The sequence below is a fragment of the Streptomyces sp. NPDC007945 genome (assembly GCF_042958885.1).
Lineage (GTDB): Bacteria > Actinomycetota > Actinomycetes > Streptomycetales > Streptomycetaceae > Streptomyces.
Window position 1 is genome coordinate 115,607 of record NZ_JBIBJV010000003.1, and the last position, 56,489, is coordinate 172,095.

Genomic DNA, 56,489 nt, shown 5'->3' on the forward strand with positions numbered 1-56,489 from the left:
CTCGTACGCCGACTCCCGGTCCACCGCCTGCGCGTACCGCCCGTACAGCGGCGAGCCCTTCACCGCCGCGTCGAGCGCCGCCGGGTCGACCGGTCCCATCAGCGACTCCGGCGCCCGCAGCCGGGTCACCGCCACCGGGGTCGGCGCGCCCCGCTCGCTCAGTACGGTGACCACCGCCTCGCCCGTGCCCAGCGAGGTCAGCACCTCCTCCAGGTCGTACGCCGACTCCGGGAAGGTCCGCACCGTCGCCTTCAGGGCCTTGGCGTCGTCCGGCGTGAAGGCCCGCAGGGCGTGCTGCACCCGGTTGCCGAGCTGGGCGAGGACGTCCGCCGGCACGTCCTTCGGGGTCTGGGTCACGAAGAAGACGCCGACGCCCTTGGAACGGATCAGCCGGACCGTCTGCGTGATCGACTCCAGGAAGGCCTTCGACGCCCCCGTGAAGAGGAGGTGGGCCTCGTCGAAGAAGAACACCAGCTTCGGCTTCTCCAGGTCCCCGACCTCCGGCAGGTCGTGGAAGAGGTCCGCGAGCAGCCACATCAGGAAGGTCGAGAAGAGCTGCGGCCGCTGCTGCACGGCCGGCAGCTCCAGGACCGAGACGATCCCCCGCCCGTCGTCCGCGGTCCGCAGGAGCTCCGACGTGTCGAACTCCGGCTCCCCGAAGAAGTCGCCCGCGCCCTGCTGCTCGAAGGTGGTCAGGGCGCGCAGGATCACCCCGGCGGTCGTCGTCGACAGCCCGCCGATCCCCTTCAGCTCGGGCTTGCCGACGTCCGAGACGAGGAAGGCGACCACCGCGCGCAGGTCCTTGAGGTCCACCAGCTCCAGGCCCTTGGCGTCGGCGTAGTGGAAGATCAGGCCGAGGGACTGCTCCTGGGTGCGGTTCAGCTGGAGCACCTTGGAGAGCAGCACGGGGCCGAAGCTGGTGACCGTGGCCCGGAGCGGGACGCCGGGGCCGAGGCCGCCGAGGCCGTAGAACGCGCAGGGGAAGCCGGTGGGCGTCCACTCCTGGCCGACCTGCGCGGCCCGCTCGCGCACCTTCGGGCCGTCCTCGCCGGGGGCGCTGACGCCGGAGACGTCGCCCTTGACGTCGGCGAGGAAGACCGGGACGCCCTGCGCGGAGAGCTGCTCGGCGATCAGCTGGAGGGTCTTGGTCTTGCCGGTGCCGGTGGCGCCGGCGACGAGACCGTGCCGGTTGAGGACGGGCAGCGGGATCCGTACGGGAGCCTCCGGGTGGCAGGCGCCGTCCCACAGCACGGCGCCCAGGTCGAGCGCGGGCCCCTCGAAGGCGTACCCGGCGGCGATCTCCGCCACCGGCCCGGGAGGCGCCGCCGGCTGCTCCGGCGCTGCCCGCTCCGGCGTGGACCGTTCGGATCCCTGCTGCTCCGCCTCGCCCATGCGGCACCCCAATGTCGCTTATGTGGTGGTCTGTGACAGCATCCCACCGGTCCCTCGTGGCTGCGCCGGGGACCGCTCGCCCGGTAGGCTTTCCGTGTGATCTTCAAGCGCATCGGAAACGGCCGGCCGTATCCCGACCACGGCCGGGAAAGCACCCGGCAGTGGGCGGACGTCGCCCCGCGCCCGGTCCGCCTCGACCAGCTCGTCACCACCAAGGGCCAGCTGGACCTGGAGACCCTGCTCGCGGAGGACTCCACCTTCTACGGCGACCTCTTCGCGCACGTCGTGAAGTGGCAGGGCGACCTGTACCTCGAGGACGGACTGCACCGCGCCGTCCGCGCGGCCCTCCAGCAGCGCCAGGTGCTCCACGCGCGCGTGCTCGAACTGGACTGACGTCACCGCCGTCAGGGCCCCCGCGCTGATCCTTTCGGGGGCAGTTCGCGCCCATCCGGACGCGATCACATGATCATCAAGTAGGCATCCCGCACGGGCGGCATTACGCTGCGCCCATGAGCATGCTCACTCCCCCCGGCATGGGCGGAAAGTACCGCATCACGGGGGATGTCTACCCGCGCATGCGCCGACCCCACCGGCGGCGCAGGATCGTTCTGGCCTCGGCCGCAGCGGTGGTCGTGCTCGGCGCGGCCGGCTGGGGCACGCTCCAGCTCGTCGACGTCTTCTCCGGCGGTGACGACACGCGGAAGACGACCGCCGGCAGGCAGGCCGACTGCAAGCCCGCGCCCGCCCCGAGCGCCTCGGCCGCGGCCAAGCCGCCGAAGCCCGCGCAGGTCACGGTGAACGTCTACAACGCGACCCCGCGCAAGGGGCTCGCCAAGGCGACCGCCGACGAGCTGAAGAAGCGCGGCTTCGCCATCGGCAAGATCGGGAACGCGCCCGCCGCCTACGACAAGAAGGTCCCCGGCGCGGGAGTGCTGCTCGGCGCCCCGACCGCCACCAAGGGCGCCTTCGCCGTCCTCGGCACCCAGCTCGCCGGCGCCACGACGAAGGTCGACGCCCGCACCACGGCGGACGTCGACCTGATCATCGGTACGGCCTTCAAGAACCTGTCGCCCAAGGCGACGGCGGACGCGGCGCTGGTGGCCCTCAACAAGCCCAAGCCCGCGCCGACCCGCTGCTGACCCCTTCCGGGACCTACTCGGCGGTGCCGTACATGCGGTCGCCGGCGTCGCCGAGGCCCGGGACGATGTAGCCGGCCTCGTTGAGCCGCTCGTCGACCGAGGCCGTCACGACCGTCACCGGCGTGCCGGCGAGCTCGCGCTCCATGACCTCGACGCCCTCCGGGGCGGCGAGCAGCACCACGGCCGTCACGTCGTCCGCGCCGCGCCGGATCAGCTCCTTGATCGCCGCGACCAGCGTGCCGCCGGTCGCCAGCATCGGGTCGAGCACGTACACCTGGCGGCCCGAGAGGTCCTCCGGCATCCGGGTGGCGTAGGTCGACGCCTCCAGCGTCTCCTCGTTGCGGATCATGCCCAGGAAGCCGACCTCGGCCGTCGGGAGCAGCCGCACCATGCCGTCGAGCATGCCGAGCCCGGCGCGCAGGATCGGAACGACCAGGGGACGCGGGTACGACAGCTTCACGCCGGCCGTCCGCGTGACGGGGGTCTCGATGTCGACCTGCTCGGTCCGCACGTCCCTGGTCGCCTCGTAGGCGAGCAGCGTGACCAGCTCGTCGGCGAGCCGGCGGAAGGTCGGGGAGTCCGTGCGCTTGTCGCGCAGGGTGGTGAGCTTGTGGGCGACCAGCGGGTGATCGACGACGTGGAGACGCATGACCCCACAGTAGCCCGCCACGCACCGGCCCCCGCCCACGACCGGCACCGGCGTCCCTCCCCGCTCGGCGCTCCCGTCGTCCGCTCGCACCCACCACTGGCATGCACCCGCGCCGCTGGGGCAGGGTGGGGGCACAGGGACCCAGTGATGGGGTGGTGTGGCCGATGCCCGACCCGAAGAACACATCCGGCCAGGTCCGGGGCGGAACGGAGCCCCGGGCGCCGGAGACAGAGCCGGAGACCGACGCGGAGCGCCGCAGGCGCCGCGCCCAGTTCCTTCGCGAGCTCGGCGAGGCGAAGGCGCTGCGCGACCGGGTCCAGCCCCGGCGCGCCCGGGCCGCGCGGATGAGACAGGCCATGCGCATGCGCACCTTCCGTTGGTGAGCCCCTGGCCACGGACGATGCGCCCCCTCCGTGCGCCGGGGTCGTACGCCCACCCGAACGCGGTGTGGTTCAGACTGATGCACGACGCAAGAGCCGAAGACCTCTCCTGAGGCCGCCGTTTCTGTCACGATGCCGATTGGGCGGGGCTCAGGAGCGCGCCGCCGGATCATCACACCTCTGATCAGTGGGAGAGTCAGGTGTACTTCGCCGCACTGCTCGCGCGCACCGAAGACGGGTGGGAAGCGAGCGATACGGAGCTCGACGACGTGGAGACGCTGGCGGACCTGGCCGATCTGGCCCGTGAGGCGGCGGCCGACGAAGGGGAGACCGTCCTCGTCTTCATCGAGCAGGAGGACGCGTGGTTCGGCGTCGTCCGCGTCGACGGAGAGGACGACCCCCGGGTCTACGTCTCCCACGCGGCGGCCGCGGCCCGCTCCTCGTACGGGGAGATCCTCACCTCGGAACTGCTCGGCGACGACGACCCGGACAGCGAGCTGGACGAACTCGACAAGCTCGCGGACCTGGACGGCACGGAGGACGGCGAGCCCGAGCCCGCCACCGAAGGGGACGAGGAGGAGGCCTCCGTCGGCAGCGCCCGTATCGCGCCGGCCGGCCCGCTCGGCGACGGCCGGATCCTCTCCGACCTCGGCATGTCCGAGCGGACCCTGCTCGGACTGACCGACGACGCCCTCGGGGAGATCGCCGACGCCATCGGCGCCTCCGACATCCTGGAGGCCGTGCGCTAGTGCCGACCGCTGTACCCGGCCCCGTGCCGGACTCCTGGCGGGACGCCATGCGCCTCGCCCTCGCGGAGGCCGACGCGGCCGTGCCGGCCGGTGACGTACCGGTCGGCGCGGTCGTGCTCTCCCCGTCCGGCCAGGTCCTCTCGCGCGGCCACAACGAGCGGGAGGCGACCGGCGATCCGACCGCGCACGCCGAGCTCCTGGCGCTGCGCCGGGCCGCCGCCGCGACCGGCGAGTGGCGGCTGACCGGCTGCACCCTCGTGGTGACCCTGGAGCCCTGCGTGATGTGCGCGGGCGCGCTCGTCCAGTCCCGCGTCGAACGGGTCGTCTACGGCGCCGACGACGAGAAGGCGGGTGCCGCCGGCTCCCTCTGGGACCTCGTCCGCGACCGCCGCCTCAACCACCGCCCCGAGGTGGTCCGGGGAGTGCTCGGCGAGGAGTGCGCGGCGATGCTGACCTCCTTCTTCCGAGCCCGCTGACCTGGGCGGGGATACGGATTTCTTGGCTGGGCGACTTTGGGCTAAGCTCTCTCTCGGTAGCGTGTCCGAGCGGCCGAAGGAGCTCGCCTCGAAAGCGAGTGTGGGGAAACTCACCGAGGGTTCAAATCCCTCCGCTACCGCCAGAACGAAGGGCCCGACGCGAAAGCGACGGGCCCTTCGGCGTTCCCCGGGACGGTCCGGAGACACGATCCGGAGACACGGGCGGGATCAGTCCGGAGGCACGGCCGGGACGAGTCCGAGGGCACGGTCCGAGGACGGACCAGGGCCACGGTCGAGGAGGCACGGCGAAGGGCCCTGGCGGTGTGCCAGGGCCCTTCGCGTGCCGTCCTCGTCCCGCCCCTGAGGTAGGGACGGGGGGAGCGGCATCGGGGGGACAAGCCGCTCCCCCCGACGAGAACCGGTCCGGCAAGCCCTGCGCCGCGGTCGGGGGGGAAGCTCGCGGCGCGGACCCCGCAGTGCGGGCCGGTTCCTCGGGCCCCGCGGATTCCTGCCAGATCCGCCGGGCCCGCTCTCCATCCTGCTCCGCGTACCCCCGTCCGGGGGACGGCGAAAGACCCTCGACGCAGGGCCCTTGGTCCATAAAGGCTCGGTTAGAGTGGCCACCGCCCAGGCGGGGTCACGGTACGGGGAGGGGAGGGGCCGATGTCCCAGGCGAGGAAAGTCGCGGTCTACGCGTTCGGGGTCTTCGTGCTGTACGCGATCATCACCGCCCCCGACCGCTCCGCCGAGCTGGTCCAGATAGGCTTCGAGGGCCTTTCCAGCGCCGCCAAGGGTGTCGGAGAGTTCATGACCGAACTCATCAACTAGGAGCCCTCCGTGATCCGCCATCTGGTCCTCTTCAAGCTCGACGAGGGCGTCGAGCGGGACGACCCGCGTGTCGTCGCCGGCGTCGAGGCCTTCCGCGCGCTCGGCGGCCAGGTTCCCGAGCTGCGCTTCTGGGAGTGCGACTGGAACGTGTCGGAGCGGCCGATCGCCTACGACTTCGCGATCAACTCGGCGGTGGAGGACCTGGAGGCGCTCCAGCGGTACCTCGACCACCCGGCGCACCAGGCGGGCGTCGCGCTCTGGCGCGAGTTCTCCACCTGGGTGATCGCCGACTACCCGTTCGAGGGCTGATCCAGGGCCGTTCGGCCCCCTTCCCCTTCGAGACCCCCCGCCGTCCGGGCGGGGGGTCTCGCGCGTTTCCCTCCAGCATGCCTCTGGCCTCCGCTTTTTGCTTCACCATGCCTTCAACACGTGGTTATGCGGTGCTTGCACACAGTGGACATGTCTTGTGATGCTATGACCGCTTTTGACGGATGAGTTGACCGCAGTTGGAAGACCAGTCGACCAGCTGCACCAGCCAAAGGGGTGGCGTGAACGTGCCGGCCAGTACAGCACCTCAGGTCCCGCCCCAGCACGAGGGGGGCGAAGCCCCGGAGACCCCCCGGCCCCGGGACCGGAGCAGCCGCGGCGCCGACACCCGGGCCCTCACCCAGGTGCTCTTCGGGCAGCTCAAGAACCTGCGGCCGGGCACCCCCGAGCACGACCGGGTGCGCGGGGCGCTCATCGAGGCCAACCTGCCGCTCGTGCGGTACGCGGCGGCCCGCTTCCGCTCGCGCAACGAACCGATGGAGGACGTCGTCCAGGTCGGCACCATCGGCCTGATCAACGCGATCGACCGCTTCGACCCGGACCGGGGCGTGCAGTTCCCGACCTTCGCCATGCCGACCGTGGTCGGCGAGATCAAGCGGTACTTCCGCGACAACGTCCGCACCGTGCACGTGCCGCGCCGGCTGCACGAGCTGTGGGTGCAGGTGAACGGGGCCACGGAGGACCTCACGACCGCGCACGGCCGCTCCCCCACCACCGCCGAGATCGCCGAGCGGCTGCGGATCGGCGAGGACGAGGTGCTCGCCTGCATCGAGGCCGGACGGTCGTACCACGCCACCTCCCTGGAGGCGGCGCAGGAGGGCGACGGGCTGCCCGGGCTGCTCGACCGGCTCGGTTACGAGGACCCCGCGCTCGCCGGCGTCGAGCACCGCGATCTGGTCCGGCACCTGCTCGTCCAGCTGCCCGAGCGGGAGCAGCGGATCCTGATGCTGCGCTACTACAGCAATCTGACGCAGTCCCAGATCAGCCAGGAGCTCGGGGTCTCGCAGATGCACGTGTCAAGGCTCCTCGCCCGCAGCTTCGCCCGGTTGAGATCCGCAAACAGAATCGAGGCGTGACCGGAACGGGTAGACCGGTTCGGAGCAGTCTCCGGGCGCCCCAATTGCCGCACACCCCTTGTTTCCTGCGGATATGCGCCCTCGCCTTGTCGACAAGTCACTACAGCGTGTTGCCGACATGTGACATTCTGCTGGGGACGCGTTTGCCGCAGCCCCACGGCCGGTATTGAGGTGGAAGCTGCGTTCCTCCGATGGTCGCGGCCCCACCGCGACCGTCCGCGACCTCAAGGGGGTGGCATGTCCGCAGAACAGGGCAGCTCGAAGGTGCTCACGCTCACGCCCGTTCCGGTCCTCGTGTCCGAGCCGATTCCCATGCAGAAGACGGTGGCGACCGCGGCCGAGAGCGAAGCGCTCCTCCCCCCGGCGCCGACCGTCGCCCCCGAAGCCCTCGACACCCGCACCCTCTCCCGCTCCCTGTTCCTGCGGCTGCGCGCCCTCGACGCCGTCGGCGCCGCGGCCGACAGCCCGGAGCGCACCTACGTCCGCGACACCCTCATCGAGCTGAACCTGCCGCTCGTGCGGTACGCGGCGGCCCGCTTCCGCTCGCGCAACGAGCCGATGGAGGACATCGTCCAGGTCGGCACGATCGGCCTGATCAAGGCGATCGACCGCTTCGACTGCGAACGGGGCGTGGAGTTCCCGACGTTCGCCATGCCGACGGTCGTCGGCGAGATCAAGCGCTTCTTCCGCGACACCTCGTGGTCGGTGCGCGTCCCGCGCCGGCTCCAGGAGCTGCGGCTCGCGCTCACCAAGGCCGGCGACGAGCTCGCGCAGAAGCTGGACCGCTCGCCGACCGTGCCCGAACTGGCCGCCGTGCTCGGGGTGTCGGAGGAGGACGTCGTCGACGGCCTCGCGGTGGGCAACGCGTACACGGCCTCCTCACTCGACTCCCCCTCCCCGGAGGACGACGGCGGCGAGGGCTCCCTCGCGGACCGCCTCGGCTACGAGGACGCGGCCCTGGAGGGCGTCGAGTACCGCGAGTCGCTGAAGCCGCTGCTCGCCAAACTCCCGCCCCGGGAGCGGCAGATCATCATGCTCCGCTTCTTCGCGAACATGACCCAGTCCCAGATCGGCGAAGAGGTCGGCATCTCGCAGATGCACGTCTCGCGGCTGCTCACCCGCACGCTCGCGCAGCTCCGCGAGGGCCTCATCTCCGACTGACTTCCGCAAACGGGCCCTTCGTTGACGTGACGTCAGCCACACTGGGCCCATGAGGCGCAGGAAGCAGCCGGTACTCGTGGCGGTGGCGCTCTGCCTCGGCGGAGCGCTCACCGCGTGCGGAGGCGGAGGAGACGGCGAGGGTTTCACGGCGGTCGGCGCCGGCCCCGCGCCCGGCGGCGCGGTCGCCCCCTCGGGCGCGGTCACCCTGGTCCCGCTGGACAGCCCCACGGCGAGCGGCACCACCTCCAGCACCTCGTCCCCGCCCCCGGCCCCGCACGCACCGCCGGACGGGCCGGGTTCCTCCCCGTCACCGTCGCTCGGCACGGGTTCCGGTACGGGGACGGACACAGGCGCGGGCTCCTCCGGGGCCGGTTCCGCGTCCGGGTCCGCTTCCGGAGGGCGTACGGAACCGGGGGCGCCGCCCGGCGGCTCCACCGGCGCGCGCCCGTCCGGTGGAGGCTCCTCGTCCGGCGGCGGGACACCGGCCCCGCCGCGTACCCCCGCGCCCCCTCCCGGCACCGCCGCGCCGACCGGCTCACCCTCCCCCACCACGGCCACGCCCCGGCCCGCCACGCCGACACCGGCGCCCGGGCCCGCCGTGCTCACGGTCTCCGCGCCGGTCACCGCCGACGGCGAGCGGCGCTGGTGCGAGCGGGTCACGGTGACCTTCCGGAACACCGGCGGCTCCCCCGCGGCCTCCGGCACCGTCCGCTTCGCCACCCATGTCATCGGCGCGCTCGGCATCGACTGGGGGACGGTCGTCACCAGCCAGCCGCTGCCCGCCCCGATCGTCGCCGGAGCGGCCCGGAAGCAGACGTACACGGTCTGCCTGGAGCCCTGGCAGGTGCCGCTCGGCATGCGCGTCGAGACCCGCGAGGTGACCGCTACCTGGCGGTGAGCCCGTACCGGACCCCGGTCAGCTCCTCGGAGAGGTCCCAGAGGCGGCGGCCGGTCTCCGGGTCGGCCGCGGTGGCCGAGGGCTTCACCCGGGCCGGGGCGCCGCGCAGCTCCCCGAGGCCGCCCGGGCCGATGAAGTCGCCGCCGGCCGCCTCCGGGGCGGTGGCCGCGTAGAGCTGGGGAAGGGCTCCGCGATCGGGCCGCTGGGCCACGAGCGGGTTGCCGATCCGGCCGTAGAAGAAGCGCGCGAGGCCGGTGACGTCGCGGGTCTGGAGGCCGGTGGCGGTGTAGCCGGGGTGGGCGAGGACGCTGCGCACCCCGCTTCCGGCGGCGGTGAGCCGCCGGTGCAGCTCCTGGCCGAAGACCGCGTTGGCGAGCTTGGACCGGTTGTAGAAGGCCATCGGGGCGTAGCCGCGCTCGCCGGTGAGCGCGGCGGGGTCGTCGAGGGGGAGCCTGCCCTGGCGGTGCACCAGCGAGCTGACGGTGACGACCCGGCCGTCGGCCGGCAGCCGGTCGAGGAGGAGGCCGGTGAGGGCGAAGTGGCCGAGGTGGTTGGCGGCGAACTGGAGCTCGTGGCCCTGGGCGCTGAGCGTACGGGCCGGGCCCATCACGCCGGCGTTGTTGAGGAGCACGTCCAGGCGCGGATGCTCGGCGCGCAGGCCCTCGGCGAAGGCGCGCACCGAGTCGAGGTCGGCGAGGTCGATCCGGCGGACGGTGAGGAGCGCGGGGTCGACGCCCTCCGCGGCGAGCGCGGCGACCGCCCGGCGGCCCTTCTCCTCGTCCCGGACGGCGAGGACGACCCGGCCGCCCCGCCGCGCGAGGGCGCGGGTGGTCGCGAGGCCGAGGCCGCCGGTGGCCCCGGTGACGACATGGACCCGCCCGGTGAGGTCGGGGATGGCGTCGGCGGTCCACTGCGGGGTGCGCGTACGAGTCATGCGGCACACACTGCCGCTCGTGTCACTCGGTGTCAACTATGCCCTTGGCTGTCATGGGCGACACCGCGTTAGCATCATCGGGTGAGCACCGCACCCGGCCGCCTCGACGCGACCCCCGCGCCCCCCGCCTCCAGCCTCGCCCAGCGCAAGCGGCAGCTCGTCTCCACCGAGCTGACCGAGACCGCGCTCCAGCTCTTCGCGCACCGGGGGTTCGAGGCCGTCACGGTCGACGAGATCGCGACCGCCGCGGGCGTCTCCAAGCGGACCTTCTTCCGGTACTTCGCGTCCAAGGAGGACGTCGTCGTCCAGTTCCTGGCGGGGATGGGCGCCGAGATGAGGGCGGAGCTGGCGGGCCGGCCCGTCGGCGAGCCGAACTCGGTGGCGCTGCTGCGCGCCGTCTCCGTGCCGCTGGCCGCCTGCGGGGACCACGCCGAGCGCACCCTGCCCGTGGTACGGCTGATCCTGCGGACCCCGGCGCTGCTCGCCCGGTTCCTGGAGCACGAGGCCCGGTGGCGCGAGGAGCTGGCCGGGGAGCTGGCCGTCCGGCTCGGGCTCGACCCGGAGGAGTCGCTCTATCCGCGGCTCGCCGCCGGAATGGCCCTCGCCGCCTTCGACACGGTGCTGCGCCGCTGGAGCGAGGACGCCCGCCCCGCCGGTCCGACCGCCCTGATCGCGGACGCCTTCGCGCTGCTGACCCCGGCCCTGGACGCCCCGGGCCCGAACGCCCCGGCCTGAGCCCCCGCACCGCGACGCGGAGGGGCCCGCTCCGTGCGGCTCGGGCCCCTCCGGGTGGTGACGGATGCGGAAGCGTCAGAAGGCGGCGAGCCAGACGACGGCCGCGACGACCACGATCGCCGCGATCACGCCGGCGATGACGCCGAGGCGCGGGCCACCGGACGCGGCCGCGGCCTGCTGCGGCTGGTGCTGCGGGGTGCCCTCGTCGACGAAGGCGCGGAACATCTGGGTGCTGCCGGCGGGGTCGTAGCCCTCGGGGCCCTGGGCGCCCTGGCCGTACGGTGCTTGCGGGTTGTGTGCCATGGGCCAGGACCCTAGCGAAAGCCGGGTGAGGGGCCCAAGCCGTGGCGGTCGGCCACCGCCACACCCGCACCACACCCGCGCCACGCCTCCCCTTTGCCGATTCTTTAGCACCGTTTGACCGATTTAGTTTGCCTGGAGCAACCATCCATCTCTATGGTTGCCCTAAGCAACAAGTTGGAAGGAGCGCGGACGCGTGGAGCCGAGCAGCAGCCGCTACGAGGACCTCGCCCGTGCCATCAGCGCGATCGGCGCCGTGAAGCGCGGCGTCGCCCGCGTCCTGCCCGGCGACTGCCAGGGCGGCGCCGCCGCCGTCCTCGCCATGCTCAAGCACCACGGGGACATGCGGACCAGCCGGCTGGCCGAGCTGATGGCCGTGGACATGTCGGTCTGCAGCCGCCACGTCGCGCACACCGTCGAGCGCGGCTGGGTCGAACGGCTGCCCGACCCCGACGACGGGCGCTCCCGCATCCTGCGGCTGAGCCCCGAGGGCCTCGCGATGCTCACCGAGCTCGACCGCCGGGTGACCGAAGCCTTCACCCGCTACCTCGCCGAGTGGTCCGACGACGACGTCGCCCTGCTCACCACCCTGCTCGCCCGACTCCGCGACTCCTTCGGGGACTGCCGGGCCACCCACGCCTGACCACGCCGACCGCGCGTGAGCCTGCCCGACCACCCCTGACCACGCTCGCAACCAGAGGAATCCCACTTCATGGCTACGACCACACCCGACACCGGTGTGCGGGGCGCCCCGGCCGAAACCGGAGAGCCCGGCGCTCCGATGACGCACCGTCAGATCATGGAGGCGCTCTCCGGGCTGCTGCTCGGCATGTTCGTCGCCATCCTCTCCTCGACGATCGTCTCCAACGCCCTCCCGCAGATCATCACCGACCTGGAGGGCGGCCAGTCCGCCTACACCTGGGTCGTCACCGCGACCCTGCTGTCGATGACCGCCACCACCCCGCTCTGGGGCAAGCTGGCCGACCTCTTCTCCAAGAAGCTGCTCATCCAGATAGCCCTGACCATCTACGTCGCGGGCTCGATCGTCGCGGGTCTCTCCCAGTCCACCGGCATGCTGATCGCCTGCCGCGTGATCCAGGGCATCGGCGTCGGCGGTCTCACCGCCCTCTCCCAGGTCATCCTCGCCGCGATGATCTCCCCCCGTGAGCGCGGCCGCTACAGCGGCTACCTCGGCGCGGTCTTCGCCGTCGCCACCGTCGGCGGCCCGCTGCTCGGCGGCGTCATCACCGACACCGAGTGGCTCGGCTGGCGCTGGTGCTTCTACGTCGGCGTGCCGTTCGCGCTGCTCGCCCTGATCGTCCTCCAGAAGACCCTCAAGCTTCCCGTGGTGAAGCGCCAGGTCAAGGTCGACTGGGCCGGCGCCTTCTTCATCAGCGCCGCCGTCTCCCTGCTCCTGGTCTGGGTCACCTTCGCCGGCGACAAGTACGACTGGATGTCGTGGCAGACCGCGGCCATGGTCGGCGGATCGGTGCTGCTGGGCGCGCTCTTCGTGCTCGTGGAGGCCAAGGCCTCCGAGCCGATCATCCCGCTGCGGCTCTTCCGCAACCGGACCATCACGCTGGCCTCGCTGGCCTCGCTCTTCGTCGGCGTCGCGATGTTCGCCGGCACGGTCTTCTTCAGCCAGTACTTCCAGCTGGCCCGCAACGAGTCGCCGACCATGTCCGGCGTCCTCACCATCCCGATGATCGCCGGCCTCTTCGTCTCCTCGACGGCCTCCGGCCTGATCATCACCAGGACCGGCCGCTGGAAGGCCTGGCTGATCAGCGGCGGCGCGCTCGCCTCCGCGGGCCTCGGCCTCCTCGGCACCCTGCGGTACGACACCCCGTACTGGCACATCGCGCTCTTCATGGCCGTGCTCGGCCTGGGCATCGGCATGATGATGCAGAACCTGGTGCTCTGCACGCAGAACCAGGTCGCCCCCGCCGACCTCGGCGCCGCCTCCTCCGTCGTCACCTTCTTCCGCTCCCTCGGCGGCGCGATCGGCGTCTCGGCGCTCGGCGCGGTCATGGCCCACCGGGTCACGGACTACGTGAAGGAGGGCATCGCGGAGCTCGGCCCGAAGGCCGCGGCGTCGATGGGCCAGGGCGGCCCCGGCGGTGCCATCCCCGACATGGACGCGCTGCCCGCCCCGATCCGCACCGTCTTCGAGAGCGCGTACGGCCACGGTGTCGGCGACGTCTTCCTCTACGCGGCGCCGTTCGCGCTGCTCGCCTTCCTGGTGACGCTCTTCATCAAGGAGGTCGCGCTGAAGAGCAGCACGGTCGCGCCCGACGAGGAGTGACAGACTCCCGGCCGCGCTTCGAGCGGAGGCGCGGCCGGGTCGGTACGGAGCGGCGGGCAGGGGACGGCCCGCCGCTCCGTCATGCGCGGGGGGCTGCCCCGGCCTCGGGAGCCTCCCCGGCTCCTCCGGCCTCGGGAGCCTCCCCGGCCTCGCGGGCCACCATCGCCTCGATGCCGGCCACCAGGATGTCCAGGGCGAAGGAGAAGTCCCGGTCCCAGATGGCCGAGACGGAGCCGTGCGAGGCCCGCTCGTCGAGGAGCTCCGTCATCGGCTCCAGCCTCTCCATGAAGGCGGGATCCTGCCGGAAGGCCTTCATCGACTCCCCGTAGAAGGAGTCCGCGTCCATCCCGGCCTCGACGGCCCGCCGTCCGAACTGCGACTCGATCGTCCCGTAGCCGTACACGAACTGGAAGACCGCGGACATCGCGCTGGGCTGCCGGCCGATCGGCAGCCCCGTGGCGCCGATCGCCTCCTGGATCTTCGCCCCGACGGCGATCGCGTTCGGCCCGATGTTCAGGTACTGGCCCGCGCACGGCGACATCCACGGGTGGCGGACCAGCATCCGGCGGTACTCCAGGGCGAGCGTCGAGAGCCGTTCCCGCCAGTCCCGGCCGGCCTCGACCGCGGCCAGGTCGATCTCGCCGTACACGGTGTCCAGCGCGTACTCGATGATGTCGTCCTTGGTGTCCACGTACCAGTACAGGGACATCGCGGTGACGCCCAGTTCGGCCGCGAGCCGGCGCATCGACAGCTTGGCGAGCCCGTCCTCGTCGAGCATCCGGATCGAGGCGGCCACGATCCGGTCCCGGTCGAGCCCGGCCGGACCGCCGCCGGTGCGGGCCGGCCGCCGCTCCAGCCAGACGCTGGAGCCCGCCGGGTTCTTGTCCCGGTCCGCAGCCTTGACCATCCGGTTCCTCCGTCCGTGGGCGCTGGTGACCATGCTAGGCAGCGGCGACGGTCCCGGTCGCCGCGGCCTGCTCCGTCCGCTCCGCGCGCCTGAGCAGGAGGGCGGCGAGCAGACCGCCGAGGAGGACGGCGACCGCGCCGACCAGCTGGCTGGTCTGGAGCCCGGAGGCGAAGGCGTCGGAGATCCGCGCCCGCTCGGCCTCGTCGCCGGCCGCCGCGAGGGCCGCGGGGAGCGAGGTGGCGGTGACGGTGACGAGGGCGGCGAAGCGGGCGTTGAGGACGGCGCCGAGGACGGCGACGCCGAGGCCGTTGCCGAACTCGGCGAGGGTGCCGTTGACGCCCGCGCCCACACCGGCCTTCTCCGGCGGGATCGCGCTCATGATGGCGTTGGCCATGGCCGGGTTGGAGACCGCGAGGCCGACGCCCATGAGGACCAGGCCGAGCAGCATGCCCCAGTAGGTGCCCCCGGTGCCGCCGCCGACCAGGGCGATCGACGCGAGACCGGCGGCGACCAGCGTCATGCCGACCGTGACGGTGAGCGGGGTGCCGAGCTTCATCACGATCCGCGGGCCGATGCCGCTGAGGTTGAGGACGACCACGGTCAGCGCGAGCGGCGCCATCCGCAGACCGGCCTCCAGCGGCTCGTACCCGAGCACGAACTGGAGGTGCTGGGTGAGCAGGAACATCGAGCCGCCCATCCCGAACATCACCAGGATCGCGCCGGCGACCGCGCCCACGAACTTCTGGTTGCGGAAGAAGTGCATGTCGAGCATCGGATACGGGGTCCGCAGCTCCCACAGCGCGAAGGCGGCGAGCACGAGGACGCCGATCGCGGCGGGGACCAGCACCTCGGTGGAGGTCCAGCCGTGCTCGGGACCGGTGATGATCGCGTACACGGCGGCGGTCATGCCGACGGTGGAGAGCAGCGCCCCCATCAGGTCGGGGCGCTCCCCCTGCGGGTTCTTCGACTCGGGCACCAGCTTGAGGACGGCGACCAGGCCGATCACGGCCACCGGGATGTTGATCAGGAAGATCATCCCCCACCAGTAGTGGTCGAGGATCACTCCGCCGATCAGCGGTCCCGCGGCGAAGCCGAGCGAGCTGACGGTGGCCCAGAGCGCGATCGCCTTCACGCGCTCGGAGTCGTCGAAGATCTGCATGACGACGGCGAGCGTGGTGGTCATCAGGAGCGCGCCGCCGACGCCCATGCCCGCGCGGGCGGCGATCAGCTGTCCGGTGGAGTCGGCGAGGCCGGCGGCGAGCGAGCCGAGGCCGAAGAGCGCGAGGCCGACGGCGAGCAGCTTCTTGCGGCCGTAGCGGTCGGCGGCGTTGCCCGCGGTCAGGAGCAGACCGGACTGGACGAGCGAGTACGCGTTGATCATCCACTGGATGTCGCTGGTGGAGGCGTGCAGCTCGGTGGTCAGCGAGGGGATGGCGACGCTGAGGACGGTGTTGTCGAGGAGCACGGTGAGCTGGGCGAGACAGATGACGCCGAGGATCAGCCAGCGCTGGGGGTGGCCGCCTGGCGCCGTGGGCTTGGCCGTGGCCGTGGCCGACATGGAAACTCCTTATACGGTGTACGAGGACGAGGCTCGTACACCGTATAAGAAATCCTCGTACGCTGTATAGCGGTTTTATCTCGGGGCGGTCAGGTCGTAGAAGGTGGCGTCGCCGACGGTGGTGGCGGTGAAGGTCTCCTGGACCCAGGAGCTGATCTCCGAACCGCCGCCCATGCCGCCTTCCATGCCGCCGCCCGGGCCGCCTCCGCCGCCGATGAAGTAGTGGATCCGGCCTTCGGCGACGTACTGCTGGAACCGGGCGAGGGTGGGGGACGGGTCGCTGCCGTTGAAGCCGCCGATCGCCATGACCGGCTTCTCGGTGGCGAGCTGGTAGCCGGCCGCGTTCTGCGCGCCGACGGTCGCCGCGACCCAGGTGTACGCGTCGGCGTCCTGGAGCAGCTTCGCCCTGGCCTCCGCACCGACGGCGGTGCCGTTGAGGAGTCCGCCCATGCCGCCGCCCATGCTTCCGCCCATGCCACTGCCTCTGCCGCTGCCCCTGCGTTCGCCGAAGCCGGGGAATCGGCCCGCGGGCGGTTGCGTCTGAGGACCGGTCGGGGCTTGGCCGTTCGGGGCTTGGCCGTTGGGGGTTTGACCGTTCGGGAAGCCGGGGGGCGGCTGCGGGCCGCCGTCGCGGCCGCCGAAGCCGGCGCCCGACGGGCCCGCCGTGACGATGGAGCCCTGATGGCCGGTGGAGAGCGTCTCCAGGGTGTACGCGAAGGGGCCCGCGAGGCCCGCCGCCAGGCCGAGGCCCGCCGCGGCGAGACCCAGGCGCCGGTCGACCCGGCCCGCGGCGAGCAGGCCGAGCGCGGCCACCGCGCCCGCCACGAGCACGGTCGGGCGCAGCCACGGCAGATGGTCCGGGGTACGGCCCAGCAGGGTCCAGGCCCACCAGGCCGTCACGCCGGCCGCGGCCGCGAGTGTCGCCGAGGCGAGGAGCCGACTCCGCTCCTCCCACAGCACCGCCACGCCCATGCCGACGAGCGCGGCGAGGTACGGGGCCAGGGCCACGGTGTAGTACTCGTGGAAGATGCCGGCCATGAAGCTGAACACGCCGAGCGTCATCAGCAGCGAGCCGCCCCACACCAGGAACGCGGCCCGCGCCGTGTCCGTGCGCGGCGCCCGCCGGGTGACGACGAGTCCGGCGACGAGCAGCAGCAGCGCGGCCGGGAGCAGCCAGGAGATCTGGCCGCCGATCGAGTCGTTGAACATCCGCAGCAGCCCGGTCTCACCCCAGCGGCCGCCCTGTCCGCCACCGGGCCCGCCTCCGCCGCCGACGCTGCCGACCTCGTCGCCGTTGATCCGGCCGAGGCCGTTGTAGCCGAAGGTCAGCTCCAGGAAGCTGTTGTTCTGCGAGCCGCCCACGTACGGGCGCGAGGCCGCCGGCCAGAGTTCGACGAGCGCCACCCACCAGCCGCCGGAGACGATCAGCGCGAGTCCGGCGACGCCCAGCCCGCCGAACCGCCTCAGCGGCCGTGCGGGCCCGCACACCGCGTACACGAGCGCGAGCGGCGGCAGGATCAGGAAGGCCTGGAGGGTCTTCGTCAGGAAGGCGAAACCGAACGCGACCCCGGCCGCGGCCAGCCACTTAGTGGAGCCCTCGGCCCCCTCCAGGGCGCGCAGCACCGCGTACACGGCCACGGTCATGAGGAGGGCGAGCAGGGCGTCCGGGTTGTTGAAGCGGAACATCAGCGCGGCGACCGGGGTGAGCGCGAGCACCGTGCCCGCGATCAGGCCGGCGCCCGCGCCGAAGCGGCGGCGGACGGCCGCGTACAGCACGGCGACCGTGCCCGCGCCCATCAGGACCTCGGGCAGCAGGATCTGCCAGGAACCGAGGCCGAAGAGGCGGACGGAGAGCGCCATCGGCCAGAGCGCGGCCGGCGGCTTGTCGACGGTGATGGCGTTCGCGGCGTCGAGCGAGCCGAAGAAGAACGCCTTCCAGCTCTCGCCGCCGGCCTGGACGGCCGCGGAGTAGAAGGAGTTGGCGTAGCCGGAGGCCGACAGGTTCCACACGTAGAGCGCGGTGGTGACGGCGAGCAGGCCGAGGAAGGCCGGGCGGACCCACGGGGCGTCGTCGGGACGTCCGCGCCACAGCCGACCGATCCGGCTGCTCCGGTTGATCCGTTCAAGCCGGCTGGGGGTTCCGGACCCGGCGTGCGTGGTCGTGGCCGCGGACGAGCCGCCTGCCGGGACCACGGGTGGGACCGCGGGCGGGGGCGGTGTGGTCATCGGGGGTCCCCCGTGGGGTGTCGGCGGTCCGGGAAGACCCAGAGCCGGTAGAGCAGGAAGCGGAGCACGGTCGCGGCGAGGTTGGCGACGACGAGGACGGCGAGTTCGGTGGAGTGCGCCGGGTCGCCGGTGGCCGCGCCGAGCGCGGCGAGGGAGCCGCTGGTCAGGGCGAGGCCGATGGCGAAGACGACGAGCCCCTGCGCCTGGTGGCGGACGGCCCGGTCGCGGCCCCGGACGCCGAAGGTGAGCCGGCGGTTGGCGGCCGTGTTGGCGACGGCGGAGAGGAGGAGGGCGGCGGCGTTGGCGAGCTGGGCGCCGGTGCCCAGGCGGAGGAGGGAGTAGAGCGCCAGGTAGAGGAGGGTGGAGACCACGCCGACCACGCAGAAGCCGACGAGCTGGCGGGCGAGTCCGCCGGGCACCCCGGAGAGTTCGCGGTCGCGCGGGTCGTCGCCGAAGGGCCGGGCGAGCCGGTCCAGCGGCAGCGAACCGGTCGCGAGCGCCCGTCCGATCCGCCAGACGCCCTTCAGGTCGTCGGTGGCGGTCCGCACGATGTGCACGGTCGAGTCGGGGTCGTCGACCCAGTCGACGGGCACCTCGTGGATCCGCAGCCCGGCCCGCTCGGCGAGGACGAGCATCTCGGTGTCGAAGAACCAGCCGGTGTCCTCGACCATCGGCAGCAGCCGTTCGGCGACGTCGCGGCGGATCGCCTTGAAGCCGCACTGCGCGTCGGAGAAGCGGGCGGCGAGCGAGCCGCGCAGGATCAGGTTGTAGGCGCGGGAGACGAACTCCCGCTTGGGCCCGCGCACCACCCGCGAGGAGCGGGTGAGCCGGGAGCCGATGGCCAGGTCGGAGTGGCCGGAGATGAGCGGCGCGACCAGCGGGAGGAGCGCGTTGAGGTCGGTGGAGAGGTCCACGTCCATGTAGGCGAGGACGGGGGCGTCGGAGGCCGACCACACGGTCCGCAGCGCCCGGCCGCGGCCCTTCTCCTCGAGCCGTACGGACCGCACCTCGGGCACCTCGGCCGCGAGGGCGGCGGCGAGGGCGGGCGTGGCGTCGGTGGAGGCGTTGTCGGCGACGGTGACGCGGAAGCCGTACGGGAAGGTGCGCGTGAGGTGCGCGTGGAGCCGGCGGACGCACGGCTCCAGGTCCTTCTCCTCGTTGTGGACGGGGATCACCACGTCCAGAACGGGCCGGCCCGCGTCGCTCGCCGGCAGGTGCTGCCGGGCGGGAAGGGCGCCGGGGGCCTGCGTCGCGGGCCCCGCGAGGGTGTGGGTTCGCATGCCCACGACCCTCGCCGGGCCCCCTGTCACGGCCGTGTGATCAGCCTGTGGTCAGCCTGTGAGGAGGCCCGGCGGACCGTCGACGGACGCTCTCCGGGGACGCGACGGACGCTCTCAGGGAACGCCCGCGGGGCCCCCCTACAGCCTCGTCTGCGGCCCCCTCTACGGCCTCGTCCGCGCGCCCGCCTGTGAACTCGGCTCCGCGCTCGACTCCCCGCCCGATTCCGCGCTCGGCTCCCCGCCGGGCTCCGGACCCGGCTCCGGACCCGGCTCCATGCCCGTCCGTCGCCGGGATCGTCACCGAGAAGACGGTCCGTCCGGGGGCCGAGGCGGCGGTCACCTCACCGCCGTGGGCGGCGACGACGGCGCGCACGATGGCGAGGCCGAGCCCGGTGGAGCCGGCCTGCCGGGAACGGGAGGCGTCGCCGCGGGCGAAGCGCTCGAAGACGGCGGGCAGCAGCTCGGGCGGGATGCCCGGCCCGTCGTCCTGGACCTCGACGACGGCGCGCGCGCCCTCGATCCTGACGCGGGCGGTGACGATGGTGCCGGGCGGGGTGTGGGTGCGGGCGTTGGCGAGCAGGTTGAGCAGCACCTGCTGCAGTCTCGCCGCGTCGCCGCGCACCGCCGCTACCCGGCCGTCCTCGGGCAGTTCGAGGCGCCAGCGGTGGTCGGGCCCGGCGGCGCGGACGTCCCCGACGGCGTCCACGACCAGCGGGACCAGATCGGTGACCTCGTACGAGAGCGGGCGTCCCGCGTCGAGCCGGGCGAGCAGCAGCAGGTCCTCGACCAGGCCGGTCATCCGGATGGCCTCGGACTCGATCCGGCCGAGCGCGTGCCGGGTGTCGGGGCCGCACTCCTCCCGGCCGCGCCGGGTGAGTTCGGCGTAGCCGCGGATGGAGGCGAGCGGGGTGCGCAGTTCGTGGCTGGCGTCGGCGACGAACCGCCGGACCCGGGTCTCGCTCTGCTGGCGGGCGTCGAGGGCCGCGTGGACGTGGTCGAGCATCCGGTTGAGGGCGGCGCCGACCTGTCCGACCTCGGTCCGCGGATCGGCCTCGGTCTCCGGGACCCGCTGGTGGAGCGCGACCTCGCCGCTGTGCAGCGGCAGCCGGGCGACCTGCGCGGCGGTGGCGGCGACCCGTCGCAGCGGCCGCAGCGCGATCCGGACGAGGACGGTCCCGGCGAGGGAGGCGGCGGCGAGGGAGGCGCCGGTGAGGCTGAGTTCGACGAGGACGAGGGTGGAGAGGGCGTTCTCGACGTCGGTGAGCGGAATGCCGGTGAGGAACGTGCCATGGGCGCCCTCGGTGTGGACGACCCGGTACGAGCCGAGCCCGCCCGGGAGGTCGACGGTGTGGGGCCGGCCGTCGCGGGGCACGGCGGCGAGCGCGCGCACCTGCGCCGCGTCCAGTTCTCTGACCGGGAAGCGCGGGCCCTCGCCCGTGCCGCTTCCGGCCACCTCCGTCGAGTAACCCGCCTCGGTGACGTTCCCGTCCTGGACGACGGCGCCGAGCGTGCCGATCGGCGAGCCCGGCGTACCAAGGAAGGCGAGCGGCTCACGGCCCCGGAGCGGGCCGGGACCGAGCGGCGGGCCCGGCGGCCCGGCGGCCCGCTGGGCGAGCCCGGTGAGCTGCTCGTCGGCCCGGTCGTAGAGGTAGGAGCGGTACGCGAGGGTGGTGACCGCGCCGATGACGGCCGCGACCACGGCGATCAGCGCGACGGCGGAGACCACGAGCCGCGTCCGCAGCGACCACGGCCGCGGGGGCCCGCTCCGGTGGCGGAGCCGCACGGGGCCTACTCCCCCGGCTTGATGAGGTAACCGGCCCCCCGCCGGGTGTGGATCATCGGAGAGCGCCCGGCGTCGATCTTCCGGCGCAGGTAGGAGATGTACAGCTCGACGACGTTGGCCTGGCCGCCGAAGTCGTACGACCACACGCGGTCGAGGATCTGCGCCTTGCTGAGCACCCGACGCGGATTGCGCATGAGGTAGCGCAGCAGCTCGAACTCGGTGGCGGTGAGGTGGATCGAGTCGCCGCCCCGGGTGACCTCGTGGCTGTCCTCGTCGAGGGTGAGGTCACCGACGACGAGCACCGACTCGCTGCGGGACTGTGCCGCGCCCGAGCGCCGGATCAGGCCGCGCAGCCGGGCGACGACCTCCTCCAGGCTGAACGGCTTGGTGACGTAGTCGTCTCCGCCGGCCGTGAGCCCCGCGATCCGGTCCTCCACGGCGTCCTTCGCCGTGAGGAAGAGGACCGGCACCTCGGGCAGTTCACGCCGGATCGAGCCGAGCAGACCGAGCCCGTCGACGTCGGGGAGCATGATGTCCAGGATGACGACGTCCGGCCGGAACTCGCGGACGGCGCGCAGTGCGCCGGCCCCGTCACCGGCGCTGCGGACCTGCCAGCCCTCGTAGCGCAGGGCCATCGAGAGCAGTTCGGAGAGGGAGGCCTCGTCGTCCACGACGAGGACACGGACGGCGGTGCCGTCGGCACGGAGCAGATCGGCGCGGGTGCCGCGGCGGGCTGAAGTGCTGCGAGTGGTGACGGTCATGGCACCACGCTGGCCGCGGCCGCTGAGATCCCTCTTTCGCTTTCCTGTGAATTCCCTGAGAAACCGTCGCCGGCCCGGTTCAAGGTTTCACGTGAAACATCGCGGCGCCGTTGTCGTGGAGGACCGCCCGGAGCCAGTCGTCCCCGAGGCCGAGTCGTTCCAGGGCGTCGAGCTGGTGGAGGTACGGGTACGGGATGTTCGGGAAGTCGGAGCCGAGCAGGATCCGGTCCTGGAGGTCGGCGAGCCGCTTGAGCGCCTCGCGCGGGAAGGGCGCCAGGCGCTCGCTGAAGTCCGTGAACGCCATCGTCGTGTCCAGGTGGACGCTCTCGTACCGCTCCGCGAGTCCGAGGAAGTCCTCGTACTCCGGCATGCCCATGTGCGCGACGATCATCCGCAGCCGGGGATGCCGGGCGAGCAGCATCCCGGCCGGTCCCGGTCCGGTGAAGGCACCGGGCGCGGGCCCCGAGCCGCAGTGGACGACGACCGGTGTCCCGCTCTCGGCCAGCAGCCCCCACACCGCGTCGAGCAGCGGGTCGTTGGGGTCGAAACCGCCGACCTGGACGTGCACCTTGAAGACCCTGGCCCCGTCGTCGAGCGCCTGCCGGACGTACGCGGCGGCCTCCGGTTCGGGGAAGAAGGTCGCAGTGTGCAGACAGTCGGGCGTCCGCGCGGCGAAGTCGGCGGCCCAGGAGTTGAGCCAGGCGCCCATCCCCGGCTTGTGCGGGTAGAGCATGGAGGTGAAGGCCCGTACGCCGAAGCCGCGCAGCAGCTCGACCCGCCGGTCCTCCTCCTCGCGGTAGGTGATGGGCCAGGGCTGCCCGGTCATCGGCCCCACGGCGTCGAAGTACGCCCAGACCTTGTCGAGCACGTTCTTCGGCATGAAGTGGGTGTGGACGTCGACGAGCCCGGGCAACCCGAGCCGCGCGGTCCGCTCCCGTACGGCCTCACTCTCGTTCAAAGCCGTAGCTCCGCTCGACCTTTCCGATGTGGCAGCTGTACGCCTCGTACCAGTGCGCGCGCCCGTACGACTTCGCCGCCAGGTGCGCGGAGTCGAGCCGCCAGGCGTCGAGGGCCTCCAGGTCGCGGAAGTAGGCGACGGTGATGCCGAGGCCGCCGGGGGTACGGGCGGACTCGTAGCCGAGGAAGCCGGGGACGGAGGCGACCCGCTCGCGCAGCTGGGCGGCGGTGTCGGCGTACCCCTCGGGGGCGTCGGGCCGCAGGGAGGTGAAGACGGCCGTGTAGTAAGGGGGTTCGAGTCCGGAGATCGGTTTCTGCGTCATGCGCTCACCCTCGCCGGGCGGCCCGGACGCTGTCCACGGCCGCCCGCCAAAGGGATCCAAGACTTTACGAACCTCAGGCGGGGCCAAGGGATCCAGGACCTCGGGGACACCGGGCCGGTCAGAACAGCCCGTCCTGTCCGCTCTCCGCGGCGACGACCCCGACGGGCACGCTCCAGCCGTCCGCATCCCCGCCGCGCTCGAGCCCCCACCCGGCGAGCAGCCGTCCGTCGAGCACGAGATGACGGCCGGCCGGGTCCCTCAGGTGCAGGTCCGGGCCGGCGGCGGCGAGCACCCGCCCGGCGACGGTCCCGCCGTCGACGAGCTCGGTGACGCTCCCGTCGAGAGCGGGCAGCTCCCCGAGCCCGAAGACGTCCCCTTGGTCGTACGCGGCGAACGGCAGCGCCTCCAGGGTGTCGCCCCAGCCGCCGACGCCCAGGGCCCGCCCGTACAGCTCCTCGATCTCCCCGCGCCGGGCGGCGGGGTCCGGCAGCCCGATCCGCAGCGCCCGCTTCCGCTCGTACGACACCCGGTCGGGCACGCCGAGCGCCTGCCGCAGCACCTCCTCGGTGCGCCGGGCGGCCATCAGCGGCCCGCGCCCGAGCCAGCAGAAGGCGACCGCGCCCTGTTCGAGGAGGCGCGCGGACCCCCGGTGCTCCCCGGTGATCCCGACCTTGACGGTCCCGGGGCCGAACCAGGCGAGGTAGACGCGGTAGGGCCGGGGGTCGTCGGCGAAGGTGTCGGCGGCCACGGAGTGCGCCCGGTCGAGCCGGGCGCAGTCAGGGCAGAGCCCGCCGGTGGACCGCCCGGGCACGGCGGCGCCGAGCGGGCAGGCGTTCCCGCGCACCCCCGCGCAGGCCCGGCCGCCGACGGCCCGGAAGCCGAGCGGCCGCCCGTACGCGACCGGGCTGGTCCGCCCGCCCCACCACCGCAGCACGGCCGCGCCGCCGACCCACCCGACCCCGCCGCTCCGCCACACGCCCCGGTCACCTCCCATGCCCCCATCCTCCCCTCAGGAGCCTCAAGGCCGTCGGGCCCCTCAGTCCCCCATGTCCTCCCTCAGGGCAGGACGTAGATCCGCGTCCCGTCCGGGCAGGGGTCGCCGACCTCGCGGATGCAGCCCCGCTCGATGAGCAGCCGGACGCAGTCGCGGACGCGCTCGCCGGAGAGGCCGGTGCGCCGGGTGACGTCCTGCGGACGGCAGCGGACGCCGCCGCGCACGAGGGCGGGGGCGAGGAAGCCGGCGACGGTCCGCATGTCGCCGCTGATCTCCCAGGACTCGACCAGTTCCTGGGGACTGAGCGGCGGCGGGCCGTCCCCGCCGCGCTGGCGGGGCAGGGCGAACGAACGCTCAAGGGAGTCGGCGACCCTTGAGAGGCTGCGTCGCGTCTCCCGCAGCAGCTCCGCGCACGCGACGAGGTCCGCGGAGCCCTCGTCGATCCGTCCCTCCAGCCGGACCAGGACGTCGACGAGCTCGGGCGGCAGCACGAACCCGCTGTGCGCGGGCGCCGGTTCGAGGCCGTAGCCGCCGTGCCGCTGCACCTCGGCCACCAGCTCGCCCACCCAGGCCCGGAACGGCCCGGCCTCCGGCGAGCGGCAGGCGGTGACGAGCTGCACGAGGCCGGGGAGGCTCACCATGCGGGCGGTTCCCCGGATGCCGCTGCGCGCGAGTATGTCCGCGGTCGGGGCCAGTTCGCGGGCCGGCGCGAGGCACCAGGCGGGCAGGGCCACGCTGCGCAGCGCCTCCCGCGGACCCGCGTACCCGAGCTGCCGGGCCACGTCCACGACGGGGAACCAGTGCGCTCCGTCGACGGCCGTCAGCCGCCTCAGCCGGCCTCCCGCGGCGGCCCGTACGAAGTCATCGATGTCGATCGCGTCCAACGATCATCACCTCCACCCGCACGCTAGGCCGACGGCATATTCAACTGACATGCAAATCTGATGGGTTCACCCAAAAGGGGAAGGCCCCGGGCAAACCCGGGGCCTTCGTAGTAATCTCCGCGTCCGCGTCCGCTAGCGGGCGACGAACTGGGTGAGGATCGCCTGCACCTCGTAGATGTCCACGCCCTTGGTGAACGTCTTGGTGACCGGCAGCTGCTGGCCCGAGATCCAGATCTTCAGCTCGGCGTCGAGGTCGAAGGTGCCGGCCGTCTCGACGGCGAAGTGCGTGATGCTCCGGTACGGGATCGAGTGGTACTCGACCTTCTTGCCGGTGATGCCCTGCTTGTCGACGAGCACGAGCCGCCGGTCCGTGAAGAAGATGACGTCACGGATCAGCAGGTACGCGGCGTGCACCTGCTCCCCCTGGCCGAGCAGCCGCGCGTAGTCCTGCTGCGCCTGCGCCGGATCGATGGCGTGCGCGTTCCCGAAGAGCGCCATGCTCTACCCCCCACATTTCAGCCACAAAATACGATCACCCGAACCTAACCCCACCCACCCCACCACTGGCAACGCCCCAAGCGCCCCGGACAACGCAAGAGGCCCGGACTCTCGTCCGGGCCTCTTGTCTATGTGCACTCGGCAGGATTCGAACCTGCAACCTTCTGATCCGTAGTCAGATGCTCTATCCGTTAAGCTACGAGTGCTTGTTTTTAGTTCTTGTCTCCGTTCCCCCGGCCCTTTCGGCCCGCTGTCCCGGCGACAGGAAGAACATTACATGAGTCCCGGCGTCATGTGAAATCCGATTACCCCACCCCTTCTGACCTGCGGAAACGCCATCGGAGGGCGGGGTGGAGCCGGGGGTTCCAGCGCGGAGAACGGGGCTGGAACGGGCGAAAGAGACCGGGGTCACACGCGGGGCGGGGACGGGGGCGCGTTCGCGCGCAAGAGGGCGTCGAGGCGTCGAAGGCGGAGGCGAACACGAAAGCGAAGGCGATGGCTCCGGCGTGGGACCGGAACGGGTGCCGGAGCGGTGCGGGAGACGCGGGTTCGGGAACGGGTGCCGACGCGGCGTGGGAGACGCGGGGCCGGGAACGGATCACGGCGCGGTGCTGGGGGCGCGGGGCCGGGAATGGCGGAAGCCCCGGCCGTGGGGCCGGGGCTTCCTGAGGCGGAGGCGGAGGGATTTGAACCCTCGATGGGCGATAAAGCCCAAACCGCATTAGCAGTGCGGCGCCATAGACCGGACTAGGCGACGCCTCCTCGCACCCCGCGCATGCGCGGACGGTGCGTGCAGATGATGACACAGGCGAGCCTGGTGTCACCAATCGCTTTCACCGTACCGGGCGGGCGGGGTGCGGGGCAAAGCCCCCGGCGCGTCCCGAGGAGCGCGTCCGGGCCCCCGCGCGGCGCACCCCGGTTGCGCAACGCGCCCGGGGTCCCAGCGTTAGAGAGGTGTCCCGTTCCTTCTCGTCCGCACGTCTCCGGAGCCCGTCCATGCCGCTGCGCCGTCTCGCCCTCCCCGCCGCGCTCGCCGCCACCCTCGTCACCTCCCTCGCGGGAGTCGCGTCGGCCGGGCCGCTGCCGCCCCTGCCGCTGCTGTCGCCGCCCGACTCCCTGACGGTGGCCGTCACCGGGAGCGGGAACCCGGAGGCCGAGGGGAGCTGGAAGCTGACCTGCGACGACCGGCCGGGCGGGGACCATCCCGCGGCCGCGCGGGCCTGCGAGCGCCTGGCGGGCTTCGCGCGCTCCGGGGAGGACCCGTTCGCACCGGTCCCGGCGGACCGGATGTGCGCACAGATGTACGGCGGGCCGGTGACCGCCCGGGTGACCGGCGTGTGGCAGGGGCGCCGGATCGACGCCCGCTTCTCCCGTGCGAACGGCTGCGAGATCGACCGCTGGGAGAACACGGAACCGCTCCTTCCGAGCGTCCGGGGCTGACGGGACGAGCGGGGGCGCCGTTAGACTCCCTCCGTGACAGGGCCGCCGCCCAGGGGCAAGATGGGGCCGGCCACCGTCCCGGCACATGCCGGACGGCGCACACCGCGGACCCGATCCGCGCGCAATTGCAGGCGTCAGGGAGGAAGCGTCGTCGTGAGCAGCAGGCCATCCCGAGGCGCTGCTCGCCTCGCAGCCATACTCGACGCCCTCCCGGACGGCCTCGTGCTCGTCAACTGCAACGGCACGGTCGTCAACGCCAACACCATCGCCCTCGGCATGTTCGAGACCCCCGGCACCGCGCTCGTCGGGCGCGGGCTGCTCGATCTGCTGCCCACCTTCGACTCGCGCCTGATCCCCGGCTCGATGCGCCGCCCCGATCCGGCGGACGAGCGCGGCCGCACCAAGCCGATGCGGATGATGGCCCGCCGCACCGACGGCGGGGAGTTCCCCGTCGAGGTCACGAGCGCCAGCCTGGAGGACGGCCGCGAGGCCTACGACTCGTACTCCGGCTACACCGGCGACGAGCTGCTGATGCTCGTCGTCCGCGACCTCACCGGCACCCTCGACACCGAGGCCGAGCTGGCCCGCTCGCAGCGGCAGACCGAGATGATCCTCCGCGCCGCCTCGGAGGGCGTCGTCGGCACGGACACCGACGGCCGGGTCGTCCTCGTGAACCCCGCCTTCGCGCAGATCCTCGGCTACCGCGCCGGCGAACTCGGCGGAGCCGAGCTGCACCCGCTGATCCTCGCCAAGCGCGCCGACGGCACCCCCTTCCCGTACGAGGAGTCCCCGCTCGCCGACACCCTCAAGTCGGGCCGCAAGCACCGGGTGCGCGGCCAGGTGCTGTGGTCGAAGTCCGGCGACCGGGTGCCGGTCGACCTGACGACCGCTCCGGTGCGCGACGGCGACCAGCTCGTCGGCGCCGTGATGACCTTCACCGACCGCCGTCCCCACGAGGAACTGGTCGCGCAGCAGAAGGAACTGGTCGAGAAGCACGCCGCCGAGCTGGCCGAGCTGGCGGAGCGGCACGCCACCGAGCTCGCCGACAAGGCCGAGCGGCACGCGGCCGAGCGCGAGGCGCAGGCGGAGCGGTACGCGGCCCTCGCCTCCCGGCACGCCCAGCTGACCGCCGTACTGGCCGAGTCGCTGCGCGGGCCCCTGGAGGAGCTGCGCGGCGAGCTGGGTTCGCTCGCCGCCGACGACGGCGTGCAGCTCTGGCCGGAGGCCAACCGGCTGCTGCACCACCTGGTCGCCGGTTCCGCCCGGATGACCACCCTCGTCGACAACGTCCTCGGCTACCAGCGTCTGGACGCCGGCGAGGAGAAGCTCGACCGGAAGGTCGCGCTGCTCGACGGGATCGTCACCGGCGGCATCGACGCGGCCGTGGACCTGATCGGCCCGGGCCGCGCCCAGTTCGCCGTGCACGCCCCGCCGATCGAGGCCGAGGTCGACGCCGGCCGGCTGACGACCGCGCTGGCCCACCTCGTCGCGGACGTGGCCGGGGTCGACGCCACCGGCAGGACCCGCGCCGCGACGCAGGGCGTCGCCGGTCCCGCCGACTCCACGATCGTGGTGGCGGCGGCGCAGCGCGGCGAGGTCGTCCGCATCGAGGTACGCGGTCCGTACGCGGGCGGCGACCCGGTCCACGGGCCCATCGTGCGCGGGATCGTGACGGCGCACGGCGGTGTCGTGCAGACCCACGAGGTGCCGGGGACGAGCGGCGGCGCGTACGTCCTGGAGGTGCCGATCGGCGCGGGCCGGGGCACCGTTCCCGCCGCCGAGGTCGCGCCCGCGTCCCAGGCCGGGCCGGAGGCCGGTTCCCCGCTCGCGCTCGCGGCCGCGCCCGAGTCCACGCCCGCGCCCTCGCCCTCGCCCGCCTCCCCGTCCGCCCCGTCCGCGACCATGCCGACGCCTCCGGCCGGGCTCACGCCCACGCCGGGGCCGACGTCCGGGCCCACCTCGGGGTCGATGTCCGTTCCCCCGCCGGGGCGGACGTCCGCGCCGAGTCCGACGCCCGCGCCGGGTCCGGCATCCGGGCGCACGCCGATGCCGACGCCTAGGCCGATGCCGACGTCCGGGCCCACGCCGGGACCGACGACCGGGCCCGCAGCGGGGCCCATGCCCGTGCCCCCGTCCCGGCCCACGTCCACGCCGGGCCCCCCCTCCGGGGTGCCCGCCGCCGGCGTGCCCTCTTCCGGGGGCCCGTCGTCCGCCACTCCCTCCTCAGGCATCCCCGCCCCGGGCGTCCCCGCCCCGGGTGTCCCGTCCGCCCCCGCGCCGGAGGCTTCCCCGGCCGGGCCCGCGGGTGGTGTGCCCGCGCAGACCTCCGGTCCCGTGGACGGCGGGACCGCGGGCGGTTCCGGGCGGCGGCGGGCGCGGCGCGGGTCCACCGACGCGTTCCTGGAGGGCGGGACCTCCCCCGAGGGCGAGGCCGGGGCGGTCGCCGTGCCGGCCGCGGGCGGCGGACGTCGCCGCGCCCGTGCCGAGGACGCCCCGGGTCCCGCCGAACTGATCCCCGCCCAGCAGACCACCGGCGCGGAGCCGACCGGCCGCCGGCGCCGGGGCCGGCCCGCCGAGGGCTCCGTGGTGACCGCCGCCGAAGGCGCCCAGGAGCGTCCCGCGCTCGGTGCCGCCGTGCCGCCGCAGGGCGTCGCCCCCGTCGAGCCCTCCGGTGCTCCCGCGCCGGCCCCCGCCCTTCCGGCCGCGCCCCAGGGCGGCGCGATCGCCGTGGCCTCCTCCGGGGGTGCCGAGGGCGAGCGGCCGACCGGTCGACGGCGGCGTGCGCTCGCCGCCGCGCAGGAGCGGGCCGCCGCCGCCGAGGCGGGGCCCCGGACGCCGTTCGCGCTGCCGCCCGCCGACGCCGACACCGACCGCGACGAAGCGCCGGAGTCCGCCGACGCCGGTGCCGGTGCCGGTGCCGCGCAGGAGGAGCAGCCGCGACACGGAGCCGTACAGGACGTGCCCGCCGGGCACACTCCCGCGCAGCCGCATCCTCTCCCGACGTCCGCGACCGCGGTCCCGGCCACGGGTCTCGGGCCGGTGCCCATGCCCGCGCCCACGCCGATGCCCGACCCGGCGCCCCTGCCGACTCCCGCTCCCGCGCCCCCCGCCGTACCCCCGGCTGCCGTACCCCCGGCCGCCGTGACCCCGCCGTCCGCGGCGCCCGCCACGCCCGCGAGCGGCACCGCAGCGCCTACCGGAACCGGTACCGGTTCCGTACCGCTGCCTCCCGAGCTTCCGATGCCCGGCCCCATGCCGTCGCCGGCGCCGGCGGCGCCGCTGCCGAAGGACTCCACGCAGGGGCGGGCGTTCAGCGTGCGCACGCTCGGTCAGGGGGTGCCCTTCGCGCCGCCGGCGCAGGCGGGCACGCCCGTGGCCGCTCCGTCGAACGGTTCGGGCCGGCGCCGCAAGCTCGCGACGCCGCCGGAGGTCGACCCGCCGGCCCCGGCAGCGGCCCCCGCACCGCCCGCCGCGACGGCACCGCTCCCCGCCGCCGCGCCCGCACCCGTACCCGCTCCGGAGTCCGAGGGGCGCGGACGGGCGTACGCCATAGGGGCGCCGGCCGAGGGTTCCGACGAGGGGCCGGAGCCGCTCGACGGCCCCGGCGGCGCGGTCGAGGTCGTCAACCGGCCCGCTCCGCTGCCCGTCGACGACGAACTGCCCCCGGAGCCGCTCGACAACCCGCGCCGACTGCTCGTCTGGCCCGCCCCGGACGTCGCCACCCAGCAGGCGCTGAGCGACCGCGGCTACCGGCCGGTGATCGTGCACTCCCGCGAGGAGGTCGACGCGCAGATCGCCGCCTTCCCGGCCGCGCTCTTCGTCGACCCGCTGACCGGTCCCATCACCCGGACCGCGCTCCAGTCGCTGCGCCAGGCGGCCGTCTCCGCCGAGGTGCCGGTGCTGCTCGCGGCCGGGCTCGGACAGGCGGGCCGGGAGGAGGCGTACGGCGCCGATCCCGCCGTCCTGCTCAAGGCGCTCGCGCCGCGCGACAGCGAGCAGCACCCCTCGCGGGTCCTGGTCATCGAGGAGAACGAGCACATCGCCGGCGCCCTCGCCGCCACCCTGGAGCGGCGCGGGATGCAGGTGGTGCGGGCGGCCACGGACACCGAGGCGGTGGCCCTCGCGGGCGAGACGCGGCCGAACCTGGTGGTCATGGACCTGATGCAGGTGCGCCGCCGACGGGCCGGGATCATCGACTGGCTGCGGGCGAACGGCCGGCTCAACCGCACCCCGCTGGTCGTCTACACCTCGGCCGGCCTGGACGCCGACCGGCTGCCGGAGCTGTCCTCCGGCGAGACGGTCCTCTTCCTGGCCGAGCGCGCCAACAGCGCCGAGGTCCAGGCCCGGATCGTCGACCTGCTGGCGAAGATCGGCACCAACTGAGGGAAGACCCTGGGGAGTCCGGGTCGGACCAGGGGAGCCGAAGGAACCGGAGAACCAGAGGAACCGGAGGAAGGGGGAGGGCTCCTGACGAGCCCTCCCCCTTCCTCTCGCCGGTGTGCGTCAGATCCGGGTGACGTCCAGCTCGCCCTCCGCGTACTGCTTGCGGATCACCTTCTTGTCGAACTTGCCGACGCTGGTCTTCGGGACCGCCGGCACGATGGCCCAGCGCTCCGGCAGCTGCCACTTGGCGATGCCGCCCTCGGTGGCGAGGAAGTCCCGCAGGGTCGCGTAGTCGGCCTCGGCGCCCTCCTTGAGGACGACGGTCGCGAGCGGGCGCTCGCCCCACTTCTCGTCCGGGACGGCGACGACGGCGGCCTCGGCGACGGCCGGGTGGGCCATGATCGCGTTCTCCAGCTCGACGCTGGAGATCCACTCGCCGCCGGACTTGATGACGTCCTTGGCACGGTCGGTGAGGGTGAGGAAGCCGTCGGGGCTGATCACGCCGACGTCGCCGGTCTTCAGCCAGCCGTCCTCGCTGAACTTGTCCTCGGGGCGGATGGGGTCGGCGCCGACGCCGCCGAAGTACGCGCCCGCGATCCATGTGCCGCGCACCTCCAGTTCGCCGGCGGACTCGCCGTCCCACGGCAGGTGCTCGCCGGAGGGGCCGACGAGGCGGCCCTCGACGCCCGCGGGGAAACGTCCCTGCGTGACGCGGTACGGCCACTCCTCCTCCGGGGTCAGCCCGGCCGGCGGGTGCGCCATCGTGCCGAGCGGGGAGGTCTCCGTCATGCCCCAGGCGTGACAGAGGCGGACGCCGAGCTTGTCGTAGGCCTCCATGAGGGAGGGCGGGCAGGCGGCGCCGCCGATGGTGACCTGCTTCATCGAGGAGAGGTCGCGCGGGTGGGCGGTGACCTCGGCGAGCAGGCCCTGCCAGATGGTGGGAACGGCGGCGGCGTGGCTGGGCTTCTCGCGCTCGATCATCTCGGCGAGCGGGGCCGGCTGGAGGAAGCGGTCGGGCATCAGCATGTTGATGCCGGTCATGAAGGTGGCGTGCGGCAGGCCCCAGGCGTTGACGTGGAACTGCGGGACCACGACCAGGGTCGTGTCCCGGTCCGTCAGGCCCATCGACTCGGTCATGTTCACCTGCATGGAGTGCAGGTAGATCGACCGGTGCGAGTAGACGACGCCCTTCGGGTCGCCGGTGGTGCCGGAGGTGTAGCACATGGCGGCGGCGCTGCGCTCGTCGAGCTCGGGCCAGTCGTAGGTGGTCGGGCGGCCCGCGATCAGCTCCTCGTACTCGTGGACGCGCGGGGCGGTGCCGTCGAGGAGGGAGCGGTCGCCGGGGCCGGCGACGACGACGTGCTCGACCGTCGGCAGGTGCGGCAGGAGCGGGGCGAGGAGGGGGAGCAGGGAGCCGTTGACCAGCACGACCCGGTCGGCGGCGTGGTTGACGATGAACACCAGCTGCTCGGGGGGAAGCCGCAGGTTGAGGGTGTGCAGGACGGCGCCCATGGAGGGGAGCGCGAAGTACGCCTCGACGTGCTCGGCGTTGTTCCACATCAGCGTCGCCGTGGCCTCGCCCTGGCGGACGCCCAGCTCGTCGCGGAGGGCGTTGGCGAGCTGGGCGGCGCGGTCGCCGATCTCGGCGAAGGTGCGGCGCTGCGGCTCCGGCTCGCCGGTCCAGGTGGTGACGGTGGACCGGCCGTGGACCCTTCGGCCGTGTTCGAGGATGCGGCTGATGGTGAGCTGTACGTCCTGCATGGTGCTGTACACGGGGCGTCCTCCCGGTGGGCGCTGCACGTGCCTACGTGGCAGTAAAGGTGTGCAGATTCTGCGCACATACCACGCGGTATGTCACTACCCGGGAGTACCGAAATTGCCAGTGATCGCTGGCAGATGTCAACGACCGGCGATTTCCGGACTCAGACGCCGACGCCCGCAGTGAGTTCCGGGTCCTCGCGGAGGCGGCCCAGGGCGCGGGAGACGGCGCTCTTCACCGTTCCGACGGAGACCCCGAGCACCTCGGCCGTCTGCGCCTCGCTGAGGTCCTCGTAGTACCGCAGCACCACCATCTGCCGCTGCCGCTCGGGGAGCTTCATCACGGCGCGCCACATGGCGTCGTGGAGGACCTGGCGCTCGGCCGGGTCCGGCTCGGCGGGGCCGGCAGGCTCGGGCAGCTCCTCGCAGACGAACTCCTCGACCTTGCGCTTGCGCCACTGCGAGGTGCGCGTGTTCACGAGCGCCCGGCGCACGTACCCGTCGAGGGCCCGGTGGTCCTCGATCCGCTCCCAGGCCACGAAGGTCTTGGTGAGCGCGGTCTGGAGCAGGTCCTCGGCGTCGCTCGGGTTCGCGGTCAGCGAGCGGGCGGTGCGCAGCAGCAGGGGCTGGCGGGCCTTCACGAAGGACGAGAAGGACGGGTACGCGAACGGGCGCGGGCCCTGGCGCGGCGAGGTGCGCGGGGCCGTGCGCTGTCCGGGCCGGGTGGCGGCCGTCGAGGCGCCGGCGCAGACGGGGCCAGTGGGTGGCGGAGTCATGGTTCCACGCTAGGAGCGGCGCGGTCCCGGCGGATCGGCCCCAGGTCCCGAACCCGGCTCCCCCTCAGGTCGGAGTCCTCGGGGTGCCCCCACCTCCTCTGGGTGGAGCCGCCGTCACCCGGGGGTCAGGGTCGGTGGCCGGCCGCGCGCCCCGGCCCGCCCCGCCCCCGCCCCCGCGTCCGCGTCGGCTCAGGTGTCCGTGCCGAGGAGCAGGCCCGAGGTCGGGACGCCCGTGGCCGGCGGTGACCAGGGCGCGGGCCGCGCCGGGGATCTGGTTCACGGAGGTGCCGCGCAGCTGCCGCACCGCCTCCGCGATGCCGTTCATCCCGTGGAGGTACGCCTCGCCCAGCCGGCCCCCGTGGGTGTTGATCGGCAACGCGTCCGCCGCCACGAACCCCCGCCCTCGCCCGGCTCGCAGAAGCCGAACTCCTCCAGCTGCATCAGCACGAAGGGCGTGAAGTGGTCGTGGAGGATGCCCACGTCGATGTCGGCCGGGCGCAGCCCCGACGTCCTCCACAACTGCCGTGCCACGAAGCCCATCTCGGGGAGGCCGGTCAGGCCGTCCCGGTAGAAGCTCGTCATGGCCCCCTGCCTGCGGCCCGAGCCCTGGGCCGCCGCGAGGACGACGGCGGGCGGGTGCCGCAGTTCGCGGGCGCGCTCGGCGGTGGTGACGACGACCGCCTGGCCGCCGTCGGTCTCCTGGCAGCAGTCGAGGAGGCGGAGCGGCTCCGCGATCCAGCGGGAGGCGGCGTGGTCGGCGAGCGTGATCGGCCTGCCGTGGAAGTACGCGGCGGGGTTGTTCGCCGCGTACCTGCGGCCGGTGACGGCGACGTGCCCGAAGACCTCCGGCGTGAGCCCGTACACGTGGAGGTAGCGCTGGGCGGCCATGGCGACCCAGGAGGCGGGGGTGAGCAGCCCGAAGGGCAGGTGCCAGCCGAGCGCGACGCCCTCGGCGGACGGCTCGCGCCGCTGCACTCCGGCGCCGAAGCGGCGGCCCGACCGCTCGTTGAAGTGCGCCGGCCCGGTACGCCTCGTCGAAGAAGACGAACTGCTCGTCGGAGCCACGGCCCTGCCCGCCGTACTCCTCCGGCCAGCCGAGGCCCAGGAGCCCGTCGGCGCCCATCCTGCGGAGCAGCCGGCGCTGCGCGGCGCCGTCGCTCGCGGGCGGCGGCCCGTCGGGCATCGTCTCGCGGAAGTACGCGCGGAGTTCGGCGCGCAGCCGGAGCTGCCGCTCGGTCGGGGCGAGGTGCACGGGACGACCCCCCGGAAGGGACGGCGAAGATTTCAGACTGTCCGTCAAATCCAACCGCGCTGTCAAGGCTCGGGGCACCCGACGGAAACGGCGAGGCGGCCCGGGCGTCCGGTACCGAAGCACCGTCGCGCGGGCCGCCGTTCACCCCGCGGTCACACCCCCTCGGGCCGGGCCCGTGGGCTGGTCTCCACCACGGGTGGAAGTTTCACCGCCGACGCCTCACTCCGCGACGGCGGCCTCGAAGGCGGCGTACGCGGTCGCGTCGAAGAGCACGAACCGCACCTCCTCGACCCCCGTCCCCGCGGCCGCGACCTGCCGCACGGTCTCGACGGCGATCCGCGCCCCGTCGTCGATCGGCCAGCGGTAGACCCCCGTGGAGATGGCCGGAAAGGCGACCGTACGGGCCCCCAACTCATCTGCCACCCGGAGGGATTCGCGGTAACAGGACGCCAGGAGCGCCGACCGGTCCTCGCTCTCCGACCAGACGGGCCCGACGGTGTGGATCACGTGCCGCGCCGGCAGCCGCCCGCCCGTGGTCGCGACGGCCTGCCCAGTCGGCAGGCCCTTCCCGTACCGCGACGCGCGCAGCTTCCGGCAGGCGGCGAGGATCTCCGGCCCGCCCTTGCGGTGGATCGCGCCGTCGACGCCCCCGCCGCCGTACAGCGACGAGTTCGCGGCGTTGACGACCGCGTCCACCACCTCCTCGGTGATGTCCCCGCGCACCAGCACCATCCGCACCACGCCGTCCTCCTCCGTCTCGCGCCTCCGGCCATCCTGCCGCCGCCCGGCCGCCGCGGCACGCGGAAAAGCCCCGTCCCCCTACGCGCCCGCGGGCCCGCCGGCGGCCACGACCACCTGGTGGGCGTCCTCGTAGAGGATCCGGCCGGGGTCCGAGGACTCCAGGCGCCGGCACTCGACGCCATGGGCGGCGAGCAGCTCCAGGTACCCGTCGACGCGCGCGATGAGCTCATGCGCGGACGCCTTGAACCAGGCCACCGCGCCGGGGTGCGCGGCCGGGTCGTACACGGAGGGGTCGACGTGGCTCGGATTCGGGTAGTGGGCGTCGTACCAGTCGTTGGCGGCCCGCCAGAAGCGGTACTGCTCCTCGCTCAACCTGCCCTGCGCCGCCAGCTCGTTGGCGAGCACGAAGACGCCGGGGAAGTGCCCGCGCGGGTGCCGGACGACCCCCTGGAACCGTACGAACACCATCCGCTCCACGCCCCTTCACCCTCCCCGCCCCGCCCACGCGCCTCCCGCCCGGACCCGGAACGGACGAGAGCCCCCGCCGGACTCGCCGGACGGAGGCTCTCGCTCACCGCGGTGGGTGTGGGATTTGAACCCACGGTGACTCTCGCCACGACGGTTTTCAAGACCGTTCCCTTAGGCCGCTCGGGCAACCCACCCTCGCTCCACCTCACCTGCCGCGGAGCGAGCTACAGCCTACCGGCTGGCCGTCCAGGACGTGGCGGCCCGACCACAGGCCGACCTCGATTCCCCGGAGGACCTTCGGGGCGGGGTCGAGCGGGCCGGCTCCTGTCCGCCCGTGAGCGGCCGAACCAGCGCCACCTGCAACCAGATCGAGCCCAGGCAGGAGCGCGAGGCCGCGGCCGTCAACGTCGAGGCGCCCGGCTCCGTCCGGTCGGGACGGGCGTCGGCGGTCGCGGCGGTTGCTCAGAGGGGGCGGGCCGAACGGCGGAAGCGTCGCGCGGAAGAGGGAGAGCCGCTGGTCTCTGGTGTGCGGCCGCCGTGGAGCGGAGACACGGAAACGGCGCCGGGGTGCTTCCCGGTGCCGTTTCCGTGTGCCTACGCGCGCGTGGGCGTCAGCTGTCGCCGGTGCGCTCGCCGAGGACCACCGTCGTCGACGCCGTCTTGCCGTCCCGCTCGTAGGTGAGCTTCACCGAGTCGCCCGGCTTGTGCGTCCAGATCTCGCTGATGAGCGACGGGCCGCTGTCGATGGGGTGGTCGCCGAAGGCCGTGATCACGTCGCCGGGCCGCAGGCCCGCCTTGGCCGCCGGGCCGTTCGGCGTCACCGCGCCCGTGCCGCCCGCGCCCTGTTCCGCGATCCGCGCGCCCTCGCCCTTGTCGTTCATGTTCACGGTCGCGCCGATCACCGGGTACACCGGCTTGCCGGTCTTGATCAGCTGCTCGGCCACCGCCTTCGCCTGGTTCACCGGGATCGCGAAGCCGAGGCCGATGGAGCCCGCCTGCGACTGGCCGTAGCCACCGCCTGCGGACTGGATCGCCGAGTTGATGCCGATCACGGCGCCGGCGGCGTCGAGTAGCGGGCCGCCCGAGTTGCCGGGGTTGATCGACGCGTCCGTCTGCAGGGCGCTCATGTACGAGTTGCTGCCGCCGCCGTCGCCCGAGGCCACCGGGCGGTTCTTGGCGCTGATGATGCCGGTGGTCACCGTGTTGGAGAGGCCGAAGGGCGCGCCGATCGCGATCGTCGCGTCGCCGACCGCCACCTTGTCCGAGTTCCCGAGCGGCAGCGGCTTCAGCCCTTCCGGGGCCTTCTTGAGCTTGATCACGGCCACGTCGTAGCCCTCGGCCCGACCGACGACCTCGGCGTCGTACGTCCGGCCGTCCGAGAAGGTCGCGGAGAGCGTGCCGCCCTCGGCCGCCGACGCCACCACGTGGTTGTTGGTGACGATGTGGCCCTGCTGGTCGTAGACGAACCCGGTGCCGGTGCCGCCCTCGGCCTGCATGCCGCCCGACTTGGCCTGGATGGTGACCACGCTCGGCAGCGCCTTCGCGGCGACCGCCGCGACCGTGCCCGGCTCCCGCTTGAAGGAGGCGGGGGCGTCGCCGGAGGTGACCGTCGTGGACGCCGGGCCGCCGTCCTCGTTCTGGGCCGCCCAGTACCCGATCCCGCCGCCGATGCCACCGGCGACGAGCGCCGCCGCCAGGACGGCGGCGACGAGACCCCCGGTGCGCTTGCGCGGCGCGGGCGCGGCCGGGACCGGCTCGCCCCAGGACGGTACGGCCGGCGGCGCCGGAGGCCAGCCGCCGCCCCCGGCGGCCGCCACCGCGTGCTCGGGGGTGTGCACGGGCGCGTACGGGGGAGCGGGGGCCGCGGCGGGCGGCGTGGGCACGGGAGCGGAGGCCGGGGGCGCGGGCGGGACCGGCGGCTGGATCCGGGTCGTCGCGTCCGCTCCGGACGGCGCCGCGGGCTGCTGAACCTGCGGGGCCTCCTGAGGCTGCTGGTGCGGGGCCGGCTGGGGATGCGGGGTCGGCTGAGGCTGCTGGTGCGGGGCCGGCTGAGGCTGGGGGGTCGGCCGGTGCAGGGCCTGCGCGGCCGGGGGCGGGGTCGCGGGGGCGGGCGGCGTGGCGGGGGCGGACGGGGCAGTCGAGTCCGCCGGAACCTCGGTGCCCTCGTTCTCGGTGCTCACAGCTCGCTCTCCTCGTTCACGGCGCGGGGACGGTGACGGTCGCTCCAGGGTGCTGGGGACAGCTTTTCCCACCGGGCGTCAGGCCGCGGTAAGGCGGAGCTGTGCGAACGCACCCTCTTCTTTATATCCGGGCAGAACGGGCAGGTTCGGTGTGCCCCGGCCGCCCCGCCAATGGCACCATGACGCGGTGACCCACGCACGGCAGCAACCGCACCCCGGCCCCGTCCAGGTCGTCGCCCACCGAGGAGCCTCGGAGGACGCGCCGGAACACACCCTGGCCGCCTACGTGAAGGCCATCGAGGACGGCGCCGACGCCCTGGAGTGCGACGTACGGCTCACGGCCGACGGGCACCTGGTCTGCGTCCACGACCGCCGCGTCGACCGTACCTCCAACGGCCGCGGGGCCGTCTCCACGCTCGAACTCGCCGACCTCTCCGCGCTGGACTTCGGCGCCTGGAAGAAGTTCAAGGAGCGCGAGGACTCCGGCCAGCCCGCCGAGCTCCCCGACTGGCGCGACCCCGAGCACACCTCGGTCCTCACCCTGGAGCGGCTCCTGGAGCTGGTCTCCGACGCGGGCCGGCGGGTCGAGCTCGCCATCGAGACCAAGCACCCCACCCGCTGGGCGGGCCAGGTCGAGGACCGGCTCCTCGCGCTCCTGAAGCGTTTCGGCCTGCACGCGCCCGTGGCGGCCGAGGAGTCCCCGGTACGGATCATGAGCTTCTCGGCCCGCTCCCTGCAGCGGATCAGCGTCGCCGCGCCGACGCTCCCGACCGTCTCGCTCACCCAGTTCGTCACCCCCCGGCTGCGCGACGGGCGCCTCCCCGCGGGCGTGCGCGTGGCGGGGCCCTCCATCCGGATCGTCCGCCACCATCCGGCCGTCATCCTGCGCCTCCAGAAGGCCGGCCACCAGGTCCACGTCTGGACGGTGGACGACCCGGAGGACGTCGAACTCTGCCTGCGCCTCGGCGTCGACGCGATCATCACCAACCGGCCCAAGGCCGTCCTCACACAGCTCGGACGCACCTGAACCACGTCCCCGGACGCCCCGCCGGGGGCGGCCGGGGGAGTGCACCGGCGCGTTCGGCACCTACGCGATCGTCACTTGTGCTCCACCCCACCCGGAACAGGCGGTTTCCGGTCGTGGTCACCGGGGCATCCACACGGTGGCGTGGGGCGAAGGAGGTCTCGGGGGTGGCGTTGGTGGTGGCACAGAAGGTGCCCACGTCGTCGAGCATGGCCGTACCCCATGGCCCTGCGGGCGTGGGGGAAGCGCGACACCGGATGCGGGACGAGCTGTACCGCAGCGGGGTGTCGGAATCGGTCGTCGACGACGCGGTCCTGATCCTGTCCGAACTGCTCAGCAACGCCTACCGGCACGGCAGGCCGCTGGGCCGCGCGGACCGGGGAGAGGGCGATGTCCTGGCGGCCTGGCGGCTCGATCCGTCGGGCGGGCTGACGGTCGAGGTCACCGACGGGGGCGGTCCCACGAGACCCGTCCCGTCGACGCCCTCGGTCACGGCACGCGGCGGACGCGGGCTCAACATCATCGGCGCCCTGGCCCAGGACTGGGGCGTGCGCGACAGCGCGACGGGCGAGGTCACGGTCTGGGTGATCGTCACGGAGGGCCACCGCCGCGAGGACTTCGCGGCCCGGGTCGGCGCCGGCGGCTCCGGCTTCGACCTCCTCGACGCGTACGACGACCTGGACTGAGGCGACGCGTCCCGGACGCCGGACGGACGACGGACGGACGACGGACCGGTGGTCGCTCGGGCGGATCGCTCGGGCGAGCGCTCGGCGGGAGCTCCGCGTACGGGGCGCGGGCCATAGGAGCACCGCGTACGGCGCGCGGGATAGGGCAGCACCGCGTACGGGCGCGGAGCGCGTGGGGTGGGAGGCGTTTCCGGCCGGTCCACGGTGACGGGTCCGGGGCACGCCCGGCCCGCCGGAGCCCGTGGCCGACGCCGGGGCCGGCACCGTAGCCGATATGCCGGGTGGTCAGGGCACGGCTGAGCTTGCGGCGGCGTCGGGACGGCTAGGCTCGCGCCCGACACAGCACCGCGATCGGGAGAAAGCCACACCATGGCCAAGAAGCGCCCCCAGACGAAGGCCGGCAAGAGCGGCCAGGCACAGGTCACGAGCGGGGAGATCCCGGTCGTCGGCGCGCGCGAGCCGTGCCCGTGCGGTTCGGGCCGCCGTTACAAGGCGTGCCACGGCCGGGCCGCCGCGCACGCCGCGACCGAGCACGTCCAGCGCCCCTTCGAGGGCCTGCCCGGCGAGTGCGACCTGGTCGCGCTGCGCGAGCTGGTGCCCGCCGCCACCGTGCCGCTCACCCTCAAGGGCGGGCTGCCCGACGGCGTCCCGTCGGTGACGCTGGCGACGGTCCTGCCGATGGCCTGGCCCGCGCTCCGCCGCGACGACGGCTCCGTGCTGCTCGCCCTGCAGAACGACGGCACCTCCGGCGACCTGTCCCGCGACCTCGCCGACACCCTCCAGCGCGCGCTGGAGACCGAGCCCGGCAACCCGGTGCCGCCGCGCCGCGTCGAGCCCGAGGGCCCGCGCCTCCAGGACCTCCTCGACACGGACGCGCCCTTCGAGCCCGAGGTCCACACCGGCTTCGAGTTCTGGATCCCGAAGTCGGCGGACGGCGCCGACCCCGAGGTCGCCGCCTCCCTGGAGCGGGCGAACGCCGCCGCGATCCCCACGGAGAAGCTGGCCTCGGTGGACGCCGCCTACTGGTGCGAGACCCCGGACAAGAACCACCTGCGCTGGGTCATGCCGCACCCGGAGGAGAAGCTCCTCGACGCGCTCGCCCGCCTCCAGGCCGCCGGCACCACCTCGCTCGGCCCGGACACCCGCCTCGTCGGCTCCTTCCGCGCCCACGGCCTGATGGTCCCGGTGTGGGACCTGCCGTCGGCGATGACCGCCGAGCAGTGCGAGAAGCCCGCCGCCGAGTTCGCCGGGCGACTGGCCGAGGCGCTCACCGTGGAGACCCCGCTCACCGCCGAGGAGCGTCGCGCGCGCGGCGGCCTCACGAACCGTCAGGTCACTCTCAGCTGATACCCCGCGTGGTATCGGTGACTGACAGACCAACCAGTCGGTGACTTCCGCCACAGCGGAACCTACGGCGGGGTAAATCCCTGTCCGAATAACCGAGATCGAATTTGCGAACCGCAGATCTCTTGTTACCGTTCTGGAAGCCCGGTCGCTGGTGCATCCCCCGTCGCCAGCGACCGGGCGTTTCCATGCCCGCCCCCGCCGTCGCGTCGGGGAGACCTCTCAACTCGCTTGGTCGTCGGCCGTGTTGCTGCCCGAGCGGACCAGCAGCGGCGCCTCGCCGCCTTCTTCCCCCGCCGCGAATTCCGCCACCGCCGTATGCGCGCGAGCGGCGCCCGTACCCGGCTCCCTCGGGGTCTCGCAGGTGCCGGGCTCGTCCCGCGCGGGGACCGCGCACCGCACCTGCACCGTCCGCCCGCCGGGCGCCATGAGGGTCACAATCGCGTCGATCTCGCGGCCGGTGGCGTTGCGGTAGTAGGTACGCCCCCAGACGTCCGGGCCTTCGGACAGGACGCAGGTCTGCGCCTCGACACCCTCGGGCGAGGCGACTTCGGGGCCGCAGCGGCTGACCCGCTCGGGCACCCCGGCGGCCTCGGCGGCGACGCTCGCCGACGGCGGCACCTCCTTCGGGACGGCGGGCCGGGCGCTCCCGCCGGTCCGGCCCTCCCCCTCCTCCCCTCCGAGCCCCAGCTCGCCCAGCACCCCTCCGGCCACACCGCCGAACTGAGCGTCGCCGGCCGGAGCACCACCAGACTGAGCACCATCGGACTGAGCACCGTCGGACTGAGCACCGTCGGACTGAGCGTCCCCAGCCTTGGCATCGCCCGGCTCGGCGCCCGGCTTGGCGCCCGGCTCGACGTCGCCGGAGTCGGCGTCACCCGCCGGGGACCGGCTGCTGCCCGAAGGGGGGAGTGCCGGAGCGTGGGCCGTCGACGGCGGCGCTCCGTCGGGCCGGTCCGCCTTGGCGGCCAGCGGGACGAGGACGGCGATCGCGACGGCGGTGCCGAGGCCGGCCATGCGGAGGTGCGCCGGGCTCAGCCGACTCATGCGACCCACCTGCTCTGTTCGGGGACCGGTCCCGCGTGGGGAGCGATCACGGACGGTGGGCCGAACCTACCGGCGCCGGACGGGCGCCCGGCGGGCCGCGCGCCGGATTCCCGTACGCGTCGGCCCGGGACACACCCGTTCGGGTGAACGGTCAGTACGCGAGCCGGCTTCCGCCGCCGGGGGTGGCCGTGCTCGCCGCGACCAGTGCGTCGACGACCGCCTCCACGTCCGGCAGCCAGGGGCGGGCCGAGCCGGCGAGCGGCTCCCGCTCCCAGTGGACCCGGCCGGTGCCCGCCGTGGACGGCGGCATCAGCAGATAGCCGCCCTCGCCGTGGAACCGCAGCGAGCTGGGCACGCTGTCCTTCGCGTACAGCAGCTCGCCGAGCCGTTCGAGGCGGTACGGGGCGACCAGGATCGACCAGCGGGTCGGCGTCGCCACCACCGGGCCGAGCCGCATGCCCATCGCGTCGAGCTCCCGCAGGGCGCGGGCGCCCGCGGGGGCCGGCAGGCTCACCGCGCAGGGGGCGCGGCCTCCGGTGGCAAGGAGGATGGGGGCGTCCGGGCGCCGGGTCCACCACCAGCGGATCATCCGCTCGTCGGTGGTGGCGGCCAGCAGGCCGGGGTCGAAGGGGTGGGCGCCGGGGACCACGCACTCCGGATCGGGACACGCGCACACCGGCCCGCCGTCGCCGCCGGTCCGCGCCGCACCCCCGGACCGCCCGGCCGTACGGCCGGCACCAAGCTTCTCGGCACGGTCCACCGCGCCACCGGCACCAAGCTTCTCCGCACGGCCCGTGCCGGACCGCTCCGTTCTTCCCGCGCCGGAGACGGCCCGCAGGCCGCCGCGGACGAAGGTCTTCGCCCTGCCGGCGGGCTCCGTCAGGCCCACTCCCGGCAGCACGGGCCAGTCCCACTCGACCGCGAAGGTGACCGCCGCGTCCTGCCGTGCGGTCCTCGCCTTGCGCCGGAACCGGAGCCTGCGTCGCCTTCCGAGGATCTCGCGCATGAGCGCTCGTTCCTTTCCGTTGAACGCCGAATCCACATCACACCATGTGCGGATCTCTTCACCGTGCGTATCAGCGCGTACAGCGTCGGCGGTGCGTCGCCCCGCTCGGGGGCGGGGCCGGCCGGAACGGGGCCGGGTCACAGTCGGGTCGAAGCCGGTTTCAGAACGATCCCCGCCACGCGGGGTGGGACTGCGGCCTGTGGCACGTAGGACGCCAGGATTCCGCTTCTCGATCCCGGGGCGTCGTCAACTGCCCCTGCCTGTCATCGATTACGTACCCCGCACGCTCAGAATGACGCGCTTTCAAACGACGCCAGTCGACCGCAAATGGTGCACGCAGGGGGCAATTTTCAGCCAAGTTCGCGCCCACTTCAACCCCTGCGCACGAGCTCGCCGAACGCCCTGCGGACACCACAAGTCCCACAGGGACGATGCTGGACATCGCTCCTCGGGTGCGTGTACATGTGGAGACATCGAGCGGCGCAAAATGACATGGGGGTTTGCGATGCCATGGCGTCAAACGCACCGGTCGGAAAGCCGACCGAGATGAGCACCCCGCACCTGCCGAAACACCTGCAGCAGCACCTTCCGAAAGTGGCCGGAATCGACTCCACAGTTCCCGCGCCACCGCACACTAAGGCGCCCCTCGCGGGCGTCCCCGCCGCCGCGGCCCCCGCGGACGCGGTTCCCGCGCCCGGCGCGCTGATCACGGACCGCCTGGCCGGCTGGGTCTCCGATCTCACCACCCTCCACGAACTCACCGAGCGGCTCATCAGGACCGCCACCCTCGCCGAGGCCCTCCACGAGCTCCTCGGCGCCGGAGCCGCCCTCGTCGGCGCCCGCCGCGGCATGGCCGTCCTCGAACCCGCCGACGGCCTCGGCCCCACCGCCACCATCGGCCTCGGCCTCGCCCACGCCGACCTCGGCACCATCGAGACCGTCCCCCGCGGCGCCACCAGCTACGGCCGCCTCCTCGACGGCCTCCCCGACCCGGCCGATCCGGGCCGCGTCCCCGAGCCCATCGCCATCCACGACGTCCGCACCGAGGAAGGCCTCGACCCCCGCCACCGCGAGGTCGCCGCCCGCCTCGGCTACGCCGCCAGCTACGCGCTCCCGCTCGCCACCGAGGAGGCCGGCCGGCTCGGCGCCGGCGTCTGGCTCTACGACGAGCCCGCCGCCCCCACCGACCGACAGCGCCACCTCATCGGCCTCTACGGCCGCTTCGCCACCGAGCACCTCGCCCACCTCCTCCAGGTCGAGCGGGCCCGCGTCCAGGTCTCCACCATCGCCGAGGAACTGCTCCCGAGCCGGCTCCCCCGCGTCCCCGGCGTCCGCCTGGCCGCCCGCCACGGCACCGGCCCCCGGGGCGGCGGCGACTGGTACGACGCCCTGCCGCTGCCCGAAGGCGCCCTCGGGCTCTCCGTCGGCTCCGTCTCCGGCACCGGACCCAGCGCGCTGGCCGCGATGGGACGGCTGCGCGCCTCGCTCCGCGCGTACGCGGTGATGGAGGGCGAGGACCCGGTCGCCGTCCTCTCCGACCTGGAGCTGCTGCTCCGGCTCACCGAGCCCGCCCGCTCGGCCACCGCCCTCTTCGCCTACGCCGAACCGGCCCGCCGCCGGCTCGTCCTCGCCGGCGCCGGCCACACCCCTCCGCTGCTGATCGGCGAGCGCCGCACCGAGTACGTGGAGACCTCCCTCTCCGCCCCGCTCGGCATGCTCTCCTGCTGGGAGGCACCCAGCGTGGAGCTGTCCCCCGCACCAGGAGAAACGGTGCTGCTGTACACGGACGGGCTGCTGCGGCGCACCGGCGACCCCATCGACCGCGCCTTCGCCCGGCTCCACGCGGCCGCCGCGAGCGTCCCCCGGACGGACCGGGACGATCCGGGCGCGATCGCCGACCACGTCCTGCGGACCGTGCTTCCGGACGGGCTCGACCCGGCGGTGGAGGGCGAGGACGTGGTGCTGCTCGCCGCCCGCTTCGACTGATCGCGGCGGCGACCGCTCGGTAACGGGCCTTCCGGCCCTGGGCCCCCTTCCGTACGACCGTACGATGGAGGGGGTTCAGTGTCGTACCAAGAGGAGGCAGACCCGTGGCCGAAGAGCTCACGCCGGAGACCCCGGACGAGGCCGAGGAGCCGATCAAGCAGCGGAAGAACGGCCTGTACCCAGGCGTTTCCGACGAGCTCGCCGAGAGCATGAAGTCCGGCTGGGCCGACACGGAGCTGACCGGCCTCGCGCCGATCCCGCAGGCCGAGCGGACCGCCGCCCGGCGCGCCGCGCTCTCCGCCCGCTTCCCCGGCGAGCGCCTGGTGATCCCGGCGGGCAACCTGAAGACCCGGTCGAACGACACGGAGTACAGCTTCCGCGCCTCCACCGAGTACGCGTACCTCACCGGCGACCAGACCCACGACGGCGTCCTCGTCCTGGAGCCGACCGCGACCGGCCACGACGCCACGATCTACCTGCTGCCCCGCTCCAACCGCGAGAACGGCGAGTTCTGGCTCGACGGCATGGGCGAGCTGTGGGTCGGCCGCCGCCACTCCCTCGCCGAGGCGGAGCAGTTGCTCGGCCTCCCCGCGAAGGACGTCCGCGAGCTGGCCGCCGCCCTCGCCGAGGCCACCGGCCCGGTCCGCGCCGTGCGCGGCCACGACGCCGGCATCGAGGCCGCCCTCACCGACAAGGTCACCGCCGAGCGCGACGAGGAGCTGCGGGTCTTCCTCTCCGAGGCCCGGCTCGTCAAGGACGACTTCGAGATCGCCGAGCTGGAAAAGGCCTGCGCCGCCACCGCCCGCGGCTTCGAGGACGTCGTGAAGGTCCTCGACAAGGCCGAGGCCACCAGCGAGCGCTACATCGAGGGCACCTTCTTCCTGCGCGCCCGCGTCGAGGGCAACGACGTCGGCTACGGCACCATCGCCGCCGCCGGCCCGCACGCCTGCACCCTCCACTGGGTCCGCAACGACGGCGCCGTCCGCTCCGGCGACCTGCTCCTGCTCGACGCCGGCGTCGAGACCACCGAGCTCTACACCGCGGACGTCACCCGCACCCTGCCGATCAACGGCCGGTACACCGACATCCAGCGCAAGATCTACGACGCCGTGTACGAGGCGCAGGAGGCGGGCATCGCCGCGGTGAAGCCCGGCGCCGCCTACCGCGACTTCCACGACGCCGCCCAGCGGGTGCTCGCCGAGAAGCTCGTCGAGTGGGGCCTCGTCGAGGGCCCGGCCGAGCGCGTCCTGGAGCTGGGCCTCCAGCGCCGCTGGACCCTGCACGGCACCGGCCACATGCTCGGCATGGACGTCCACGACTGCGCCGCCGCGCGCACCGAGGCGTACGTCGACACCACCCTGGAGCCGGGCATGTGCCTGACCGTCGAGCCGGGGCTCTACTTCCAGGCCGACGACCTGACCGTGCCGGAGGAGTACCGCGGCATCGGCGTCCGGATCGAGGACGACATCCTCGTCACGGAGGACGGCAACCGGAACCTCTCGGACCAGCTGCCCCGCCGGTCCGACGAGGTCGAGGCGTGGATGGCCGGCCTGAAGGGCTAGACACCGCCACACCGTGAAGGGCCCCTTCCCAGGGGCCCTTCACGCGGTTCGGGCCGGCCGGCACGCGGTTCAGGCCAGCAGGAGGGACGGGCTGTCCTTCCACTTCAGGATCTTGTCGAAGCTGACCACCGCGCCGCCCCGGCCCGAGCGGCCGAAGTGGACGTGGTCGGAGAGCTCCTCGATCAGGCGCAGGCCGCGGCCGCTCTCGGCGTCCGGCCGGGCCGCCCGGGCGGGCGCCTGCGGCGAGCCGGGGAAACCCGGCCCCGCGTCGGCCACCTCGATGCGACAGGTCTCGCCGTCGAGGAAGGCCGTCACCCGGTACGCCTCCGAGGCCCGGCCCGCGGCGGAACCGCCACCGTGCTCGACCGCGTTGGCACACGCCTCGGTCAGGGCGACCGACAGCTCGTAGGAGACGTCGGGATCGACCCCGGCCGTCTCCATGGTGCCGAGGAACAGGCGCCGGGCGAGCGGCACGCTCGCGGCCTCGCGCCGCAGATGGAGTGACCACCAGATGCTCATGCTCCAGCCTCCCGGCAGCGGCTCGACATACCCCTAGCTATTGCCGCCCGCGGCGCTCCGTAAGCGCCCGGTGGCGTCAAGAGCGCCCGTTCGGCGGACGCGAGGGGGTCGGGCTCCGGTGTATGCCCCGGCCGGGCCCGGCCTGTGCGGGGGCAGGGCACCGCGGCGCGTCCCGGTGCGTCTTGGCACGTCAGGACGCGTCCCGGCACGTCCGGGCGCAGCCGAAGGCCTCTCCGAGGGGTGCCCGCGGCCGCCTCGGCGGGGCCTTCGGCGGGTTCTCGTTCGGCAGGCCGCCTGTGGGTCCTCACAGGTCCTCGCGGGTGCACACGGCTCCGGATTCTCTCTGGTGCCCCTCCCGAGGCTCCCCCAGTGGATCACCCGGCGGAACTCCCGGTGGTCCCTGGCGCATCCGCCGGTGGATCTCCCGAGGCTCCCTCCGGTGCTTCTCCCGGTGGATCTCCCGGCGTATGTCCTCCCGAACACCCCCAAGGCCGACCTTGCGGACCTGCCTCCTGCGGGCGGGTGCCCTGGTGCGATGATGGGGCCGCCATGTCTGCCCCCGCGCTCGCTCCACGGCTGCTGAGGGCCGCGGTGTTCACCGCGGTCTGCGTCGTGCTGTCCGCGCTGGGACACGCCCTCGCCGCCTGCGCGGGCATCGCCCTGTGGACCCTCCTCGCCGGCTTCCTCGGCGTCTTCGGGGTCACGGTCCTGCTCACCGGGCGCGAGCGCTCGCTCGGCTTCGTCGTCGCCACCCTGGCGGGCGGACAGCTCGGGCTCCACCTCCTCTTCGGCCTCGGACAGCGGCAGCTCACGCTGAGCGCCAGGGCCGACGACACGCTCGTCCGCATGGCGGCCAAGCTCGTCTGCGGCTCGGGCGCGGCCAACCTCACCCCCGGCGACGCCGCCGGAATCCTCAGCCGGGCCGGGATCGACCCGGCCGCCGCCTCCGCCCACGCGGGCGCGCACGGGGCCGCCGCGCCCGCCGACGCGCTGCTGCCCGGCCTGCCCATGGTCCTCGGGCACCTGCTCGCCGCCCTGGTGGCCGGCTGGCTGCTGCGCCGGGGCGACCTGGCGCTGGTCCGGCTCGTCGAGCTCTCCGAGCAGCGCGCCGGCGAGCTGGCCGAGAGCGTGCCGGTACGTTCCCTGCGCGCCGCGCTCCGGCTCGTCCGGGCCCTGCTCGCCGGCCTCGCGGCGCTGGTCCCGGCCGGCCCCCGGGGCCGGATCCGCACCGCTCTCGACTCGCCGCCCCCGCCGGTGGCCGGGGCACTCCAGCACACGGTGATCCGCCGCGGCCCGCCGGCCGCCGCCTGCGTCCTCGCAGCCTGACGCGGTCCGCTCCAGGGGGAGCGGGGCCGCGCCCGTCCGCGCCCCTCCGCCCGGGTCCACCCGTGGCGCCGCGGCCGCCGGAACGGACCGCCTTCTTCCTCGCGGGCCCGCCAGGGCCCCTTCACCGAGCCGGAGTGTCTTCCGTGTCTTCCACGAACCTGTCCCGCATCGCCCTCGCCGCCGGCACCGCCGCGGCCTCCGTCGTCCTGCTGTCGGGCACGGCCTTCGCCCACGTGAGCGTGCAGCCCCAGGGCGAGGCCGCCAAGGGCGGCTACGCGACCGTGAACATCAAGGTCCCGAACGAGCGCGACAACGCCTCCACCGTGAAGCTGGAGGTCAGCTTCCCGCTCGACCACCCGCTCGCCTCCGTCATGCCGCAGCCGGTCCCCGGCTGGAAGGCCGAGGTCACCAAGGCCAAGCTGGACAAGCCGCTGACGCTGCACGGCAAGCAGATCAACGAGGCCGTCTCCAAGGTCACCTGGACCGCGGACGGCTCGAAGATCGGCCCCGGCCAGTTCCAGCAGTTCCCGCTCTCCCTCGGCCAGCTGCCGGAGGACGCCGACCAGCTCGTCCTCAAGGCCATCCAGACGTACGACAACGACGAGGTCGTGCGCTGGATCGAGGAGCAGAAGGGCTCCGAGGAGCCGCAGAACCCGGCCCCGGTCCTGAAGCTCTCGGCCGCCGGCGCCGACCACCACGGCGGCGGGGCCACGCCCACCGCCTCGGCCTCCGCCGCGGCGGACGCGAAGGCCGGTCACGAGGACGGGGCCGGCGCCCACACCGAGACGGCGTCCGCCTCCTCCAGCGACACCACGGCCCGTGTCCTCGGGGTCCTCGGCATCCTCGTCGGCGTCGCCGGCGTCGCCTTCGGCGTCCTCGCCGGCCGCCGCCGCTCGGCCTGAGGCACACCCCGGCCGGTTGCCCGGCACGCCGCGGCACACCTGGTACGCCTGGTGTGCCCGGCACCCCCGGCGGGCCGGGCACACCCGGCCGGACCCGCACCTCCCGTACTCCGAAAGACACTCACCCCATGTCCACAGAGAAGACGTCCCCGTCGCAGAGCGGCGGAGACGGCACCGCAGGCCGCCCCGGGCGGCGCACCCCGCTGATCATCGCCGCCGTCGCGATCGTCGCCGCCCTCGGCATCACCGTCGCGGTCGGCCTCGGCGGCGACGACGGCAAGAACGCCCCGTCCTCCGGGGTCGCCGTGATCGAGGGCGTCACCGAGAAGAACCGGGCCGCCACCGTCCTCGACCGGCCCTTCACCAAGCCCGACCTGGTGCTCACCGACACCAAGGGCGAGCGCTACGACCTGCGCGAGCGCACCAAGGGCAAGCCGACGCTCATCTACTTCGGCTACACCAACTGCCCCGACGTGTGCCCGCTGACGATGAGCAACATCGCCATCGCCAAGAAGCAGCTCCCCAAGGCCGACCAGGACAAGCTCCAGGTCGTCTTCGTCACCACCGACCCCGAGCGGGACACGGCCGCCTCGCTGGCCAAGTGGCTGCCGGGCTTCGGCGACCCGTCCTTCACCGGGCTCACCGGCGACTTCGCGACGATCCAGGCCGGTGCCCGCTCGATCGGCATCGGCATCGACCCGCCGAAGAAGGAGAAGGACGGCACCGTCGTCTCCATGCACGGCGCCCAGGTCATCGCCTTCTCCCCCACCACCGACCAGGGCTACGTCCTGTACGGGGAGGACGCCACCGTCGACGACTATGCCAAGGACCTGCCGAAGATCATCAAGGGGGAGAACCCGTGACCCGCCGCACCACCGCCCTGACCGCCTCCGTGGCGCTCGCCGCCGCGCTCGCGCTCACCGGGTGCTCGTCCGACAGCGGAAAGCCCGAGCTGAAGGTCAGCGGCGCGTACATGCCCCAGCCCGTGATGGACATGGCCGGCGGCTTTCTCACCATCGAGAACACCGGTGACACCGCGGACAAGCTCACCTCGGTCACCAGCCCGCTCTCGGACGACGTCACGATGCACGAGACGAAGAACCAGAAGATGCAGGCGGTGAAGTCCTTCGACATCCCCGCCAACGGCGAGCTGAAGCTGGCCCGGGGCGGCAACCACCTCATGTTCATGGAGCTGAAGAAGCAGCCGAAGCAGGGCGAGAAGGTCAGCGTCGAGCTGCACTTCGAGAAGGCCGACCCGATCACGGTCGAGCTGCCCGTCGAGGCCACCAACCACAACCCGCGGCAGCACTGAGCTCGTTGACGGAGTGACACAGTGACGACATCCACCGCCCCCCGCCTCGGAACCGCCCTGGCCCGGCTGCTCGTCCTCGCGGCCGCGCTTCTGGGCGTGCTCCTCGCCGGCGCCGCACCCGCCTCCGCGCACGCGGCGCTGACCGGGAGCGACCCCGGCGACGGGGCGGTGGTCGCCACCGCCCCCAAGGAGGTCGGCCTCACCTTCTCGGAACAGGTCGCGATGAGCGCCGACTCGATCCGGGTCCTCGACCCCTCGGGCCGGCGCGCCGACACCGGCGAGATCATCGACCTGTGCAGCGGCGCCGTCGTCAAGTACGGCGTGGCCCTGCGGGCCGGTCTGCCGGACGGCACCTACACCGTCGCCTGGCAGACCGTCTCCGCCGACAGCCACCCCATCGCCGGGGCCTTCACCTTCTCCATCGGCGCCCCCTCCGCCACCTCGGTCGCGCTGCCCGAGCAGTCGGCCGGCGGCGGGGTCGTCGGCGCCCTCTACGGGATCGCGCGCTATCTGTCGTACGCGGGCTTCGCCGTCCTCGTCGGCGGCGGCGCGTTCGTGCTGCTGTGCTGGCCGCGCGGCGCCGGCGTCCGGCCCGTGCAGCGGACCGTGGTCCGGGGCTGGCTGACCCTCACCGGCGCCACCCTGGTCATGCTGCTGCTCCGCGGCCCGTACACCGGCTCCGGCAAGCTCGCCGACGTGTTCGACCTCGCGGGGCTCCAGGCCGTGCTCCAGACGAAGACGGGCGCCGCGCTCACCTCCCGGCTGCTGCTGCTCGGGGCGGCCGCGCTCTTCGTCGCCGTCCTCTTCGGCGCGTACGCCCGGCGCACCGACCCCAAGGAGCGCAAGGACCTCGCCTTCGGCCTGGGCCTGGGCGGCACCGCGGTCGCCGCGGGCATCGCCGGCACCTGGGCACTCGCCGAGCACGCCTCCACCGGCATCCAGCCCGGCATCGCCATGCCGGTCGACATCCTGCACCTCCTGGCGGTCGCCGCCTGGCTCGGCGGCCTCACCACCCTGCTCGTCGCCCTCTACCGGGCGCCCTCCGTGGAACGCGCGGCCGTCGAGCGCTTCTCCCGGGTCGCCTTCGTCTCGGTCGCCGTCCTGGTGGCCACCGGCGTCTACCAGTCCTGGCGCCAGGTCGGCTCCTGGTCCGCCCTCACCGGCACCCGGTACGGACAGCTGCTCCTGGTGAAGATCGGCCTGATGGCCGTCCTCGTCGGCATCGCCTGGATATCCCGCCGCTGGACCCGCCGCCTGACGGAACGGACGACGGCGGAGACCGCGGAAGAGGAGCTTGAGCAGGACCTTCAGGAGGAGCCCGCGGAGGAGGGCCGCCAAGAGGAGACGGGCACGGAGGAGCCGGGCGCGAAGGAGACCGGCGCCGGGGAGACCGGCATCGAGGCGACCGGCGCCGAGGAGACCGCCCCCGAGGACGAGCCGGATCCCGAACGCGCCGCTCAGCTCGCCCGGCAGCGGGCCGCCGTGGCCACCGCCCGGCGGAAGAAGGCGCGGGACGCGGACCCCGAGCGGACCGGCCTGCGCCGCTCGGTGCTGACCGAGGCCGCCGTGGCCGTCGTCCTGCTCGCCGTGACCACCGTCCTCACCTCCACCGAACCCGGCCGCACCGAGGAGGAGGCCGGCCGGAACGGCGGGACCACGGCCGGCTCGGCCGCGGTGCCCGACCGCCCGGTCGACATCCGCCTCCCCTTCGACACCGGCGGCGTGGACGGCAAGGGCGTCGTCCGGCTCAGCCTCGACCCCGGCCGCACCGGCGCCAACGCCCTGCACCTCTTCGTGGAGCGCCCCAACGGCAAGCCGCTGGACGTCCCCGAGATCAAGGTGAACCTCACCCTGGAGGAGAAGGGCGTCGGCCCGCTGCCCGTCGCCCCGGACCGGATCCAGACCGGGCACTGGAGCGCGAGCGGCGTCCAGCTTCCGCTGCCCGGCGAGTGGCGGATCCAGGTGACGGTCCGCACCTCCGAGATCGACCAGACCACCATCGAGAAGAACGTCAAGATCGGCTGAATGACCGTGAGCAACCCTCCCCTGACCGGCTCCGCGCCCGAAGGCACCCCCGGTACCGACAGCGGCCACCTCGACATCTCCCGGCGCCGGCTGCTCGGCACCGTCGGCGCGGCGGGTGCCGCCGGCCTGGTGATCGGCGCCGCCGGCGGTGCCGGGATCGCGGCGGCCGTCTCGGAGGACGGCACCACCGCGCCCGCGGGCGGCTCCCGCGCCCTCGGCTCCGTGGGCGCCACCGAGGTCGGCTTCCACGGGAGGCACCAGCCCGGGATCACCACCCCGCCGCAGGCGCGGGGCCATCTGGTCGCCTTCGACCTCGCGCCCGGTGCCGGGCGCCGGGAGGCCGCCGCGCTGCTGCGGCGCTGGTCGGCGACGGCGCGGACGCTGATGGCCGGGGAAGCCCCGCCCGAGGACACCGGGATCGCGCTGGACGCGGGACCGTCCTCCCTCACGGTCACCTTCGGCTTCGGCCGCACCTTCTTCGACCGGACCGGGCTCGCCGCCCGGCGCCCGGCGCAGCTCGACCCGCTGCCCGCCTTCTCCTCCGACGCGGTCGACCCCAGGCGCTCCGAGGGCGACCTGTGGGTGCAGATCGGGGCGGATGACGCCCTGGTCGCCTTCCACGCGCTGCGCGCGCTCCAGAAGGACGCCGGGGACGCGGCCCGGGTCCGCTGGCAGATGAACGGCTTCAACCGCTCCGCCGGGGCGACCGCGCGCCCGATGACGTCCCGGAACCTGATGGGGCAGGTCGACGGCACGAACAATCCGAGGACCACCGACCCCGACTTCGACCGGCGGATCTTCGTCCCGGCCGGGGCGGCCGGCGCCCAGGACTGGATGGCCGGCGGCTCCTACGCGGTCGTGCGGCGGATCCGGATGCTCCTGGACGACTGGGAGACGCTGACGCGGGAGAAGCAGGAGCAGGTCATCGGCCGCCGGAAGGCGGACGGGGCGCCGCTCACGGGCGGCACGGAGACCACTCCGCTGGACCTGGACAAGCTCGGCCCCGACGGCAAGCCGGTCATCCCCGGCAACGCCCACGCCCGGATCTCCGCCCCCGAACAGAACGGCGGCGCGGCGATGCTGCGCCGGCCCTTCTCCTTCCACGACGGGATCGGCACGGACGGCACCCCGGACGCCGGGCTCCTCTTCGTCTGCTGGCAGGCCGACCCGCTGCGCGGCTTCGTTCCGGTGCAGCGCAAGCTCGACCGGGGCGACGCGCTGTCGGCCTTCATCCGGCACGAGTCGAGCGGTCTCTACGCCGTACCGGGCGGGGCCGCCGAGGGCGAGTACGTCGGCCAGCGACTGCTGGAGTCCTGACCCCGGTCCGACCCCGGGGGCCGGGGCCGCGAGCGGCCGGTCCGGCCGGAAGGCCGGACGCGGGGTCGGGGCCGGGGCCGGGCGGGCCCCGGCGCCCGGAGCCGCGAGCGGCCCTGAGCCCGGAGCGCCGAGCGGCTCGGCGGCCGGGGTTCGGCGCGGGTCGAGGGCCGAGACGGGGCCGGGCGGGGCGCCGGGGCGCATTAGGGTGACGGTATGTCCGCCACTCGGTACACCTACCTCGGCCCCGAAGGCACGTTCACGGAGGCCGCGCTGCGGAGCCTGCCCGAGGCGGCGACGCGGGAGCTCGTCCCCATGGTCTCGGTCCCGGCCGCGCTCGACGCCGTCCGGAACGGGGAGGCGGCCGCCGCGCTCGTCCCGATCGAGAACTCGGTCGAGGGCGGGGTGACGGCGACCCTCGACGAACTGGCCTCCGGCGAGCCGCTGATGATCTACCGCGAGGTGCTGCTGCCGATCGCCTTCGCGCTGCTCGTGCGCCCCGGGACCGCGCTGTCGGACGTCAAGACGGTGACGGGCCATCCGGTGGCCCAGCCGCAGGTGCGCAAGTGGCTGCGCAAGCACCTCCCGGAGGCGGTGTGGGAGTCGGCGGCGTCCAACGCGGACGGCGCCCGGCTGGTGCAGGAGGGTCGGTTCGACGCGGCCTTCGCGGGTGAGTTCGCGGCGGCGACGTACGGCCTGGAGGCGCTGGTCAAGGAGATCCACGACGCGGAGAACGCGGAGACGCGCTTCGTGCTCGTGGGCCGGCCCGCCCGGCCGGCGGCGCCGACCGGCGCGGACAAGACCTCGGTGGTGCTGTGGCTGGGTGACGATCATCCGGGTGCCCTTCTGGAACTCCTCCAGGAGTTCGCGGTGCGTGGGGTGAACCTGATGCTGATCCAGTCCCGGCCGACGGGGGCGGGGATCGGGAACTACTGCTTCGCCGTGGACGCCGAGGGCCATGTCTCGGACCGGCGGGTCGCCGAGGCGCTGATGGGTCTCAAGCGGATGTGCCCGCAGGTGCGCTTCCTCGGCTCGTATCCGCGGGCGGGGGCGTCCCGCGCGGACGTCAGGCCGCTGCGGCGGGGGACCTCGGACGAGGAGTTCACGGCTGCCTCCGACTGGCTGGCGAGGGCCCAGGACGGAAGGGCCTGACCGCGATGGTGGCCGAACGGCGCGATGCGTGCGCTCGTTCGTCCACAGGCAGGCATCGTTAGTCCTACCTGCATACTTTTCGGTTTTCCCCCTCACTTATCCACAGGCTCGATGCGCGGGCTGGGGACAAGTCGACACCCGCCTCCGACAAGGTCGACAAATCGCCCCCGTCACCCCTCGCGCGCATGGTCTCCATCCACAGGCCTCACCGTCGCGCACGTCAGGACAGGCCCCTCTCACTCACCCTCCGGAGCGAGGGATTCCCCTCGAAATGAGTGGGGAAATCGGGTTTGATCACGTAATTCGGAGGCGGCGGACCCACAATCCACAGAACTTCCTCACACCCTGTGGATAACTTGATTCCAGAGAATTTCCAGGACGACACCAAGAGCCTCAATCCGGGCATACCAACACGCGCTCTTTTATCCGGTGAGGGGGCGCGAGCACGCACCGGTAGCCTGGTGGGGTGATTGACCTTCGCCTGCTCCGTGAGGACCCCGACCGTGTTCGCGCCTCCCAGCGCGCCCGTGGAGAGGACGTCGGCCTCGTCGACGCCCTGCTCTCCGCCGATGAGCGGCGCAGGTCGTCCGGCGTCCGCTTCGACGAGCTCCGTTCCGAGCAGAAGGCGCTCGGAAAGCTGATCCCCAGGGCCACGCCCGAGGAGCGCGCCGAGCTCCTCCAGCGCGCCGAACAGCTCAAGACCGACGTCAAGGCCGCCGAGGCCGAGCAGAACGAGGCCGACGAGACGGCCCGTGCGCTCCTCCTCCAG

The 56,489-nt window shown here is 73.6% G+C and carries 51 protein-coding genes, 4 tRNA genes and 2 pseudogenes (2 of these 57 running past the window's edge); 29 read left to right on the forward strand and 28 right to left on the reverse strand.

All coding sequences use genetic code 11. The features are described from left to right. Positions 1–1,392: the 5' portion of a helicase HerA-like domain-containing protein gene (locus tag ACFZCF_RS11260; protein ID WP_391286154.1), read on the reverse strand. Its footprint begins 249 nt before the window's first position; only the first 1,392 of its 1,641 coding nucleotides appear in the window; it begins with the start codon at positions 1,390–1,392; its stop codon lies beyond the left edge, outside the window. A 96-nt stretch (positions 1,393–1,488) separates the two neighbouring features. Here ACFZCF_RS11260 and ACFZCF_RS11265 point away from each other — a divergent pair, with 96 nt between their 5' ends. Both ACFZCF_RS11265 and ACFZCF_RS11270 read left to right on the forward strand, forming a co-directional pair. Then, positions 1,489–1,785: a type II toxin-antitoxin system VapB family antitoxin gene (locus ACFZCF_RS11265; RefSeq protein WP_003999914.1), complete on the forward strand. Its 297-nt coding sequence runs from the start codon at positions 1,489–1,491 to the stop codon at positions 1,783–1,785. Between the two features lie 116 nt (positions 1,786–1,901). Then, positions 1,902–2,531, forward strand: coding sequence for a LytR C-terminal domain-containing protein (locus ACFZCF_RS11270; RefSeq protein ID WP_391286155.1), 630 nt, complete (start codon positions 1,902–1,904; stop codon positions 2,529–2,531). A 13-nt stretch (positions 2,532–2,544) separates the two neighbouring features. Here ACFZCF_RS11270 and upp read toward each other — a convergent pair whose 3' ends face one another. Then, on the reverse strand, positions 2,545–3,180 hold the full coding sequence (gene upp / locus ACFZCF_RS11275; protein ID WP_388442112.1) for a uracil phosphoribosyltransferase: 636 nt from the start codon (positions 3,178–3,180) through the stop codon (positions 2,545–2,547). Positions 3,181–3,344: 164 nt separating this feature from the next. Between upp and ACFZCF_RS11280 the strand changes: the two genes are divergently transcribed. From ACFZCF_RS11280 to ACFZCF_RS11320, 9 genes are all read left to right on the forward strand, one after another. Further along, the gene (locus ACFZCF_RS11280; RefSeq protein ID WP_388442115.1) at positions 3,345–3,563 is read left to right on the forward strand and encodes a hypothetical protein; all 219 of its coding nucleotides are present in this window, start codon (positions 3,345–3,347) and stop codon (positions 3,561–3,563) included. Between the two features lie 197 nt (positions 3,564–3,760). Continuing rightward, positions 3,761–4,309: a hypothetical protein gene (locus ACFZCF_RS11285; RefSeq protein ID WP_388442118.1), complete on the forward strand. Its 549-nt coding sequence runs from the start codon at positions 3,761–3,763 to the stop codon at positions 4,307–4,309. Then, positions 4,309–4,785, forward strand: coding sequence for a tRNA adenosine(34) deaminase TadA (gene tadA / locus ACFZCF_RS11290; RefSeq protein WP_391286158.1), 477 nt, complete (start codon positions 4,309–4,311; stop codon positions 4,783–4,785). Before ACFZCF_RS11285 ends, tadA begins: the two co-directional genes overlap by 1 nt. A gap of 55 nt (positions 4,786–4,840) precedes the next feature. Then, positions 4,841–4,928, forward strand: a tRNA-Ser gene (locus ACFZCF_RS11295). A 520-nt stretch (positions 4,929–5,448) separates the two neighbouring features. Then, on the forward strand, positions 5,449–5,613 hold the full coding sequence (locus tag ACFZCF_RS11300) for a hypothetical protein (protein WP_360604463.1): 165 nt from the start codon (positions 5,449–5,451) through the stop codon (positions 5,611–5,613). A gap of 9 nt (positions 5,614–5,622) precedes the next feature. After that, the gene (locus ACFZCF_RS11305; RefSeq protein WP_189949203.1) at positions 5,623–5,922 is read left to right on the forward strand and encodes a Dabb family protein; all 300 of its coding nucleotides are present in this window, start codon (positions 5,623–5,625) and stop codon (positions 5,920–5,922) included. A 245-nt stretch (positions 5,923–6,167) separates the two neighbouring features. Next, positions 6,168–7,016, forward strand: coding sequence for an RNA polymerase sigma factor SigF (locus tag ACFZCF_RS11310; RefSeq protein ID WP_388442125.1), 849 nt, complete (start codon positions 6,168–6,170; stop codon positions 7,014–7,016). A gap of 237 nt (positions 7,017–7,253) precedes the next feature. Then, positions 7,254–8,177: an RNA polymerase sigma factor SigF gene (locus tag ACFZCF_RS11315; RefSeq protein ID WP_388442128.1), complete on the forward strand. Its 924-nt coding sequence runs from the start codon at positions 7,254–7,256 to the stop codon at positions 8,175–8,177. A 49-nt stretch (positions 8,178–8,226) separates the two neighbouring features. Further along, complete coding sequence (locus tag ACFZCF_RS11320; protein ID WP_391286162.1) at positions 8,227–9,075, forward strand: hypothetical protein; 849 nt, start codon at positions 8,227–8,229, stop codon at positions 9,073–9,075. Here the strand turns inward: ACFZCF_RS11320 and ACFZCF_RS11325 are convergent. Next, positions 9,062–10,009, reverse strand: a complete 948-nt coding sequence (locus ACFZCF_RS11325; RefSeq protein ID WP_391286164.1) for an oxidoreductase — start codon at positions 10,007–10,009, stop codon at positions 9,062–9,064. The genes ACFZCF_RS11320 and ACFZCF_RS11325 overlap by 14 nt on opposite strands. Before the next feature lie 81 nt (positions 10,010–10,090). On the opposite strand from ACFZCF_RS11325, the gene ACFZCF_RS11330 reads away from it, so the two are divergent. Beyond that, complete coding sequence (locus ACFZCF_RS11330) at positions 10,091–10,744, forward strand: TetR family transcriptional regulator (RefSeq protein ID WP_391286166.1); 654 nt, start codon at positions 10,091–10,093, stop codon at positions 10,742–10,744. 75 nt (positions 10,745–10,819) lie between these two features. Here the strand turns inward: ACFZCF_RS11330 and ACFZCF_RS11335 are convergent, their stop codons facing one another. After that, on the reverse strand, positions 10,820–11,047 hold the full coding sequence (locus tag ACFZCF_RS11335; protein ID WP_388442140.1) for a hypothetical protein: 228 nt from the start codon (positions 11,045–11,047) through the stop codon (positions 10,820–10,822). Between the two features lie 193 nt (positions 11,048–11,240). On the opposite strand from ACFZCF_RS11335, the gene ACFZCF_RS11340 reads away from it, so the two are divergent. Further along, complete coding sequence (locus tag ACFZCF_RS11340) at positions 11,241–11,687, forward strand: MarR family transcriptional regulator (protein ID WP_391286169.1); 447 nt, start codon at positions 11,241–11,243, stop codon at positions 11,685–11,687. Between the two features lie 69 nt (positions 11,688–11,756). Next, complete coding sequence (locus ACFZCF_RS11345) at positions 11,757–13,346, forward strand: MFS transporter (RefSeq protein WP_391286171.1); 1,590 nt, start codon at positions 11,757–11,759, stop codon at positions 13,344–13,346. Positions 13,347–13,425: 79 nt separating this feature from the next. On the opposite strand, the gene ACFZCF_RS11350 is transcribed toward ACFZCF_RS11345, so the two are convergent. The 13 genes from ACFZCF_RS11350 to ACFZCF_RS11410 all read right to left on the reverse strand — a co-directional run bounded on the left by ACFZCF_RS11350 (position 13,426) and on the right by ACFZCF_RS11410 (position 26,279). Further along, complete coding sequence (locus ACFZCF_RS11350) at positions 13,426–14,253, reverse strand: TetR/AcrR family transcriptional regulator C-terminal domain-containing protein (RefSeq protein ID WP_391286173.1); 828 nt, start codon at positions 14,251–14,253, stop codon at positions 13,426–13,428. Positions 14,254–14,287: 34 nt separating this feature from the next. Continuing rightward, positions 14,288–15,811: an MFS transporter gene (locus ACFZCF_RS11355; protein WP_388442152.1), complete on the reverse strand. Its 1,524-nt coding sequence runs from the start codon at positions 15,809–15,811 to the stop codon at positions 14,288–14,290. Between the two features lie 75 nt (positions 15,812–15,886). Further along, positions 15,887–18,037, reverse strand: coding sequence for a glycosyltransferase family 39 protein (locus ACFZCF_RS11360; protein WP_391286176.1), 2,151 nt, complete (start codon positions 18,035–18,037; stop codon positions 15,887–15,889). Beyond that, complete coding sequence (locus ACFZCF_RS11365) at positions 18,034–19,317, reverse strand: glycosyltransferase (protein WP_388442157.1); 1,284 nt, start codon at positions 19,315–19,317, stop codon at positions 18,034–18,036. The genes ACFZCF_RS11360 and ACFZCF_RS11365 overlap by 4 nt, the downstream gene beginning before the upstream one ends. Before the next feature lie 40 nt (positions 19,318–19,357). Beyond that, positions 19,358–21,100, reverse strand: coding sequence for an ATP-binding protein (locus tag ACFZCF_RS11370; RefSeq protein WP_391286178.1), 1,743 nt, complete (start codon positions 21,098–21,100; stop codon positions 19,358–19,360). 5 nt (positions 21,101–21,105) lie between these two features. Continuing rightward, positions 21,106–21,861 carry a response regulator transcription factor gene (locus tag ACFZCF_RS11375; RefSeq protein WP_388442162.1) on the reverse strand — a complete coding sequence of 252 codons (756 nt, stop codon included), beginning with the start codon at positions 21,859–21,861 and terminating at the stop codon, positions 21,106–21,108. A gap of 79 nt (positions 21,862–21,940) precedes the next feature. Continuing rightward, entirely contained in the window at positions 21,941–22,819 is an 879-nt protein-coding gene (locus ACFZCF_RS11380; RefSeq protein ID WP_388442165.1) for an amidohydrolase family protein, read from the reverse strand. Then, positions 22,806–23,141 (reverse strand): antibiotic biosynthesis monooxygenase, encoded by a 336-nt coding sequence (locus tag ACFZCF_RS11385; protein WP_189949229.1) that lies wholly within the window; start codon positions 23,139–23,141, stop codon positions 22,806–22,808. Before ACFZCF_RS11385 ends, ACFZCF_RS11380 begins: the two co-directional genes overlap by 14 nt. Before the next feature lie 118 nt (positions 23,142–23,259). Then, positions 23,260–24,135, reverse strand: coding sequence for a DUF2797 domain-containing protein (locus tag ACFZCF_RS11390; protein WP_391286182.1), 876 nt, complete (start codon positions 24,133–24,135; stop codon positions 23,260–23,262). A gap of 62 nt (positions 24,136–24,197) precedes the next feature. Continuing rightward, positions 24,198–25,019 (reverse strand): Bro-N domain-containing protein, encoded by an 822-nt coding sequence (locus tag ACFZCF_RS11395; RefSeq protein ID WP_388442170.1) that lies wholly within the window; start codon positions 25,017–25,019, stop codon positions 24,198–24,200. A gap of 132 nt (positions 25,020–25,151) precedes the next feature. Then, positions 25,152–25,517, reverse strand: coding sequence for a PH domain-containing protein (locus tag ACFZCF_RS11400; RefSeq protein ID WP_043224835.1), 366 nt, complete (start codon positions 25,515–25,517; stop codon positions 25,152–25,154). Between the two features lie 133 nt (positions 25,518–25,650). Then, positions 25,651–25,723: transfer RNA gene (locus ACFZCF_RS11405), tRNA-Arg, on the reverse strand. A 465-nt stretch (positions 25,724–26,188) separates the two neighbouring features. Next, a tRNA-Ser gene (locus tag ACFZCF_RS11410) sits at positions 26,189–26,279 on the reverse strand. 234 nt (positions 26,280–26,513) lie between these two features. Between ACFZCF_RS11410 and ACFZCF_RS11415 the strand changes: the two genes are divergently transcribed. Together ACFZCF_RS11415 and ACFZCF_RS11420 are read left to right on the forward strand one after the other, a co-directional pair. Beyond that, on the forward strand, positions 26,514–26,957 hold the full coding sequence (locus ACFZCF_RS11415) for an SSI family serine proteinase inhibitor (protein ID WP_391286185.1): 444 nt from the start codon (positions 26,514–26,516) through the stop codon (positions 26,955–26,957). A 153-nt stretch (positions 26,958–27,110) separates the two neighbouring features. Next, on the forward strand, positions 27,111–31,340 hold the full coding sequence (locus ACFZCF_RS11420) for a PAS domain-containing protein (RefSeq protein WP_391286187.1): 4,230 nt from the start codon (positions 27,111–27,113) through the stop codon (positions 31,338–31,340). Between the two features lie 120 nt (positions 31,341–31,460). Here ACFZCF_RS11420 and ACFZCF_RS11425 read toward each other — a convergent pair whose 3' ends face one another. The 8 genes and pseudogenes from ACFZCF_RS11425 to ACFZCF_RS11460 all read right to left on the reverse strand — a co-directional run bounded on the left by ACFZCF_RS11425 (position 31,461) and on the right by ACFZCF_RS11460 (position 38,515). Next, positions 31,461–33,113 carry a long-chain fatty acid--CoA ligase gene (locus ACFZCF_RS11425; RefSeq protein WP_388442179.1) on the reverse strand — a complete coding sequence of 551 codons (1,653 nt, stop codon included), beginning with the start codon at positions 33,111–33,113 and terminating at the stop codon, positions 31,461–31,463. 149 nt (positions 33,114–33,262) lie between these two features. Next, positions 33,263–33,874: a SigE family RNA polymerase sigma factor gene (locus tag ACFZCF_RS11430; RefSeq protein ID WP_388442182.1), complete on the reverse strand. Its 612-nt coding sequence runs from the start codon at positions 33,872–33,874 to the stop codon at positions 33,263–33,265. Between the two features lie 64 nt (positions 33,875–33,938). Further along, positions 33,939–34,762 (reverse strand): annotated as a pseudogene (locus ACFZCF_RS11435) (hypothetical protein). Between the two features lie 91 nt (positions 34,763–34,853). Further along, positions 34,854–35,126, reverse strand: a pseudogene (locus ACFZCF_RS11440) (acyl-CoA dehydrogenase family protein); the annotation flags it as partial. Between the two features lie 219 nt (positions 35,127–35,345). After that, positions 35,346–35,867 carry an O-acetyl-ADP-ribose deacetylase gene (locus ACFZCF_RS11445; RefSeq protein ID WP_391286190.1) on the reverse strand — a complete coding sequence of 174 codons (522 nt, stop codon included), beginning with the start codon at positions 35,865–35,867 and terminating at the stop codon, positions 35,346–35,348. Between the two features lie 78 nt (positions 35,868–35,945). Beyond that, on the reverse strand, positions 35,946–36,335 hold the full coding sequence (locus ACFZCF_RS11450; protein WP_388442188.1) for a hypothetical protein: 390 nt from the start codon (positions 36,333–36,335) through the stop codon (positions 35,946–35,948). Positions 36,336–36,444: 109 nt separating this feature from the next. Continuing rightward, positions 36,445–36,529 (reverse strand) — tRNA-Ser (locus ACFZCF_RS11455). 417 nt (positions 36,530–36,946) lie between these two features. Continuing rightward, the gene (locus tag ACFZCF_RS11460) at positions 36,947–38,515 is read right to left on the reverse strand and encodes a trypsin-like peptidase domain-containing protein (protein WP_391286192.1); all 1,569 of its coding nucleotides are present in this window, start codon (positions 38,513–38,515) and stop codon (positions 36,947–36,949) included. Positions 38,516–38,702: 187 nt separating this feature from the next. Between ACFZCF_RS11460 and ACFZCF_RS11465 the strand changes: the two genes are divergently transcribed. From ACFZCF_RS11465 to ACFZCF_RS11475, 3 genes are all read left to right on the forward strand, one after another. After that, the gene (locus ACFZCF_RS11465; RefSeq protein ID WP_388442195.1) at positions 38,703–39,542 is read left to right on the forward strand and encodes a glycerophosphodiester phosphodiesterase; all 840 of its coding nucleotides are present in this window, start codon (positions 38,703–38,705) and stop codon (positions 39,540–39,542) included. 77 nt (positions 39,543–39,619) lie between these two features. After that, on the forward strand, positions 39,620–40,225 hold the full coding sequence (locus ACFZCF_RS11470; protein WP_388442197.1) for an ATP-binding protein: 606 nt from the start codon (positions 39,620–39,622) through the stop codon (positions 40,223–40,225). Between the two features lie 369 nt (positions 40,226–40,594). Next, entirely contained in the window at positions 40,595–41,572 is a 978-nt protein-coding gene (locus tag ACFZCF_RS11475) for a DUF5926 family protein (protein WP_388442200.1), read from the forward strand. 219 nt (positions 41,573–41,791) lie between these two features. Here ACFZCF_RS11475 and ACFZCF_RS11480 read toward each other — a convergent pair whose 3' ends face one another. Continuing rightward, positions 41,792–42,616 carry a hypothetical protein gene (locus ACFZCF_RS11480; protein ID WP_388442203.1) on the reverse strand — a complete coding sequence of 275 codons (825 nt, stop codon included), beginning with the start codon at positions 42,614–42,616 and terminating at the stop codon, positions 41,792–41,794. 151 nt (positions 42,617–42,767) lie between these two features. Next, the gene (locus tag ACFZCF_RS11485) at positions 42,768–43,622 is read right to left on the reverse strand and encodes a bifunctional DNA primase/polymerase (protein WP_388442206.1); all 855 of its coding nucleotides are present in this window, start codon (positions 43,620–43,622) and stop codon (positions 42,768–42,770) included. A 492-nt stretch (positions 43,623–44,114) separates the two neighbouring features. Here ACFZCF_RS11485 and ACFZCF_RS11490 point away from each other — a divergent pair, with 492 nt between their 5' ends. After that, positions 44,115–45,608: a SpoIIE family protein phosphatase gene (locus ACFZCF_RS11490; protein ID WP_391286671.1), complete on the forward strand. Its 1,494-nt coding sequence runs from the start codon at positions 44,115–44,117 to the stop codon at positions 45,606–45,608. A gap of 104 nt (positions 45,609–45,712) precedes the next feature. After that, positions 45,713–47,170 (forward strand): aminopeptidase P family protein, encoded by a 1,458-nt coding sequence (locus ACFZCF_RS11495; protein WP_388442209.1) that lies wholly within the window; start codon positions 45,713–45,715, stop codon positions 47,168–47,170. Positions 47,171–47,239: 69 nt separating this feature from the next. On the opposite strand, the gene ACFZCF_RS11500 is transcribed toward ACFZCF_RS11495, so the two are convergent. After that, complete coding sequence (locus ACFZCF_RS11500) at positions 47,240–47,689, reverse strand: ATP-binding protein (RefSeq protein WP_388442211.1); 450 nt, start codon at positions 47,687–47,689, stop codon at positions 47,240–47,242. A gap of 549 nt (positions 47,690–48,238) precedes the next feature. Here ACFZCF_RS11500 and ACFZCF_RS11505 point away from each other — a divergent pair. The 8 genes from ACFZCF_RS11505 to serS all read left to right on the forward strand — a co-directional run. Further along, the gene (locus ACFZCF_RS11505) at positions 48,239–49,015 is read left to right on the forward strand and encodes a hypothetical protein (protein ID WP_391286198.1); all 777 of its coding nucleotides are present in this window, start codon (positions 48,239–48,241) and stop codon (positions 49,013–49,015) included. A gap of 143 nt (positions 49,016–49,158) precedes the next feature. Next, positions 49,159–49,917, forward strand: a complete 759-nt coding sequence (locus tag ACFZCF_RS11510; RefSeq protein WP_388442217.1) for a YcnI family protein — start codon at positions 49,159–49,161, stop codon at positions 49,915–49,917. Between the two features lie 128 nt (positions 49,918–50,045). Further along, the gene (locus ACFZCF_RS11515; protein ID WP_391286200.1) at positions 50,046–50,780 is read left to right on the forward strand and encodes an SCO family protein; all 735 of its coding nucleotides are present in this window, start codon (positions 50,046–50,048) and stop codon (positions 50,778–50,780) included. Continuing rightward, a complete protein-coding gene (locus ACFZCF_RS11520) occupies positions 50,777–51,229 on the forward strand; it encodes a copper chaperone PCu(A)C (protein WP_391286202.1) in 453 nt (150 codons plus the stop codon). The genes ACFZCF_RS11515 and ACFZCF_RS11520 overlap by 4 nt, the downstream gene beginning before the upstream one ends. A gap of 21 nt (positions 51,230–51,250) precedes the next feature. Continuing rightward, on the forward strand, positions 51,251–53,254 hold the full coding sequence (locus tag ACFZCF_RS11525; RefSeq protein WP_391286204.1) for a copper resistance protein CopC: 2,004 nt from the start codon (positions 51,251–51,253) through the stop codon (positions 53,252–53,254). Then, the gene (gene efeB / locus ACFZCF_RS11530) at positions 53,255–54,571 is read left to right on the forward strand and encodes an iron uptake transporter deferrochelatase/peroxidase subunit (RefSeq protein ID WP_391286206.1); all 1,317 of its coding nucleotides are present in this window, start codon (positions 53,255–53,257) and stop codon (positions 54,569–54,571) included. 213 nt (positions 54,572–54,784) lie between these two features. Next, positions 54,785–55,720: a prephenate dehydratase gene (gene pheA, locus ACFZCF_RS11535; protein WP_388442229.1), complete on the forward strand. Its 936-nt coding sequence runs from the start codon at positions 54,785–54,787 to the stop codon at positions 55,718–55,720. 466 nt (positions 55,721–56,186) lie between these two features. Continuing rightward, positions 56,187–56,489, forward strand: partial view of a serine--tRNA ligase gene (gene serS / locus ACFZCF_RS11540; protein WP_391286209.1) — the 5' end (the start) only. Its footprint extends 987 nt past the window's final position; 303 of the gene's 1,290 nt are visible here — the first part of the coding sequence; its start codon is at positions 56,187–56,189; its stop codon lies off the right edge, out of view.

Coding starts and splice junctions, on each gene's coding strand:
- ACFZCF_RS11270 (WP_391286155.1), top strand. CDS start 1,902: ATGAGCATGCTCACTCCCCCCGGCATGGGCGGAAAGTACCGCATCACG.
- upp (WP_388442112.1), bottom strand. CDS start 3,180: ATGCGTCTCCACGTCGTCGATCACCCGCTGGTCGCCCACAAGCTCACC.
- ACFZCF_RS11280 (WP_388442115.1), top strand. CDS start 3,345: ATGCCCGACCCGAAGAACACATCCGGCCAGGTCCGGGGCGGAACGGAG.
- ACFZCF_RS11300 (WP_360604463.1), top strand. CDS start 5,449: ATGTCCCAGGCGAGGAAAGTCGCGGTCTACGCGTTCGGGGTCTTCGTG.
- ACFZCF_RS11315 (WP_388442128.1), top strand. CDS start 7,254: ATGTCCGCAGAACAGGGCAGCTCGAAGGTGCTCACGCTCACGCCCGTT.
- ACFZCF_RS11320 (WP_391286162.1), top strand. CDS start 8,227: ATGAGGCGCAGGAAGCAGCCGGTACTCGTGGCGGTGGCGCTCTGCCTC.
- ACFZCF_RS11325 (WP_391286164.1), bottom strand. CDS start 10,009: ATGACTCGTACGCGCACCCCGCAGTGGACCGCCGACGCCATCCCCGAC.
- ACFZCF_RS11335 (WP_388442140.1), bottom strand. CDS start 11,047: ATGGCACACAACCCGCAAGCACCGTACGGCCAGGGCGCCCAGGGCCCC.
- ACFZCF_RS11345 (WP_391286171.1), top strand. CDS start 11,757: ATGGCTACGACCACACCCGACACCGGTGTGCGGGGCGCCCCGGCCGAA.
- ACFZCF_RS11350 (WP_391286173.1), bottom strand. CDS start 14,253: ATGGTCAAGGCTGCGGACCGGGACAAGAACCCGGCGGGCTCCAGCGTC.
- ACFZCF_RS11355 (WP_388442152.1), bottom strand. CDS start 15,811: ATGTCGGCCACGGCCACGGCCAAGCCCACGGCGCCAGGCGGCCACCCC.
- ACFZCF_RS11360 (WP_391286176.1), bottom strand. CDS start 18,037: ATGACCACACCGCCCCCGCCCGCGGTCCCACCCGTGGTCCCGGCAGGC.
- ACFZCF_RS11365 (WP_388442157.1), bottom strand. CDS start 19,317: ATGCGAACCCACACCCTCGCGGGGCCCGCGACGCAGGCCCCCGGCGCC.
- ACFZCF_RS11375 (WP_388442162.1), bottom strand. CDS start 21,861: ATGACCGTCACCACTCGCAGCACTTCAGCCCGCCGCGGCACCCGCGCC.
- ACFZCF_RS11385 (WP_189949229.1), bottom strand. CDS start 23,141: ATGACGCAGAAACCGATCTCCGGACTCGAACCCCCTTACTACACGGCC.
- ACFZCF_RS11390 (WP_391286182.1), bottom strand. CDS start 24,135: ATGGGAGGTGACCGGGGCGTGTGGCGGAGCGGCGGGGTCGGGTGGGTC.
- ACFZCF_RS11400 (WP_043224835.1), bottom strand. CDS start 25,517: ATGGCGCTCTTCGGGAACGCGCACGCCATCGATCCGGCGCAGGCGCAG.
- ACFZCF_RS11415 (WP_391286185.1), top strand. CDS start 26,514: ATGCCGCTGCGCCGTCTCGCCCTCCCCGCCGCGCTCGCCGCCACCCTC.
- ACFZCF_RS11430 (WP_388442182.1), bottom strand. CDS start 33,874: ATGACTCCGCCACCCACTGGCCCCGTCTGCGCCGGCGCCTCGACGGCC.
- ACFZCF_RS11450 (WP_388442188.1), bottom strand. CDS start 36,335: ATGGTGTTCGTACGGTTCCAGGGGGTCGTCCGGCACCCGCGCGGGCAC.
- ACFZCF_RS11475 (WP_388442200.1), top strand. CDS start 40,595: ATGGCCAAGAAGCGCCCCCAGACGAAGGCCGGCAAGAGCGGCCAGGCA.
- ACFZCF_RS11480 (WP_388442203.1), bottom strand. CDS start 42,616: ATGAGTCGGCTGAGCCCGGCGCACCTCCGCATGGCCGGCCTCGGCACC.
- ACFZCF_RS11485 (WP_388442206.1), bottom strand. CDS start 43,622: ATGCGCGAGATCCTCGGAAGGCGACGCAGGCTCCGGTTCCGGCGCAAG.
- ACFZCF_RS11490 (WP_391286671.1), top strand. CDS start 44,115: ATGGGGGTTTGCGATGCCATGGCGTCAAACGCACCGGTCGGAAAGCCG.
- ACFZCF_RS11500 (WP_388442211.1), bottom strand. CDS start 47,689: ATGAGCATCTGGTGGTCACTCCATCTGCGGCGCGAGGCCGCGAGCGTG.
- ACFZCF_RS11505 (WP_391286198.1), top strand. CDS start 48,239: ATGTCTGCCCCCGCGCTCGCTCCACGGCTGCTGAGGGCCGCGGTGTTC.
- ACFZCF_RS11515 (WP_391286200.1), top strand. CDS start 50,046: ATGTCCACAGAGAAGACGTCCCCGTCGCAGAGCGGCGGAGACGGCACC.
- efeB (WP_391286206.1), top strand. CDS start 53,255: ATGACCGTGAGCAACCCTCCCCTGACCGGCTCCGCGCCCGAAGGCACC.
- pheA (WP_388442229.1), top strand. CDS start 54,785: ATGTCCGCCACTCGGTACACCTACCTCGGCCCCGAAGGCACGTTCACG.